The sequence below is a fragment of the Ensifer sp. Root127 genome (assembly GCF_001425225.1).
GTDB classification, from domain to species: Bacteria; Pseudomonadota; Alphaproteobacteria; order Rhizobiales; family Rhizobiaceae; genus Ensifer; species Ensifer canadensis.
In genome coordinates, this window is record NZ_LMDX01000054.1 from 57,672 (window position 1) to 113,793 (window position 56,122).

Below are 56,122 nucleotides of genomic sequence, written 5' to 3' on the forward strand. Positions count from 1 at the left end.
GATCCTGGGATGGATGCGTTCCGTTTGCCGGATCGAGGACCGAACTATGGATCGGTGGTCTACAACGGTGGAACAGCTCTGTTTGCGCGCGCCAGATGAGGACCGAGCGGCCCGCCCTGTTCAGCCGGCCGGAAACAGGATGGCAACCCTAAGCCCGCGCCCACCTGCTCCATCGGTCAGGCTGGTTCGCGCACCGTAGAGGGCAGCAATTTCCTCGACGATCGGCAGACCGAGCCCCGTTCCAGGCGCTTCGCTGGCACCGCGCTGAAACCGCCTGAGCACGCTCTCGCGCAATTCCGGCCTGATCCCGGGTCCACTGTCTTCGACCTCCAGGGATACGACGCCTTCCTTTTCGCTCACCCGCGTCGTGACCTCCGCCCCTCGCCCGGCATAGAGGAGCGCGTTGCCGATCAGGTTCTTCAGCATCTCGCCGACCAGCAAAGGCTCTGCACGAACGAAGGCTTCGCCCTCGCCGTCGAAACCCAGATCGATGCCGGCGTCACCGGCAGCGGGCACATGTTCAGCGGTGATGCCGCGTGCCAGCTCGACCAGGTCAATCCGCTCGAGTTTTCGCGCCTCATCCTTTCCGGCAGCGTCGATCTTCGCCATCAGCAAAAGCTGCGCCAAAATTCGCTCGGCATTCGCCACGGCCTCGTCGGCCGTCTTCACCGCATTCTTGGTATCCTCGATCGAGCCTGCACGCAGTGCCAATGCCAGCTGCGTTCGGATGATTGCGAGCGGGGTGCGCAGCTGATGGCTGGCGTTGCCGGTAAAATTGCGCAGCGCGTCGAGCGCCGACTGAAGACGCCCCATGAACGAATTGACCGTATCGACTAGGCCCTGGACTTCGTTGGGCACACGCTCGCCGATCGGATGCAGATCGTCGGGACTGCGCTCGGCGATCGCATCGCCTAAGCGATAGAGCGGCCGTAGCGAGAAGGTAACGGCAATCCAGACGATGACCGCGGCACCGGCGATCATCATGCCGAGGCGCAAGGCGGAGCGAACGAGAATCGTCTGCGCCAGCTGTCGGCGCGCGATGGTCGTCTCGGCAACCGTCACGACAAAAGGAACCGAGTTGATGCCTGTCGAGGCCGAGCGGCGCAGTGCCGCGATCCGAATGGGCTCGCCGCGGAACGAGGAGTCGGCAAAGGTCGTAGAGCTGCCGGGGACCTCGTCCAGAGACGGCAGGGTCTGGTAACCGGTGATGAATTGCCCGGGCGGTCCATCGACACGGTAGAAGACGCGATCCTGCGCCGCCGAGGTCAACATCTCGAGCGCCACATAGGGGATGTCCACCTCGAGCGAACCATCCTCTGCAACAACCACGCGCTCGGCGATGGCGAGGGCCGAACCGGCGAGAACGCGGTCCGACACGACATTGGCTGTTGTCACCGCTTCGCGGTAGGTGTCGGTCAGCGCCACGACGCCGATGACGGCGGTTGAGATCAACAGCCAGCCAAGCAGCCTGCGGCGAAGGGAATAGACCGCCGCCCTCATTCCGGCCCGGCCGCTTTGTCGAGATAGTAGCCGATACCGCGCGCCGTTCTGACCGTCAGGCCGTGTGGAGCAAGCCGCTTCCTGAGGCGGCTGACATATTGTTCGATCGCATTCGGGCTCAGATCGTCGTCAAAGCCGGTCAGCGATTGCATGATCGCCTCCTTAGCGACAACCTTGCCGGCGCGCATGAACAGGAGTTCGAGGAGCCCGAGCTCCCGGGCCGGGATTTCGATCGGCACTCCACCGGACGAAAAGCTGCGTGCATTGAGGTCGAGCGACACATTGCCGTAGCTGACCGTCGACGCGCGCAATCCCGCCTGGCGGCGAAGCAGCACGCGTACGCGCGCTTCAAACTCGCCGATATCGAACGGCTTGATCATGTAATCGTCGGCGCCGAGATCGAGCCCCTTCACCCGCTCCTCCGGCGTGCCCCGCGCCGTCAGGATCAATACCGCCGCACTGTTCTGCCGGGCACGCATCGCTCTGAGCACATCAAGTCCGTCCATCTCCGGCAGGTTCAGGTCGAGGATCACCAGATCGAACGTCTCGGCCGCGGCAACCGCATGGGCCGACGCACCGTCGCTGACGACGTCAACGGCATAGCCGCTACCACGCAGGATGGCCGACAGACCCTCGGCAAGGACCTGATTGTCTTCAACAAGCAATATGCGCAACTGTCTTCACTCCCCGCTTCACTCTATCCGCCGTTGCCTTGCTTGTGAACGGTGGCGCGCTGAGGCATTGTGGATTTATGCGGTACTTGATTTCTTTTCTCTTTTTGGTTCTTTGTCCCCGGCTGCTTCTGGCTGCACCGGTCATTTTTCCGGCGCTTTCAGGCGCATCTGACGCTAGGACGCTGGTCGTCTATTCTTCACTCGACGAGCCTCTCGCCAAACCGATGATCCTCGGCTTCCAAAAAGCCAATCCGGATGTCGCGGTGCGCTACGAGGATATGCTGACGGGGGAGATCTACGACCGGATCGTCAAGGAAACGGACGCGGGGCTGAAGACCGCGGACTTCGCCTTCTCGTCTGCGATGGACCTGCAAGTCAAGCTGAGCAACGACGGCTATGCCCAGCGCAGCGACCTGCCGATGAGCGGCCGCTGGCCGACCTGGGCCAATTGGCGCAATACCGCCTATGCGCTGACCTTCGAGCCGGCGGTCTTTGTCTATCACAAGCCGAGCTTTACCAAGGAAGCGCCGCCTTCGACCCGAGCCGAATTCGTCGCCTACCTCAAGCGTCAGGGCGCCGATGTCTTCGGCCGGATCGGCACCTATGACATCGAGCGCTCCGGCGTCGGCTTTCTCTTCATGTCGCGCGACCAGGAGCAGTTCGGCGACATCTGGGATGTCATCCAGGCCATGGGCGCTGCCGGCGTCAAACTCTATTCCACCAGCCAGGCCATTTTGGAGCGGGTCGCCGACGGGCGGTTCGTGCTCGGCTACAACATCCTCGGCTCCTACGCCGCCGATTGGGCAGCCCGACACCCGGATGTCGGCATCGTCCTGCCCAAGGACTATACCGTGGTGATGTCGCGGATCGGCCTCGTGCCGCAGGCGTCCGCTTCTCCCGACCTCGGCCGCCGCTATCTGGAATTCTTCATGTCCAAGGAGGGCCAGACGATCATGGCGCGGCAGTTGCAGATCCCCGCCGTCAGCCCGGATGTCGCCGGCGAAAACACCGCCAACACCATGCAGGAGATGCTCGGTGCCCAATTGCGTCCGGTGCCCGTCAGCCCCGGGCTGATGGTCTATCTCGATCAGGTCAAGCGGTCCCGGTTGATCGCCCGCTGGAACGAGGTTCTGCGACTCCACTAGTTCCAGCGTTTCGGACGGTCGTGCGTTGGCACGCAGCCGCTCGAACAGGCGGATCGCAGCCCACCGGGAGAGGTTGGGTGCCTAGCAGCCGACGACGGCACCCTTGGACTTTCGGCGCGGCTTCGGCCGAAATGACCCGTTGCCATCAGCGTCGGAGAGATCGCTTCTGCGTCAATTCACGAAAGCCGCAGGGCTGCAAAAGAAAAGGCATCCCCTATAACTCTGGCAGTGCCTCGAAGGGATCGAGTGCTCGAACGCCTAACGGTCCAAAAAGACGCGGATTGCGTGTCAAAACAGTCAGGCCATGCACTTGGGCTGTGGCAGCTACCGCAATATCCTCGAAACCCGGCTGATGGGCACGAGCATCATCTAGAATCTGCCCGGCTGCATGCGCGCATCGCAGATCGAACGGCAGCAGCTTCTGCGCATACAGATACTCTATGCTTTCCCACCAATCTTTTAGCCGCTGCGCCTTGGTGGTCGCACCTTCTCGTTCCGCCTTGGCAATCCCCGATTTAACCTCAGCCGCCGAAATAACAGATAGGAACAGCTGCGAACTGGCTTTATCGAGCCATTCGACAAGCTGCTCAGAACTTTGACGTTTGGACGGGGCAAGCGCAGATATCACGTTCGTATCGACCAGAAACATCAGAGATCAATCATCCGGCTCGGCTTGTCACCGCGCAGTGGGATATCGTCCTCATCACCTGGATAGGAAGCGAGGAGCCGTCCGAAACTCGGAACGTGTTTCAGCTTTTCATACTCCGAGAACGAAAGCACTACTGCTTCCTTTCTGCCGTGCCGGGTGATGATCGCAGGATTGCCTTGAACCGCCTGATCGACAACAGCAGAAAGCGTTGCCTTGGCATCCTTGAGCTGGATCTCCTTCATGTCGGCCTCCAAATAATGACTACAGTAGTCATATAGCCGCATCAACGCTCCCGAGCAAGAGCCAAAGGACTTAGACGTCCTGTGTTTGAACAGCACCATGCCACCATACAATGCCGATGAGTGCTTTCTCTGCAGATTTGTGGCCAAAGCGCGCAGCTCGGTAGCAATTTCACTTCACAAGTGGGCGGCATGCTCATCCAGTTGCCGTCGCACCCACAGACCTGATCGGAACGGGTCTCGCGACGGTGGCGCTGCGTCTGCCGGAAGGCCTGACGATCATGGCGCGGCAATTGCAGATCCCCGCAGTCAGCCCGGATGTCGCCGGCGAAAACACCGCCAACACCATGCAGGAAATGCTCGGTGCCCAATTGCGGCCGGTTCCCGTCAGCCCCGGGCTGATGGTCTATCTCGATCAGGTCAAGCGGTCCCGGCTGATCGCCCGCTCCGGCTCCACTAGCTCCAACGGTTCAACCCGGTGAAATCTGTTTCGTTGGCCTCGATCAATATGGGATCGCTCAAACGTGTCTGCGACCATGGACGGCCGTGTGTCAGCGCAACCCCGGTTACTCCAGACCCGGAATGTCGCCGATCCGTTCCGCGAGATAATCAACAAGCAACCGCACCCGGGCAATGCCTGCACGCTCCGGCACGATCAGCATGCTCAAGGGCACGGCCGGCAGAAAATAGTCCGGAAGGATGGGCATCAGCCGGCCATCAGCGAGCAGATCGTCGACCAACCAACGGTGCGCGGGGGCGATGCCGCGGCCGGCGACGAGCGCCTCGCGGGCCGCCAATCCATGGTCAACCCGGAGACGCCCGTGAAAGGGCACCATATGCCGCTCACCGGTGTTCCCGTGAAGTTCCAGCATATCGCTGCCCGCCACATTCGACATGCGAATGCCCTCATGGTCCGATAGATCCCGGGGAACGACCGGTGTCCCTCGCTTGGCGAGATAATCCGGCGCGGCGACCAGCAGACGCTGGCTTTGGCCCAGTGCCCGCAGTTTCATCGAACTGTCTGACAGCGGTCCCAAACGGAGCGCAATGTCGATGCCCTCGCGCACAAGATCGATGCGCTCGTCCGTCAGGCTGAGGTCGACACCGATATCCGGGTATTTCTCCTGAAAGGCAAAGATCAGTCGCGTGGCGTGCAAAACGCCGAGCGCCGCGGTGCAGGAGACCCGGATCGTGCCGGCCGAGGCACCACGGGTGCCGCGTGCCTCGTCGCCGGCCTGCTCCACGAGGCGCAGGATTTGGACACTGTTGGCATAGTACCTGTTGCCCTCGTCAGTCATCGTCACGCGCCGGGTCGTGCGGCTGATGAGAGGCACGCCCAGCGCCTCCTCCAGTTCGCGCAGATGCCGCGTGACCGTCGACTGCCCGAGCCCGAGCTCCCGCGCAACGGCTGACAGGCTGCCTCGCTCAGCAACGCGCACGAATGTCCGCATGCGTTCGAGCGTGATGTCGGACTTATCCATTTTTCGGCACAATCAAATGCATTCCCAAGCTATAGTGAAGTACTTGGGTGTCGTCTACATCTGGGGTCGGTTTCTCATCACAGGAATACTGACCATGAAAGTTTTGCTTGTTTTCGCCCATCCAGAACCGCGTTCGCTCAACGGCGCGCTGCGCGACGTCGCCATCGGTGAACTCGAGGCCCAGGGTCACGAGGTCCGTGTCTCCGACCTCTATGCCGACAATTGGAAATCCGAAGTCGATCGGGCCGACTTTCCTTCGCTTGCAGCAGACACGCAGTTCAAGCCGAGCCGCGCATCGAAAGCGGGCTTCTCGACCGGGACCCTGACACAGGATGTGAAGCAGGAACACGAGAAGCTCTTGTGGGCGGATACACTCATCCTGCAGTTTCCGCTCTGGTGGTACACAATGCCAGCCATCCTGAAAGGCTGGGTGGATCGGGTCTATGCCTACGGATTTGCCTATGGTGTCGGCGAACACAACGACACTTATTGGGGCGACCGGTTTGGCGAGGGCACGTTCAAGGGCAAGCGAGCGATGCTGATCGTCACCACCGGCGGCTGGCAGGAACACTACTCGGCCCGCGGGGTCAACGGACCGATCGAAGACCTCTTGTTTCCCATCAACCATGGGATCCTTTACTACCCGGGATATGATGTGCTTCCGCCCTTCGTTGCCTACAGGGTCGATCGTATCGGTGAAGCTGGCTTCGTAGATGTAGCGGAACGTCTGCGTGAGCGGATGCGGACGCTTGCCACAACCCCGCCTATTCCCTACCGGCGACAGAACGGTGGTGACTATCTGATCCCGAGCCTTCAGCTCCGTCCAGACCTCGCCAATCCGGGTGACAGCGGCTTCGCCCTCCACGTCGATCGGCAAGATGCAGCCGAGTAGCGTTTCAGATGAAATTTGCAGAAGCGGCTCCACCAGCTCTTGCGCATCATCGCCATCCGTTTCCGGGTCTGATCGGAAAACGGATGACGGACGGAACTCCGGCCTCAGCCTTGTGGCGCCGAACGACCACACGCCGCGTTGCATTCCGGCGATGGTGCCGGGGTCAGGACGCTCGCTGCTACTCAGGACAAGGTATTGGTGAGCTGTCTACGGCCTGGGATCGTCGCGGCTGGCGATCTCAGGCAACATCGATATCTGTCCTGGAAAAATCATCGCCTTTGAACAGAAGCGGCACATGCTGGGACTTCGCACAAGCATAAGCGAAACAATCGCCGGAATTCAGCCGAGGCGGATGGCCGACAAAGCGACCATAGTTGCGTGCCGCCTCAATCGCTGCGCGGTGCAGGGATCCGCTGATAGGCATTTCTTGCCCATCGATTGCTTCAAGGAATTGCGCAACACTCTCCTGCGCCGGTTCGATGATATCCGGTGGCGTTGGAGCCTGGTTGCCGTTGTGCGAGATGGCAATGATACGTGCCAGGCTGATCACCGCTTCGAACACAGCAAGTGACGAATAGGAGATTGGCGTCTTTGACATCTCGATTTTGGCGAGATGATATCCGGCATCGTCCTCGCCAGCCAACACCGCCACGACACAGATGCGTCCAGAGACATCAGAGTTCCCACATCTCGTCGATGAAGTGCTTCATGTCAAATTTGGACTTGTTCGACCCCATATTCGCTCTGAACTTGTCTTGAATTTTCGCGACGCGCTCGCGTAATTGCACTTCTTCCCGGATCCGATCGAGTTCATGTTGCAAGGCGCGACGAACGGCCTCTGTCTTATTAGGAGCCTTGGACAGCTTCTGGAGTTCGGAAGCGAGATCGTCGACTGTATTGTCACGAATATAGAGCGCCATGGCCTTCTCCTGAATACGCAGTAAGGAATATTCAAGTAACACAAGACAGAACTGTTAGCTTACAATGCGCTATAAAACGAAGAGAATTGGGCGTCTCGCCCCACATCGCCGTCGGGGCTCGTTTCTTAATTGGGAAATGGCCCGCGAACGTTCGCGATTCGCGCACCAACCGGAAACGGCACGAGCGCCTGCCCCACGGCGAGCCCATTCGAGCCGCGAGTGGCAAGCAACAGCCTAAGATTCCGTAAACACTACGCTTCATTTTCGCAAAGAGGACTTGATGTCAGCTTAATGTCAGCTTTCTATGATGGCTTAGCAGTCGCTGGCGCCCCGTGGAGGCGGGCCCGCCGGTTGCGCACTGGGAGGAAGTCACCAATCCGGTCAGCGACAAGGGTCCTTTGGGCACCGTCGCGTCTTCCCGTTCGCACGCAGAAACAACGTGCGCGTGGAAAATCGCGCCTCATGGAGGACTGACCTTGAAACACTTTTTCCTGGCATCCATTCTCGCCGGCGCAATGGCGCTGCCGGCCTACGCCGCTGACTACACTATCATCGCTCCGGCAAATCCGGGCGGCGGCTGGGACCAGACGGCTCGCTCGCTCCAGACCGTAATGCAGCAGGAAGGCATTTCCGGCAACGTTCAGGTTCAGAACGTACCGGGCGCCGGCGGCACCATCGGCCTCGCCCAGTTCGCAAGCCAGCAGAAGGGCAACCCGAACGCCCTGATCGTTGGCGGTTACGTCATGGTCGGCGCAATCCTGACCAACAAGTCGCCGGTCACCCTCAAGGATGTCACCCCGATTGCGCGCCTCACCGGCGAATATGAAGCGATCGTCGTTCCGGCCGCTTCCGAGATCAAGACGATGGCTGACCTCGTCGAAGCCCTCAAGAAGGATCCGGGCGCCGTTTCCTGGGCTGGCGGCTCTGCCGGCGGTACCGACCACATCGCCGTTGGCCTGATTGCCAAGGCAGCCGGTGTCGACCCGACCAAGATCAACTACATCGCCTATTCCGGCGGCGGCGAGGCCCTTGCAGCCATCCTCGGCAGCCAGGTTACGGCCGGCATTTCCGGCTACGGCGAGTTCGAAGCCCAGGTCAAGGCCGGCACGCTGCGCCTGATCGCAGTCTCGAGCGCAGAACGCCTCCCCGGCATCGACGCGCCGACGCTGAAGGAATCCGGCCTCGATGTCGTCGTTGAAAACTGGCGCATGGTTGCAGCAGCACCTGGCTTGACCGACGAGCAGAAGGCAGCCGTTTCGGCCGACGTCGAAAAGCTCGCCAAGTCGGCCGGCTGGCAGGAAGTCCTGAAGACCAAGGGTTGGCAGGATAGCTACCTCGCAGGTGACGCTTTCGCCGCCCAGCTCGACAAGGACGTTTCGGCCACCGAGACCGTCCTCAAGGACATTGGACTGGTGAAATGACCAAGGGGCTCAACCCTTCGACCACAACGCGTCGCCCGGATCGGGCGGCGCTCTTCATCGCGGCCGTGCTGGCCGCCATCGCTGGCCTCATTTTCTGGGACGTGTCGCGCCTGGCAGGCGCTGCCGGTTACTCCCAGGTCGGACCGACGACGGTCCCCTATGCGATCGCCTGCTGTCTTGCGGCCCTCGCCATCTGGACTGTCTTTGCCGCATTCCGCCACGATTTTCCCGAGCGCGAGCACCAGGAAATCTCACCGGTCATCTGGATCGTCGCCGGACTTGCAGCGCAGATGCTGCTCTTGAACGTCGCAGGCTTTTCGATCGCCACCGGCATTCTCTTTGCGCTCACCGCACGCGGCTTTGGCAAGCGCAAGCTCTGGTTCTCACTGCCAGTTGGTATCGCGCTCTGTTTTGCCGTCTGGGTGATTTTCGCCAAGCTCCTGCAGTTGTCGCTGCCCGCAGGGCCGCTTGAACATCTGTTCTTCTAAGAGGGCCGTAGACCATGGCTACTTTTGAATTCCTGTTGCAGGGACTGTGGGTTGCTGCCCAGCCGATGAACCTGCTTTACGCACTGATCGGCGTGACGCTGGGAACCGCCGTCGGCGTTCTTCCCGGCATCGGCCCGGCCCTGACCGTCGCGCTTCTGCTGCCCGTTACCTACCAGCTCGACCCAGCCGGTTCGCTGATCATGTTCGCCGGCATCTATTACGGCGGCATGTATGGCGGCTCGACCACCTCGATCCTGCTCAACACACCGGGCGAAAGCGCTTCGATCGTCACCGCGCTCGAAGGCAACAAGATGGCGCGCGCCGGACGCGGCGGACCCGCGCTTGCGACCGCCGCCATCGGCTCGTTCGTTGCCGGCCTGATCGCGACGCTCGGCCTTGCCTTCATCGCGCCCTATATCGTCAAGCTCGCCCTGGTCTTCGGTCCACGCGAATATTTCGCGCTGATGGTTCTCGCCTTCGTGACCGTTTCATCTGCGTTCGGCGATTCCACGCTTCGCGGCCTGACGGCGCTCTTTGTCGGCCTGGCGCTTTCGGTCGTCGGCATCGACCAGTTGACCGGACAGGCGCGCCTTTCCTTCGGTGTTCCCGAGTTGCTTGACGGTATCGAGGTCACGACGCTTGCAGTGGCGATGTTCGCGATCGGCGAAACGCTGTTCATTGCCGCACAGGGCGAGAAAGGCCCGGATAAGGTCGAGGCCGTCCGTGGTTCGATCTGGATGAGCAAGGCCGACTGGGCGCGCTCGTGGAAGCCCTGGCTTCGCGGTACGGTCATTGGCTTCCCGATCGGCGCAATGCCGGCCGGCGGCGCCGAGATCGGCACCTTCCTGTCCTATGCGGCAGAAAAGCGCCTGGCGAAACATCCCGAAGAGTTCGGTAACGGCGCCATCGAAGGCGTCGCGGGTCCGGAAGCTGCCAACAATGCATCCGCTGCCGGTACGCTCGTGCCGCTCCTGACGCTCGGCCTGCCGACGACGGCGACAGCGGCGATCATGCTTGCCGGCTTCCAGCAGTATGGGCTGCAGCCCGGTCCGCTGTTGTTTGCTACCAATCCGCAGCTCGTCTGGGGTCTGATCGCCAGCTTGCTCATTGCCAACTTCATGCTGCTGGTCCTGAACCTGCCGCTGATCGGTCTTTGGGTTAAGCTGCTGACCATTCCGAAGCCATGGCTTTATGCGGGCATTCTCTTGTTTGCGACGCTCGGCACCATCGGCGCCAACCCGTCGGTCTACGAACTGGGCATGCTGCTTGCCTTCGGTCTGCTCGGCTATGCTATGCGGGTGTTCGGCTATCCGATCGCGCCTGTCGTCGTCGGCCTGATCCTCGGGCCGCTCGCAGAGCAGCAGCTCCGCCGGGCGCTGGCAATCAGCCAGGGCGACGTCAGCGTCCTCTTCACCTCGCCGATCGCCGCCGTGCTCTTGGTCATTGCCGCTGCGGCACTGATCATCCCGCTGGTCCTCAGGGCCCGCGGACGTGGCGAAGTGCTGGCGCAGCTCGCAGCCAACGAAGACTAAAAAGCCTTATCCTCCCAAGGCTCAATCAGCAGGCCCGGACCATCGATAGTCGACCGGGCCTGCTTTCGTTGCATGGCTGAAGTGTCCAATTGTGCATTGCAAAAAGACCCGGCAAACCCCATCTTTTGCTCATCAGAGAGAAAACGAAAGCGAGCAAAGAGATGGCTACCACAACTTACCGCAAGGGTTTCATCGGCCGCGCATTCGCAGTTCTCGGCGCCGCTAGCGCCGCTGCCGCTGCAGTCGAAGGCCACCGCCGCCCGAAGGCGAGCGACCTGCGCACCCTCGGCATCGATCCGGCCAATTTCCCGGACGCACGCCGCGGCTAACAGAGATTTCCAGCGCCCGTCGCGACGGGGCGCCTTATCCTCCCAAGGATGAAACGGCTCGACATCGAGAGATGGCGGGCCGTTATTTTTTGACCGCTCGCTCGCAGCCTATTTCCAGGAGAAGTGCCTAGCTGTTTTCCGCCAGGAAATATCTGCGAAATGAGAAGAGCGTTTCCGTGACTGCGCATAAGGCCGAAGCGTTCTAACGCCCCGTCGCCATGCGCATCAAGTCACGCATGCGCTGCCGCAGGATGCGGCCCCATGGCACCTCCGCATCGATTGCCCGGTATCCCGCCTGCGTCAGCGAAAAGCGGACGCTACCGTCGATCTCACATCTTGTGATGTACTGCATGTTCAAGGCGCGAAAGACCGCGGCATGAAGCTCCTGCGGCCAATCGATATCATCGGCCGGCACCCTATGGGCGCCCGCTCGGTAGACTTCCTCCAGAACCTGCTTCAGATCGCCTGAAATCACCTGCCATCACTCAACGAAGACGTCCTTTTCAACATGGCTTTCCCAACACCCATTGGATCCGGACGACAAGGTTAGCACATTTCTGTCGAACTACCCTTGAGTGGGCGAGCGGGATAAAGCTCACTGTCAAGCTGTCGAACATGTGCTGACGAACCGCGAATGTGTAATCACCCACCATCGAGTTGATAAGCCCGGAGATCGGCTGGCCTGTGATACAGCGATACGCACATAACCGGCCGTGAACGCATGATGGTTTTCAGTGCGCTATGCAAGGCCGCGAACTCGCTGCCTTCAATGTCCATCGTCAGAAGGATTGATCCTGCAATCACCCCAAATATCATCCGCGCGGCGATGACAATATGGTTGTCACCATCGGAATCAATTGTGCTGCCCTCGCCATCATCGGAGTACGCCGGAACGTGGTGACCATCTGGAAATCGAGGGGCCGACGCCGGATCAGGCTTGCTTCAACGCGCTGATGCCGATGATCGCGGGGCATAATCGCGGCGGAAATCCACTTAGTAAAAACGCCCGAAACTCTTCAGACAAAACGAACCACCTCTCCTTCTGGCCCTTTTGGGAAATCAGCTACACACAAGGTTCTCTACCGATAACCATGTGGGACGTGAGCGTGGTCCGCTGATGGGCGGATGCCACCGGATCACGGCTCGCGTGACTGAAGGGATCATCATTCTATGAAAGTTGTCATGCTCGTAGGGGGGCTGGGCCCGCGGCTCGCGGAAGAAACCCCTGCGGGTGAGGCGAAGCTGGTCCGTGTAACCCGCGGTCATGTTTTTGACGTCGCCGTGGATCTGCGTCCGGGTTCACCAACTTACCTTCGGTGGGCCTGGGTCGAACTGCGTGCCGGTAAGCATAACGCCCTTTACATTCCGGAAGGGGGTGCACACGGCTTTCTGACGCTTGAAGATGACTGCGAGATTTTTTACGAAATGTCGGAAGTGCATGTGCCGTCAAGCGCACGCACCGTTCGCTGGAATGATCCGGCCTTCGGCATCGACTGGCCATTTGAACCGATCATCATGAATGAACGGGATGCCGGATGCCCAGATTTTTCCAGAGAGGATAACACGTGAGCGACGTCAAACTCAGTATCTGTATTCCAACCTACAACCGGGCGGATTTTCTCACGAAAGCGCTGACCTATTTCGTTGAAACCTACGAGATCCCCTACAATTACGAAATCGTCATTTCAGACAACGCCTCTCCCGACAATACCGGCGAAGTAGTTGAGAACTTCATCGCCAAGGGGCTGCCAATCCGCTACTTCAGGTGTCAGGAAAACCTCGGATATGAACCTAATCTTGCTAGCGCCTTTCGCCACGCCCGAGGCGAATACAACATCTACGCTTCCGACGACGACATGCTCGTAATGGATGGCCTCATCGAGGCCATAAGTTACATGGACAAAAATCCCGACCTTGTAGTGTGCTACGCACCTTGGTACCTGCACAATGAGCAACTGAATGTCGATCACGGCTCGTTCTATACGGTCGATAACGATGTCAAGTTCAAACACCGTAACTTCATGTCGGTCTTTAACTTCCTGATCGACCAGCATGTGTTTCCAGAAGTAGGCATCTATCGCTCCGCCGCGCTCCGCGCTGCCTGGGTACCGCGTTACTTTGCCTACTGGGCCTTTTCCCATCTCGCGCACTACCTCGACATTGGCGCTGTGGCGTTCCTGAAAAAGCCGTTCTATCGCGCGGTCATAGTCTCCAAGATCGTCCGGGACCGACCTCAGGCGGGCAACGAAGAGGTCATGACAGCGTGGGATCGCTACCGTGGCGGATTGGAATACTTTCTCTATGTCGGCGCCAAACGCGGCGCGATCGAGCAGACCGCTGATATGCGTGCCGTCTACGACGAGGCGATCAAGCAGTTTACGCTGACGCGCATGGGGGTGGCGATGCGTTTCTGGGCAGCAAAGAAGGACTATGTTCGGGCTTATGAACTTTATACCCGCCTACTTCTGGGAGGGCACCGAAATAACCCTGACGTGACCCAAATCAGCGGGTCTATACATTTGATGGCTGCGGTCCAGACGCTGGCATGGCTAGTCAACGCTTCAGCGGAGGTTAACCGACTGGTGCTTTACGGCGTAGCTGATCACGCCTCGCTGGAATCGCTCCTGCGTGAGGCTGGCCTGAGAAATGACGTTGCCGTCATAAGCTATGAACCAGACCAAGCGCCGGATGTGATCGAACGATCTGCAGTGTTTGTCAATGATGCGGCAGATCGGGACGCGTTCGTCACTCGCGGCTTCCCACCCAATCTCATACTTTCCGACGCGGACATTACCCGAGCAATCCTGCCGTGAAGCCTGCAATTCAGTCAATCTGACTACGTCTATTCCACCATGAACTCGAGCAGTTGATTGCCGATATGAGAATATCGATCGGGAAACATGGGATATGTCGAACCCGTTCTGGTGCGTTATTTGCGCAGTAGAATGCCCGGCGCCGAGGTTCATGGCTTCGATAGCGGTTTTTCGCTCATTCGCAAACTGGAGCACCGAGAGCGCCTGAAACGCTGCTGGAAAGGCAGTGTTTTGGCGATATCAGGGAATTTCCTGCATCGTTGGAACGGTTGGTTCGACGATCGCATCGGCTAGCTTGTTGATGACATGCCGGACTTCGGCGAGATCATGAGTCTTTTGCCGGCAGCACGGCAAAAGCCGCGTGAGCCATACGGCGCTCCATCGCAAGCTGTTATCGTTCGCCCGTGATGACGAAATTTGCCGACGTTTGATGACGATCCCCGGCGTCGGCCCTGTTACCTCGAATGCTTTCACCAGTACCATTGGTGTGCCGGCGCGCTTCAGTAACTCGCGCGCCGTGGGCCCGGCGCTGGGATTGACCGCGGTGCTCTACGACGCTGCCAGGTGGCCTACAAACAAGCCACCGGGCAGCGTCGCTTATCATGACAGACTGCGCAGTCCGGTTCGAGTCTTCTTCCTGCCGGAAACCGCAATCGCTCCGCCGTGATCGATACCGGCGCACGCCGGTATTTGTCCACGTCGCAGGTTGGGACAAAAGCCTCGTCTCTCGCGGAGCGCGCCTTTTGTTTGGGTGTCTACCCCTTATGCCTCGACGCGTGCCTGGCCGTGGCTTGTTTCACCACCCAACTCTGCCTCACGCTCCCGCTTGTTGTAGCGGATGGAGGACCAGAGCGAGATACCGATCAGGGCAGCGCCGCCGAGGCCGGTGATCACTTCAGGGATGTGCACCAGCGTCTGGAAGTACATGACCACCGATAGGATCAGGATCGCGTAAAACGCGCCATGTTCCAGGTAGCGGTACTCGTTGAGCGTGCCCCTCTCCACAAGCATGATCGTCATCGAGCGGACATACATTGCGCCGATGCCAAGGCCGATGGCGATGACGAAGAGGTTCTGCGTCAAGGCGAAGGCGCCGATAACGCCGTCGAACGAGAAGCTCGCATCAAGCACTTCGAGGTAAAGGAAGGCACCGAAGCCACCCTTTGCCGCCGCACTCATCGTCTGCTGCGACGCGTCGAGCAGACCGCCGACGACCTCGACGACGAGGAAGGTCAAGAGGCCGTAGATGCCCGAATAGACGAAGGTATGCGCCTCTGCCGGATCGAGCAGGGTCGAGAAACCAAGGATCAGCGCCAGCACGAAGGCAATTTCGATGCCCTTGATCGTGGCGAAACGCGCCATCTTGCTTTCGACCCAGGAGATCCAGTGCACATCCTTCTCATGATCGAAGAAGTAGGTGAGGCCCACCATCATCAGGAAGGTTCCGCCGAAAGCTGCGATCGGTAGATGCGCATCATTCATGATGCGGGCATATTCTTCGGGCTTGCTTGCCGCCAGAACGATCGCATCGATCGGGCCGATGCCCGCCGCGATGACGACGATGAGCAGCGGAAAGACGATACGCATGCCGAAGACGGCGATGATGATACCCCAGGTCAGGAAGCGGTGCTGCCATTCCGGGGTCATGTCCTTCAGCTTGTTGGCATTGACGATCGCGTTGTCGAAGGACAGCGAGATTTCGAGAACGGCCAACACGGTGCAGATGAAGAATACCGCGACCATGCCGCCGATCGTGCCGGTCGACTGCCAGCCGAGCCAGGCGCCAAGCACCAGGCCGATTGCGGTGACGATGAAGGCCCACTTGAAATAGCCAATGGTGCTCGTGTGCGTTTGAGGCTGCGTCATCGACGGACCTCCTTTGCGCGCACGACACCCGGTTCTGAGAAGAAGTGGGGTTTGGAAACGAAAACACGCACGGCCGAAAGGGCACATGCGTTAGGCATGAGATCAGTTTTCATGGTAGCTAATCCGCCGGCTAATTTGCTGGCGGTACCGACATCACGAGAGCGCCGTAAAAACTCTCGCCAGAGGGGCCCGGCACCAGTGTTCATCCCGCGGTCCGATGTCTGGACGGCAGGATCACCCCTTAAGTAGCAGCGCCGCGCGTTACGTCAAGAGGCAACGCCATCTCTCACAGAGTGATCTGGTGTTCCAGGATTGAAATCATCCCAAGCAGATTGACGGGCGGTCCGGCCGGATTCATTCGTAAAACTTATCGTCCCATTCGAACAGCACGATGGATCGGCGTGCCGGAATGTGTCAAAGGCACGCGAACACGTTTGAAAGCCGCTCCCATGACCATAATAGCCGCCTCCGCAACCGCGCCGAACGCCGCTCGGACAGGTGTCATCATCATGCTTCTCGGCATGTTGATGTTCTCGCTCAACGACGTCATGGGCAAATGGCTGGTGGCAACCTATTCCGTCAGCCAGTTGATGGTCATTCGCAGCATTGCAGCTCTGCTCGTGCTTTCGCCGTTCATCCTGAAACGCGGGCTGCGTTCGATGTTGAAGGTCGAGCGGCCGTGGCTCCAGGCGCTGCGCTCGCTGCTTTTTGCCGTCGACGCATCGGCCTTCTATTTCGCCGTCGCCTACATGCCGCTCGCCGACACCATGACCTACTGGCTGGCAGCGCCAATCCATGTTGCCGCCGCCTCGCCGTTCCTGCTCGGCGAGAAGGTCGGCTGGAGGCGATGGACGGCGATCCTCGTCGGTTTTGCCGGCGTCGTGATCGCACTCGAACCGTCGAAGGACACCTTCAGCCTGCCGGCGTTGATCGCCCTTGTCGGCAGCGCCGCCTTCGCCTTTGCGCTGATGCTCGGCCGGACGCTGCGCTCGACCCCGGATACGACACTGGTCTTCTGGCAGGTGATCGGCGCACTGGTCTTTTCCCTGGTCGGTGTTGCCGCCAACTCCGCCGGTTGGGCGCCCGTCGATGGCGAGGCCGTGCTTCAGCTCGGCATGCTGGGCATCGTTGCGATGCTCGCGCACATTCTGGTCAACCGTGCGCTTAAACTCGCGGATGCGGCGACGGTAGTGCCACTGCAATACACGCTGCTCCTTTGGGCCGTCGTCTTCGGCTGGTGGTTCTTCGGCGACACGCCACGTCCAACTGTCATCATCGGCGCCGGGCTGATCGTCGCCTCGGGTCTCTTCATCTTCTTCCGCGAACAGCAGTTGAAGAAGCGGGGCCGAACCATCTAGCCATTGGGCGATCGGAACTTCTGGACGAAGGGTTCCATCCTTCTTCGTCCTCTGCTACCTCGCACGCGTCTCAAAGCTGAAGGAGGCTCACTTGGCCAAAGCAATCCATTCGATGATCCGGGTGCTCGACGAGCAGAAGTCCCTGGATTTCTACAGAGTGGCATTCGGGCTTTCCGTAGCCGAGCGGCTCGATTTCGAAACCTTCACGCTTGTTTATCTCAGCAATGAAGAGTGCGAGTTCGAGCTCGAGCTGACGATCAACAAGAATCGAACCGAGCCCTATGCGCTCGGCGACGGTTACGGTCACCTCGCTTTGTCGGTGAGCGATCTCGACAGCGAGCACAAGCGATTGACCGATGCTGGGCTTGGTCCGAACAAGATCGTCGAGTTCAATCGCGACGGCGCACTTCTGGCGCGGTTCTTCTTCATCATCGATCCGGACGGCTACAAGATCGAGGTCCTGCAGCGCCGCGGCCGGTACAAGTGATCGTCCGATGGCGGCCATGATCAATGTAAACAATACCGATTATCGCGCCTATCTATTTCGCTTATAGGCGGACCGGACTTACTGTTCTCCCGGAAGCATCAAGAATGATGCGCTAACAAGGGGAACACGGATGAAGAAACAGATTGCAGCAATCATGCTGGCTGTCCTGGCGACGGCAACGGCGGCGACAGCCGCTGACAAGATCAAGATCGGCACAGAAGGCGCCTATCCGCCCTTCAACTTCGTCGATTCCGCCGGCAAGATCGGCGGCTTCGATGTCGATATCGGGCTGGCGCTCTGCGAGCGCATGAAGGCCGACTGCGAGGTTGTCGCGCAGGATTGGGACGGCATCATCCCCGGTCTGCTCGCCAAGAAATACGACCTCATCATCGCCTCGATGTTCATCACCGAAGAACGTAAGAAGCAGGTTGCCTTCACCAATCCCTACTATCTTGCGGCCATGACGCATGTGGCGCCGAAGGGCGCCGGCATCACCACGTTTACCAATGAAGCCCTTAAGGGCAAGGTGATCGGCGCCCAGTCGGGCACCACGCAGGCCGATTTTATCGCCGCCACCTATCCGGACGCCGAGATCAAGCTCTATCCGACCCAGGATGAAGCCAATCTCGACATGGTCAACGGCCGTCTCGACCTGCAGGTCGGCGACATGCTGCCGCTCCTGGATTGGGTGACGAAGAACGATGACGGCAAGGCTTGCTGCGAAATCATCGGCGAACCGATCACCGACAAGAAGTTCGTCGGCGAAGGCGTCGGCATTGCCGTGCGTCAGGACGACAACGACCTGCGTGAAAAGCTCAACAAGGCGCTCGACGAAATTCGCGCCGACGGCACCTACAAGAAGATCAACGACAAGTACTTCACTGTCGATGTCTATACAATGAAGTAGTTCGGCCCGCGAGCCTCGGCCATCACGGCGGCCGAGGCTCAACCATCCATTTCTCCTTTAACAGCTCATGGGTTATACGCTGAATTAGCTTCTGCTGTACGTTCGTTATCGAACCGGGACCAGGGGCCCTAGGTCGGCAAATGCGGAGGGCAAAGTTGCTTGGGTATGTCCTACGGCCCGCGCCAACGCCCGCCTGATTGTTTCTTAGGAATGCCGCCATTTTGCATGCCAAGACGCTGCCGGCCACATACGTTGGGCCTGGCAAACGGCCGCGTCAGTCATCTGCTCTTCCCACTGATCGCGCACTCCGTATCCGTGAAAGCTCGCACCACGCCGATCTCGGCACTGACTGGCGACGCGCCTCGTTGCCGTCAAACCTGCAGCTTGGCTGACACGGCAACACGCGCTAAACGTCTATTATCTGGACTTGCGCATTTTTGACCGGCAACGAATAGGCCTCGAGGTACATATGTTTGATCTCAACGGCAAATCAGCCCTCGTCACCGGCGGTGGCCGTGGGCTTGGTCTTGAGATGGCGAAGGCGCTTGCCAAGGCGGGCGCGGCGGTGGCGATCAATGGCCGCAGTCGCTCGGCATTGGAGGCGGCGCGCGGACAAGCCGCGAATGAAGGCATTACGCTTGAGACCGCGGCCGGCGATGTGGCGGCAGATGTAGACGAGATACTGGCCGCGGCGACAGGCAGCACCGGAAGGCTGGATATTCTGATCCACGCCGTCGGTGAGCGCGACCGGCGCGGTACGGACGAGATGGACGCTGCCGGCTTTGCGGCCCTCATTAACACCGATCTCACTGCCGCTTACGGGATGGCGAAGGCAGCGCTGCCCTATCTCCGACAATCGGACGCCGGACGGCTGATCTTCGTTACCTCGATTGCGGCCTTTGCAGCCCGCGCCGGCGACCCCGCCTATACCGCGGCGAAGGGTGGACTTGGCGCATTGACGCGATCGCTCGCGGTCGAACTCGGCTCTGACGGCCTGACCGTTAACGCCATCGCGCCCGGCTGGTTTGCAACGGAAACCAACGCTGCCCTTGCAGCCGATCCCGTGTTGCAGCAATTCGTCGATGTCCGCATCCCATTGAAGCGCTGGGGCCGGCCGGAAGAAATCGCGCCTGCTGCCGTGTTCCTCGCGTCACCAGCCTCAAGCTTCGTCAACGGTATCACCTTGACGGTCGATGGCGGCATGACGGTTCAAATGTAAGCCGCTGCACTCGAAGCAACTGTCAGGGCGCAGAAACCGCTTTTGAAAGTCCGTCGACAAGAAGGCTCGCAAGAGTGGTCGCCGCCTTTTCGGCGCCGGCTTTGAGACGCAGGCTGAACTCGGCATCGGGCAAGGCCGGCAGCGCCAACCTTTCGGGCGCAATCGCCACACCCTCGCCGACGAAGCGTTCGGTTCGCGCCGTCAGCGCGATGCCGCCGCGGACCGCGGCACGAAGCCCGGAGAGGCTCGGGCTTGTCGCAGCTATCCGGTAGGGCCGGCCACTTCCCTCAAGCGCATCGACGGCGGCTGAGCGGAAACCGCAGGGCGGATCGAGCACGGCAAGCGGCAATTCCTCGTCGACAGACAAGACGTCCGGCGACGCTGATAGCCAGACCATCGGTTCGCGCAGCACTGCGACTTCGTCAACCGCCCCGCTTTGCCGCATGACGATCATCACGTCCACGGCGCCCTGATCATACTGAGCCACAAGCTCTTTCGAACGACCTACCCGCAGATCCAATCGCACCCGCGGGTGTGCGCGTGCAAACTGTTGCAACAGCGTCGGCAACGTGCTGTCGGCAAAATCCTGGGTGCAGCCGAGCGACACGCGGCCATCAGTGCGTGCGCCCTTGAGGCTGAGCCACGCGTCACGGTGAGCGTCGAGGATCTTGCGGGCGTGGACGACGACATCTTCACCGGCTGGCGTCAGCACCCGGCCGCGCCCGGATGGTGCCAGCAACGCCTCGCCGATCAGAGCCTCCAGCCGCTGCATCTGGGCAGTGACCGCCGAAGGGGTTCGACCGACGACCGTGGCTGCATGAGCCAGCGAGCCGCTTTCGGCAAAGGCCAGGAATGTGCGCAACAGGTCAGGATCAAGCGTCTGCATAACTTCATAATAATCGAACTATCACTCAAAAACAATTCGATTTAATTACACCAACGGAAATGCGAGATTGGCTCAACACCAACCGACACTTGAAAGAGCCATCATGCCTATCATCAATGTCACCGTCACCGGCAAGGCCGACCCTGCCCTGTCCCAGCGCATCGCCACCGTCGTCAGCGAGTTGACGGCCACGCATTTGCGCAAGGACCCGACGATTACGGCCATCGTCGTCAACTATGCCGATCCGCTTCACTGGTTCGCCGGCGGCCGCTCGCTTGCAGAACAGGGCGCCAACAGCTTCTGGCTTGATATCAAGGTTGTGGACGGCACCAACACCAAGCAGGAGATGGCGAGCTACCTTCAAGCGGTCTTCGCCGGTTTTCAGCAGCTGCTCGGCAACGTGCATCCGGAAAGCTATATCCTTGTGCACTCGGTCTCGGCTGCCGCCTATGGCTTCGAAGGCAAGACGCAGGAGTTTCGCTACATCAGCAACCAGCTCAAAGCGGCGGTTTAGGCGCCACGTCTGGGATGGCCGAAAGTATACGGCGTCGGCTCGCATCGACGCCGTATGCCTGTTTCGCCCGGTCAGCCGGGCTTTGCTTCCTCATTGCCGCGCAGCAGATGAATGAGCGCGGAAAAGTCTTCGCCACCATGGCCGAGTTTCTCGAACATGGAATAAAGCTGCGCTGCCTGGGCGCCCATCGGCGTCGAGGCGCCGCTTGTGCTTGCCGCCTGCTGCGACAGCTTCAGATCCTTCAGCATCAGGCTTGCTGCAAAACCGGGCTTATAGTCGTTGTTGGCAGGTGATGTCGGCACCGGCCCTGGTACCGGGCAATAGGTCGTCAGCGACCAGCATTGACCGGACGAAGTCGACGCAACATCGAACAATGCCTGATGCGACAGACCGAGGCGCTCGGCGAGCACAAAGGCCTCGCAGACGCCGGCCATGGAAATGCCGAGGATCATGTTGTTGCAGATCTTTGCCGCCTGGCCCGCACCGACGTCACCGCAATGAACGATCTTCTTGCCCATGGCGTCGAGCAGCGGCTTGCCTCGGGAAAAGGCATCATCGGTACCGCCGACCATGAAGGTGAGCGTGCCGGCGGCGGCCCCGCCGGTGCCACCCGAAACGGGCGCGTCGAGCGACAGGCATCCGGCCTTGTCGGCAAGCGCATGCGCCTTGCGAGCGCTGTCGACGTCGATGGTCGAACTATCGATCAGCAAAGTGCCGGGATCGACGAAGCCGAGCAGTTCATCCCAGACATAGAGCACATGCGCGCCAGCCGGCAGCATGGTGATGACGCATTCCGCCTCACGCACCGCATGCGTGATCGAACCTGCAACCGAAACACCCGTCTTTGCCGCAGCGTTGCGCGATGCCTCCGACAGATCGAAGCCGGTCACCGCGTGGCCGGCCTTCACCAGATTGGCGGCCATTGGGCCGCCCATGTTGCCAAGCCCGATAAAGGCGATCTTCGTCATCTTCACTCCTCCTGAATTGCAATTCGACCGACGCCAACCGGAGCGACTGACTCCCTCAGGCGACAAACAATGGCAGGTGATCTCGGTTCGTAAATTGCGCGCGCATCTCTTCCGTCACATCGGAAAGGCCCACCGACCATCTCGGGTTGCGGTCCTTGTCGATGACGGCGGCACGCACGCCTTCATAGAAATCGGGATTGGAAAGCATGCCGAGCGTGGCCGAGTATTCCCGCTCGAGGCATTCGTTGAGCGAGGCGCTGTTGCGTCCGGCACGCAGGAGATCGAGCGTCAGCGTCATGCTGAGCGCCGAACGCGAGCGAAGCAGCGCCAGCGTTTCCCAACCGAAGTCACTGTCTTCCGCCTCGAGCGCGGCAAGGATCTCCTCGACCGTATCGAAGGCAAAGCACCGGTCGATTGCCTTGAGATGCGCCGCGAGCGGCGACGGCGGAACCTGCTCGGCCACCCCTTGAATTGCGGCATCGACATCCGCGGCCTTGGCTGAAGGCGGCAGCGCGGCAAGGGTTGAGAATAGCTCGTCGAGCTTGGCGGTCGGCACATAATGGTCGGCAAGGCGCGCATGGATCGCATCAGTGGCGCCGATGTCGCGGCCGGTAAGCCCGAGATAGGTGCCGAATTCGCCGGGCGCGTGCGGCAGCAGCCAGGTGGCGCCGACATCCGGGAAATAGCCGATGCCGGTTTCCGGCATAGCAAGTCGGGTGCGCTCGGTGACGACACGGTGGCTGCCGTGTGCCGAGATGCCGACACCGCCGCCCATGACGATGCCGTCCATGATGGCAACGTAGGGCTTCGGGTAAGCGGAAATCCGGCTGTTGACGACGAATTCCTCGCGCCAGAACTGCGCACCTTCGGCCGGCCGCTCGCGCCCGCTCTCATAGATCATGCGGATGTCACCGCCGGCGCAAAGTCCGCGCTCGCCTTCACCCGTCACCATCACAGCTGCAACAGAAGGGTCGTTTTCGAACTCGGTCAACGCTTCGGCGATCAGCCGGATCATCGGAACGTTGAGGCTGTTCAACGCCCTTGTGCGATTGAGCCGGATGCGGCCGATTGCGCCCTGGCGTTCGACGATGACTTCCGGTGCTGGCGCCTGCATTTCCATGAAAAGCCCTTCCTATTTCCGGCCGATGATCGAGCGCGCCACGATAAGCCGCATGATCTCGTTGGTACCCTCGAGTATCTGGTGCACTCTCAGGTCCCTGACAATCTTCTCGACGCCGTAGTCGGCGAGATAACCATAGCCGCCGTGGAGTTGTAGCGCGTCGTTGGCGACGGCAAAGCAGCGATCGGTGACGAAGCGTTTGGCCATCGCGCAAAGTTTCGTCGCTTCCGGGTCACCGGCGTCGAGCGCCGAGGCCGCGCGCCAGAGGAAGGTGCGGGCGATTTCGAGATCGGTTGCCATATCGGCGAGGCGAAACTGCAGTGCCTGGAACTCGCCGATCGCCTTGCCGAAGGCGCGACGTTCCTGGACATAGGCCAATGCCCGGTCGAAGGCGGCCTGCGCACCGCCGAGCGAGGCTGCGGCAATGTTCAGCCGGCCGCCGTCGAGCCCGCCCATGGCGATCTTGAAGCCGTCGCCCTCGGCACCGAGGCGGTTTTCAGCGGGGATCCGCACGCCGTCGAGCATCACGGCGCGGGTGGGCTGCACATGCCAACCCATCTTCTTCTCGTTCGCGCCGAAGCTGAGGCCGGCCGCATCCTTTTCCACCACGAAGGTGGAGATGCCCTTCGGTCCGTCCTCGCCGGTTCTCGCCATGATCACATAGAGACCGGACACGCCGGCACCGGAGATGAACTGCTTCTGGCCGGTCAGCACGTAGCTGTCGCCGTCCTTGACTGCCTTGGTCTTGAGCGCTGCCGCATCCGAACCGGATCCCGGCTCGGTCAGGCAGTAGCTCGCCAGCGTCTCCATCGTCAGCAGCTTCGGCAGCAGCCGATGGCGCTGCTCGTCGGTGCCATAGCGGTCGATCATGCCGGCGCACATGTTGTGAATGGAAACGAAGGAGGCAACCGCCGGGCAGCCGGTTGCCAGCGCCTCGATGATGATTGCGGCGTCGAGCCGCGTCAGGCCGGTGCCGCCGACATCGTCGCTGACATAGATGCCTGCCATGCCGAGGGCGGCTGCGGCCTGCAGCTTATCGACCGGGAAATGCTTTTCCTGGTCCCACTCAATGGCGTTAGGCGCCAATTCGTCACGAGCGAAGTCGAGCGCCATCTGGCGGATGGCTTCCTGTTCCTCTGACAGGTGAAAATCCATATGCATGTCCTCCCTGACCGCATATTGAACGATTGGGGCTAGTTACACCAAATTCCGTACAGGCACAGGTGCAACTTCTCACAGGTTCTGTTCAAAAACGAACAGATCCCTGCCAAAGTCCATTAGCTTTCACTCAGACGATACGGCAGAGCGCCGCGCAAGTCATGGTCGACGATCAGCCTTCGCTTCAATGGTGGTACGGCGCGGCTGGCGCATTTCGTGCGCTCGCAGATCCGGCAGGATATGCCAATCGGATCGAACGCCGCGCGGTTGCCGAGATCGAGATCGTCGGCATAGACGAAGGCGTCGGCGTAGGAGATCTCGCAACCGAGCGCCAAGGCGTAACGCGGCTGCGCCGCGCGAAAGCCGCCACCGCCCTTGGTGATCTGCGTTGCAAGGCAAAGATAGCGCACACCATCAGGCGTCTCAGCGAGCTGACGAATGATGCGGCCGGGCGTTTCGAAGGCCTGATGCACGTTCCAGAGCGGACATGCCGCACCGAAACGGGCAAACTGCAGCTTGGCCGCACTATGGCGCTTGGTGATGTTGCCGGCCCGATCGATGCGGGCAAAGAAGATCGGCACGCCCTTCTGGCCCGGACGCTGCAGCGTCGACAGCCGATGACAGACCTGCTCGAGCGACGCACCGAAACGCGCCGCCAGCAGCTCGACGTCGTGCCGGAGCTCGCGCGCCGCCTTGTGAAAGGCCTGGTAAGGCAGGATCAGCGCACCGGCGAAATAGTTTTGCAGTCCAATGCGACAGATCTCGTAGGCTTCCTCCGTGCGGAAACCGGCGCCGCCGGCCACCCGGTCAATCTCTTCTCGGGCGTGCAGTTGAGCGATCTGCAGTGCAATCTGGAAATCGCGTGTCGCGGCCGGAGCATAGGGGTTCAGCGTCAACAGACGCGCACGCGGATCGTAGCGCCGGATCGCCTCGTCGCCGGCTGCACCCCGCAAGACACGCACGCCGTGGCGCTGCTCGAGATAGGCTGCCAGCGCCGCGTGGTTATCGCCCTCGCCAAGCCCGAGTTCGCCTGCAAGTCGCTCGGCGAGAACGTCGATATCGTGAATATAGTTGTCGACGAAATGGAAGAAGTCGCGAACTTCTTCATAGGGCGTCGTCTCCACCGAAGACCCGCCGCGGCCGATGGTATCGTCGATGCTGGCCAGTTGCTCGCTGTTGCGGCGATAGGCCTGGTGACAACTGATCAGCGCATGCGCAAGCCCCGGCGCATTCTGGGTGATCAGCTTCAATTCCTGCAGGCTCGGCGAATAGGTCTCAAACAGCGGATCGCTGAGCGCCTCCGACAGGGCAGACAGCAGCCTGTCGCCCTCCCCGGTCGAAAGTTCGGCGATATCGATCTGAAACTTTTCGGCGAGTGCGAGAAGAACGGAAGCCGATACGGGCCGCTGGTTGTTCTCGATCTGGTTCAGGTAGCTGGTGGAGATGCCGATGCGCTCGGCGAATTGCCCCTGCGTCGCCCGGTTTGCATCCCGAAGCTCCCTGACCTTGCGGCCGATATAGAGTTTGCCGATCGCCATGTTCGCAACTTTGCAATTTACATTTCGCAATATTCTCTATTTCACATTTGCACATGAACGGGCGTTTTACCATCCATCCTTCGAGGCTATTGCGAAGCGACAAACGCCTCTGCACAATCACGGAAAAACCGGGAGGGAATTATGCGCGCCATACTTGAACAGGTCGAAGCTCGCCGGGCGGAGGCAAGAGCCGGCGGCGGCCAGCGGCGCATCGACGCCCAGCACGGCAAAGGCAAGCTGACGGCACGCGAGCGCATCGAGGTTCTGCTCGATGAAGATTCCTTTGAAGAGTACGACATGTACGTCACGCATCGCTGCGTCGACTTCGGCATGGACAGCCAGAAGGTCGCCGGCGACGGTGTCGTCACCGGCTGGGGAACGATCAACGGCCGGCAGGTCTATGTGTTCTCCCAGGACTTCACGGTGCTCGGCGGCTCGCTGTCGGAAACCCACGCGCAGAAGATCTGCAAGATCATGGATATGGCAGTCAGGAACGGCGCGCCGGTCATCGGCCTCAACGATTCAGGCGGTGCGCGCATCCAGGAAGGCGTCGCCTCACTTGCAGGTTATGCCGAGGTCTTTCGCCGCAATGCCGAGGCATCGGGCGTTATCCCGCAGATCTCGGTGATCATGGGCCCCTGCGCCGGCGGCGCCGTCTATTCGCCGGCGATGACCGACTTCATCTTCATGGTGCGTGACTCATCCTACATGTTCGTCACCGGCCCCGACGTGGTGAAGACCGTCACCAACGAAATCGTCACTGCCGAAGAGCTTGGCGGCGCCGGCACGCACACGAAAAAGTCCTCCGTCGCCGACGCGGCCTACGAAAACGACATCGAGACACTGGAGCATGTGCGCCTGCTCTTCGACTTCCTGCCGCTCAACAATCGCGAGAAGCCGCCGGTCCGGCCATTCCACGATGACCCGTCGCGGCTGGAACGCAGGCTGGACAGTCTCATCCCCGACAGTGCGGCCAAGCCCTACGACATGAAGGAACTCATCCTCGCGCTTGCCGACGAGGGCGATTTCTTCGAGCTGCAGCAGAGTTTCGCCCGCAACATCATCACCGGCTTCATCCGCATGGAAGGCCAGACCGTCGGCGTCGTCGCAAACCAGCCGATGGTCCTTGCCGGCTGCCTCGATATAGATAGTTCGCGCAAGGCGGCCCGGTTCGTCCGGTTCTGTGACGCCTTCTCGATCCCGATCCTGACCCTCGTCGATGTGCCGGGCTTCCTGCCGGGCACCGCCCAGGAATATGGCGGCGTCATCAAGCATGGCGCCAAACTGCTTTTCGCCTACAGTCAGGCAACCGTACCGATGGTGACGCTGATCACGCGCAAGGCCTATGGCGGCGCCTATGACGTCATGGCCTCCAAGCATATCGGCGCCGACGTCAACTATGCCTGGCCGACCGCCGAGATCGCGGTGATGGGCGCCAAGGGCGCGACCGAAATCCTCTACCGCTCCGAACTCGGCGACGCCGAGAAGATCGCGGCGCGTACGAAGGAATACGAAGAGCGCTTCGCCAATCCGTTCGTCGCCGCAGAACGTGGTTTCATCGATGAAGTGATCATGCCGCACTCTTCGCGCCGCCGCATCGCCCGCGCCTTTGCCTCGCTTCGCAACAAGCAGGTCGATGTCCGCTGGCGCAAGCATGACACGATCCCGTTATGATGGAGGCAATCATGGAGCCGGAACGCGAACGCATCATGACACCGGAAGAGGCCCGCCGCGACCATCGCGAGATGCTGCGCTACCTGGCCGTCAACGCGCTCTATGGCCTTGCGACCGGCGCGACCGTCGCTGGCGTGCTGATCTGGCTCAACATCGGCGCGGTCGGCACCCATATCGCCCGCTCCACCAGCCCCATCCTCGCCACGGCCATGGTTGTCGTGCCGTTTGCGCTGCTCTTCGGCGGCGCCGTTGCGGCATCGTCGATCGCGCTCCTGCCCTATCGGCGCAAATTCAAACGCTGACGCGACACCAAGGATTTGAAAGTGAAACGCATGTTCAAGAAGATCCTCATCGCCAACCGTGGCGAAATCGCCTGCCGCGTCATCAGAACCGCGAAGAAACTCGGCATCGCCACCGTCGCCGTCTATTCCGACGCCGATCGCGATGCCATGCATGTGCGCATGGCGGATGAGGCCGTGCATATCGGCCCCTCGCCCTCGGCGCAGTCCTATATCGTCATCGACAAGATTATCGATGCTATCCGCAAGACCGGCGCCGATGCGGTTCATCCCGGCTACGGCTTCCTGTCGGAAAATGCCGCCTTCGCCGAAGCGCTCGAAAAGGAAGGCGTTGCCTTCATCGGCCCGCCGGTTGGCGCAATCCGGGCGATGGGCGACAAGATCACCTCGAAGAAGCTTGCGGCCGAAGCCGGCGTCTCCACCGTTCCCGGTCACATGGGCTTGATTGCGGATGCCGATGAGGCCGTGAAGATCTCCGGATCGATCGGCTATCCCGTGATGATCAAGGCGTCGGCCGGCGGCGGCGGCAAGGGCATGCGCATCGCCTGGAACGACCAGGAAGCACGCGAAGGCTTCCAGTCCTCGAAGAACGAGGCGAAGAACTCGTTCGGCGACGACCGGATTTTCATCGAAAAATTCGTCACCGAACCGCGCCATATCGAAATCCAGGTGCTCGGTGACAAGCACGGCAACACGCTCTATCTCGGCGAGCGCGAATGCTCGATCCAGCGCCGCAACCAGAAGGTCATCGAGGAAGCCCCCTCGCCGTTCCTGGATGCCGCCACCCGCAAGGCCATGGGCGAACAGGCCGTGGCGCTGTCAAAGGCCGTTGGCTACCATTCGGCCGGCACCGTCGAGTTCATCGTCGATGGCAATCGCAACTTTTATTTCCTCGAGATGAACACCCGCCTGCAGGTGGAACACCCAGTCACCGAACTCGTGACCGGCCTTGATCTTGTCGAGCAGATGATCCGCGTTGCGGCCGGCGAAAAGCTTGCCTTCGGTCAGGCGGACGTGAAGCTCAACGGTTGGGCGGTTGAGAGTCGGCTCTACGCCGAAGACCCCTACCGCAATTTCCTGCCTTCGATCGGCCGGCTGACGCGCTATCGCCCGCCTGTGGAAGGTGCAAACGACGACGGCACAGTGATCCGCAACGACACCGGTGTCTTCGAGGGCGGCGAGATCTCGATGTATTATGACCCGATGATCGCCAAGCTCTGCACCTGGGGACCGGACCGCCTGACGGCTGTCGAGGCCATGGCGGAGGCGCTCGACCAGTTCGAGGTCGAAGGCATCGGTCACAACTTGCCGTTCCTGTCCGCCGTGATGCAGCAGCAGCGCTTTCGCGACGGCCGCCTGACGACCGCCTATATAGCCGAGGAGTTTGCCGACGGTTTCCATCGCGTGACGCCGGATGAAGCGTCGGCGCGCAAGCTGGCGGCGATCGCCGTCTCGATCAACCAGGTTCTGCAGGAACGCGCCAGCCAGATTTCCGGCACCATCGGCAATCATCGTCGCATCGTCGGCTACGCTTGGGTGGTCAATCTTGCCGACATGGACTTTGCGTTGACTTCAGGCGCTTCGGCCGATGGCGCCTATGTCCGCTTCGAAGACGGCACGTCCGCCTCGATCGCCGGCGACTGGACGCCGGGCCGCACGCTCGCCACCTTCAACATCGACAATCAGCCGATGAGCGTAAAGGTGGAACTGACGGGCACGGCGATCAGGCTGCGCTGGCGCGGCATCGACGTGATTGCCCGGGTCAGGAGCCCGCGCGTCGCCGAGCTTGCCAAACTCATGCCGAAGAAGCTGCCGCCGGACACCTCCAGGATGCTGCTCTGCCCGATGCCCGGCGTCATCACCTCGGTCTCGGTCAAGGCCGGCGACACGGTGGAAGCGGGCCAGTCGCTGGCAATTGTCGAGGCGATGAAGATGGAGAACATCCTGCGCGCCGAGAAGCGCGCGACCGTCAAGCGCGTGGCCGTTATCGCCGGCGCAAGCCTCGCGGTCGACGAATTGATCATGGAATTCGAATGATGAGCGCCAAGCAATCAAGCCCTCATTCCTGTGCTTGTCGCAGGAATCCAGCAGCGCCGCGTGCGCGGTGCACGAGATCATTTCTTCACGCGAGAGACATCGCGTGACTGGATCCCTGTGACAGGCACAGGGATGAGGTCCGAAAGGTGCCCTTTGGGCCAAGGAGTTACCGATGAGCGATAAGACCGTGAAAGATTGGGAAAACCTCGCCGAGCGCGAACTCAAGACGGCGCCGGAAAATCTTACCTGGCAGACGCCGGAAGGCATCGCGGTCAAGCCGCTCTATACCGCTGACGATCTCGATGGCATCGGCCATCTCGGCTCATTGCCCGGCTTCGCGCCATTCCTGCGCGGCCCGCGCGCGACGATGTATGCCGGTCGGCCCTGGACGATCCGGCAATATGCCGGGTTCTCGACGGCAGAAGCCTCGAACGCCTTTTACCGCAAGAACCTCGCTGCCGGTCAGAAGGGCCTTTCGGTCGCCTTCGACCTTGCCACCCACCGCGGTTACGACAGCGATCACCCGCGCGTCGAGGGCGATGTCGGCAAGGCGGGCGTGGCGATCGACAGCGTCGAGGACATGAAGATCCTGTTCGACGGCATTCCGCTGGAGGAAATGTCGGTGTCGATGACCATGAACGGTGCTGTCATCCCGATCCTCGCCTCCTTCATCGTCGCCGGCGAGGAACAGGGCGTTTCACGCGACAAGCTGTCGGGGACCATCCAGAACGACATCCTCAAGGAGTTCATGGTCCGCAACACCTATATCTACCCTCCGGAACCCTCGATGCGCATCGTTGCCGATATCATCGAGTATACGGCAAAGGAGATGCCGAAGTTCAACTCGATCTCGATCTCGGGCTATCACATGCAGGAGGCCGGCGCGACGCTGGTGCAGGAGCTCGCCTTCACGCTTGCCGATGGCCGCGAATACGTACGCGCCGCCCTTGCCAAGGGCCTGAACGTCGACGAGTTCGCCGGTCGCCTCTCCTTCTTCTTCGCCATCGGCATGAACTTCTTCATGGAGGCCGCCAAGCTTCGCGCAGCGCGGCTGCTGTGGACGCGGATCATGACGGAGTTCGAGCCGAAGAAGCCGTCGTCACTGATGCTGCGCACCCATTGCCAGACATCGGGCGTCTCGCTGCAGGAGCAGGATCCCTATAACAACATCATCCGCACCGCCTTCGAGGCGATGTCGGCAGCCCTTGGCGGCACCCAGTCGCTGCACACCAATTCCTTCGATGAGGCGATTGCGCTGCCAACCGAGTTTTCGGCGCGCATTGCCCGCAATACCCAGCTGATCCTGCAACATGAGACGGGCGTCACCAAGGTCGTCGATCCGCTGGCGGGCTCCTATTACGTCGAGAGCCTCACCAACGAGCTGGCGGAAAAAGCCTGGGCGCTGATCGAAGAGATCGAGGCGATGGGCGGCATGACCGAGGCGGTCAATGCCGGACTGCCGAAACGGCTGATTGAAGAGGCGGCCACCCGCCGGCAGGCGGCGGTCGACAAGGGCGAAGAAGTGATCGTCGGCGTCAACAAATACCGTCTCGACAACGAAGAGCCGATCGACATCCTGGAGATCGACAATACCGCCGTGCGTGCCGCCCAGATCCGCCGGATCGAGGAAACCAAGCGTCGGCGCAATTCGCAGGACGTGGCAAAGGCACTGGCCACTATTACCGAATTTGCCCGCACCGGCGACGGCAATCTGTTGGCCGCCGCGGTCGAGGCGGCCCGTGCCCGGGCAACCGTCGGCGAGATCTCCGACGCGATGCGCGCGGCCTTCGGCGACCATGCAGCAACACCCAAGGTGGTCAGCAAGATCTATGGCAAGGCCTATGAGGGCGAGCCCGAACTGGCTGTGCTCACCGAACGGCTGGGCGAGGTCTCGGACAAGCTCGGCCGCAAGCCGAAGATCATGGTGGCAAAGCTCGGCCAGGATGGCCACGACCGGGGGGCCAAGGTGATCGCTTCGGCCTTTGGCGATATCGGCTTTGACGTTCTGGCAGGCCCGCTGTTCCAGACCCCCGAAGAGGCGGCCGACATGGCGCTTGCCAGCAAGGTCAACGTCATCGGTGTGTCATCGCTTGCCGCCGGCCACAAGACCCTGATGCCGCAGCTTGCCGATGCGCTGAAAAAGCGCGGCGGCGAGGATATCATCGTCATCTGCGGCGGCGTCATCCCGCGGCAGGATTACGAGTATCTGATGGATAACGGCGTGTCCGCCGTCTTCGGCCCCGGCACGAACGTCCTTGATGCCGCCCGCGCGGTGCTCGACCTGATCGAAGGCAAGCGTCGAAACATTTGAAGCCTGACTGCACCGGGATTCCACCGGTGCCTTCTTCAAAGGACGGGCGCGACTGCGCACAATAGCAGTCCATCCAGTCCGCTCCGGTGTTCGACAAGCAAGAGCCGAAGTCGAAACGGGTGTAACATTGCTGTCTGGAACCCGAGCGGCGCGCACAATTGTCCAAGGACCGTTTTTCCGCCGGGGTTCAATCTGCGGGAGGACGGCAATGCGCAAACTTCAATCGCAAGGGGTCCATCACATCACGCTCGTCGGCGCGAACCGCCAGACGTCGATCGACTTCTGGGAGGGCGTGCTCGGCATGCCCTTCATCTTCGAGCAACCGAACCTCGACAGGGCGGCGGAAAGCCATCTTTATTTCGATCCGGGCGATGGCCGCCTGATCACCGTCTTCACCGACGAGGCCCGCAAGCCCGATCCCGATCGGACATCGACGGATATCGGCTGCGTGCATCACATCGCTTTCGCCGTCTCGCGCGCGACGTTCCAGCAAGCGGTCGACCGTCTCAACGAGCGGGAGATCCGCCATAGCGGCGTCAAGGATCGCGGCTTTATGGATTCGATCTATTTCGAGGACCCACTTGGCCTGTTGATCGAGCTTGCGTCCTATCGGTTCGAACCGCCGGCCGGCCACACTCATGCCGAGGTGCTGATGGAAGCGCACCGGATTCGCGTCGCCCGCAGCGAATACGCCATCGCCGAGGAGCATCTCGCCGATGCCATCGAGGCCCTGGTCGAGCGAACCCGGCCTTCATTGTCAACCGATCGGGTGCCCAGGAATCCGTACTGAGCACCCCCGCGAAAAGGGAGGAACACTCGTGTCTGCAATCAAACTCAATGTCATCAAGCCCAGCGTCAACAACCTGACGGCCCGCGTGTTCGTTCGCGCCGCAGGTCTCGATTTCAGCGAGCATGACGTTTATGGGCTTACGCGCTCGGCCGAGTATATGGCGAGGGCGCCTTCGCACCTGACGCCGATGATCGAAACGGCGGATTTGCCCAAGGGCGTACTGTGGGAAAGCTGCGCGATCATGCAGTATCTCTGCAACAAGCACGGGCTCAACGACTTTTATCCGAAGGATCCCGAGGCGCGCGCAATGATCGACAGCGCCATGTTCTACCTGATCGGCACCTTCTATCCCTATCTCGCGCGCGCCACTTATCCGGTGCTCAAGTTCCCACAATATCCAGGCGAAGTCGGCTATAGTGATGCAGACGCCGACACCAAGGAGCATGCGCGCAAGCAAGCTGCTGAGGCGCTGGCCGAACCGCTCGAAGTCTTCCACACGTTCTATATGGGCGAGAAACCCTTCATCGGTGGCACCAAACCGTCGATTGCCGACATGAGGCTTGCAGCGACGCTCGAATTCCTCGCGATAATCGACTATTCCCTGCCGGCCTGGGCGGCGACCTACATGGCGGCGGTCGAGAAATCGCTCGGCAACGCCTACTCCGAACCCGCCGCAGATGTTCGCGGCTATATCGACTACGTGAGAGCCCAGAGGCAAGAGGAACTGACAGGAAATAGACGTGATCGAATAGAATGAGTGAAGCGGATGTGGGAGAAGAACCGCAATGGCCGCATCGGCCGTTCATTGAACAAGAAGCGCTATGCCGGTCGCGCCGAGCGCCAGCGTCCAGAGGCGATCGAAGTTGATCCACGCCGAGCGCAGGGCGGCGAGGCCAAGCCACTCGAAGACCGCGAGCGCGACCGCCGCGATGACCGCGAGCATGACGCCGCTATGCACCGCAAGGGCGGCAAGCGCGACCGGGAGTGAGCTCGCCATTGGCATTGCGAGGTCGCCGGAGCGATCGGCCAGACAGATGCTGAGCATTGCGGGCACCAGCATCAACCCCGCCCCGTGGCTCGTTGCCATCAGGAAGGACCAGAACGCAAGGCCGGCCATGCCGGTTCGCATTCCCACTCTGACGCGTTGGCGGTGTCCGTAAACGGCGCCGTAGGCGGCAAGGCCAAGTATGAGCGAGGCGGCGGCAAGCCTGAAGCTGTCCAGATCCAGGGCTGCGCCGAATGCGATGACCACCACCAACACGGTCGCGATGGAAATCGCATGGCCAATCGCAATGGGAACAAGGGACAACCAGACGGTCCGCCGGCTCTGGCGGTGAAGCCCCAGCGCCACGGCGAAGAGCCAGCCCATCGCCGGATTGAGACCGTGAAAGGCGCCGAGGCCGGCAAGTGAAAGCCATGGCCAGAAGGTCGTCATTCGCCATGGTAGGGCCGCACGCCCGCACCCTCCTCACGGATAACAATAGGAATCGGACGAGCAGTCCCCGCCTTCCAGGCGAACCTGATGCGGGCGATGGCCTTTCGGCCAATCGACGAAGAAATTCTCGTCAAACGCGATTCCGCCGCCCTCATTGACATCCAGCTTGACCATCCACCCGTCGATACCGTCGGGATAGAATTGCGGGTCGATTGCGCCATAGAGCGAATTGGTGAAATAGACCCGCTTGCCGTCCCGGCTGATCTCCACCATCTGCGGCCCGCCGTTCAACGCTCCGTTTGCAGCCTTCGGATGGGTCGCTCGTGATACGATCCCACCGATGCGCACTCGGCCCGTCTCCTTCGGGGCGAATGGGTCGGAAACATCATATTGGATCATGTCACCGGTGCCCCAACAGGAAACATAGAGGAACCGATCGTCCATCGACAGGTCGATGTCCGTGACGAGCGGTGCGACCGCGCCGAAGCCCTTGAGCACGGGCGGCAGGAGATCCGGATCGGCGGGCTCTGCCGGGATCTCGATCACCTTCTTGACCGCCCATTGGTTTCCGTCGCGATACCAGGTCCAGATCGATGCCGAGAGGTCCTTGATGCTGATGACACAGCCGACGAAACCGTAGGCCCTGGTCGGATCGTGGGCCGGGCGCAGTTCAAAGATGAGTTGGTGCTCCTCGCCGAGGTCGATCTCCTGCAGGTGCTTGCGCTTGTGCAGATCCCAGAAGTGCAGCCTGCGGCCGTATTTCGAACCGAGCAACACTTCCGGAACCAGCCCGTTCTCGAAGGTATCCGGCGTGCCCCATTCGCTGGTAATCAGCGTGTCGTGACCGAGATGCCACCAGAAGTCATAGGCGAGCTTCTGCGGTCCACGATCCATTTCCCATTGGCCGAGCACGTCGAAACTCTCGTGATCCAGCAAGAAGATGCCGCCGGGCGCATTACCGTCGCGGTCGGCGAGCGCGTTGACGTAGATGCCCTCGGGGCCGCAATGGATGGTGTGCAACCGCGAATAGTTCGCCTTTTCGGCAATTTCGGAAGGCTCGATCACGCGGATGATCTTCGGATTGCGCGGGTCCGGCTTGGTGTCGATGATGTGGAGCCGCGAAGATCTCAAACCCGGGACTACGAGATAGCGACGCTCGACATGCGGGTGCGGCGCATTGGGGCAAAGACAGGAGGAGCAGGCGTTCCAGCCGAAATGATGGAGCTCGTCGCCAACGTTCGGCATATCGACCTGTGCAACGATTTGCGAATAGCTCGGTGACGTCGGGTCGACATCGACCACGGCGATTGCATCCGGCCTCGCCCGCTCAGGATCGAAGGCTGCGACATAGGCCAAGGTTTCCCTGGGAGCCTTGGCCGCCATGCGTGGTGAAGGATAAAAAGAAGGATCGGGTCGCCACGTCGCCATTTCCATTCTCCCTGGAGAATTCCCAATGCGTGGATCCTGATGCAGCCTTTGGTGATGCGGCAAAAACGCGTCGGAAATGCGGCGCATTGCCTCATTTCCTCAAAAGGAGCGACGCGGCTACCTGTCGGGCATTGCATCGATCATCGCCTGGGGCTTACCGCCCCCGCTTGTCGCCCTATCTTCTGTCGGATTCTTGGTTTGGGGCGCCATGGTTGTGCTCTGACCAAAGTGCACTTATGTTCTGGTCATGACGTCGATAGCAGATGCGCTCGGTCCCATTGGCCTCATGGGACGTTTGCTTGCCCGCTTTTGGCCGCAACTGCTCCTGATCGGGGCGGTAGGGTATATCGTGCGAGACCTGCTGCTGCGTGCCGCGGTCGAGGTGGGTTTGCGCCACCCGCTCGGCGGCATGGTGGTGCTGTCGCTCGTCGTCCTTGCCAAGCTCATCATCGTGGTCCTGATGTTTCTAGCCCTGCGTCCGGGATTGCCCGCGCTGGAATCGCTCCGGCAGACGAAGAGCGCGCCGGTCTCGCCAGGCAAATCTGGCAGCAACGATCGGCGCTTGCTGGCCGTAACCGCCGCAGCGATCTTGCCTTTCTTCGCCTACTACGCGGCGTGGGGCTTCCTCGGCAACACGGTGCGTGAATATTCCCGGCTGGCGCTCGACAACGTCGCCTTCGGCGAGAAGGCCGAATTCTTTAACATCCTCAGTTCAAGCGGCCTGCTCCTGTCCATCGCTGTTTGCTGGGTGGTGCGCTGGGTCGCCAAGCGCATGAGCAAAAAGAGCGAGGCGCCAGCTTGGCGCTTGATTATCGTTGCCGCCGACGCAAGCTGGATCTTTATCGGTCTTTACGGGCTCTCGATTTGGAAGGATGAATTCATCACCTGGCTCGGCGCCGGCAAACTGCTGAGCACTCTTGATTGGGGCAACAGCTTGCAACTGATCGGCGTTGCCTATGCCGCGGAGAACTTCATACCCGTCGAATTTCGCAAGCCCGACTGGCTGGCGCAGGCGCAGAGCCTGTTCTTCTACGCCCTCTTGCCGATGGTCTGGCTGGTGATGGCCGCAATCATCAACGGCTATGAACTTTCCGCGGCCGGTCCCCGCACCATGCCGGCACGGACCAGCGCACGGAGCTGGCGCAAATGGCTCATCGATTTTCTCGAACACTTCGTCAGCGACTATCGCTCGCGTTATGGGCCGGTCTGGACCTGCCTGAAGCTGACACTCGGCGCAGGGCTTGCAACCTTGCTCACCTTCATCGTCGCCTATCGCCTGATCGGTTGGCTTGGGGCCTGGCTTTGGTTTGCAACAACGCGCCTGCTCGGCGTCGAAGAGTTCGCGACCTGGGAGTTTGTATTCAGCATCCTGGTCGTCTTCATCGGCAGTCCCAGCGATCTCGACGGCGGCATTTTGCTCGATGCCATGCGCATCTCGCTGCTGGCAGCCATGCTCGAACGAGCCATTTCGCGGGCAAGACCTGCGGCGGCCCCTACAGCGCCGCGCGTCTTTTTGGACGCGCAAAGGTCGCTGTAGCACTTTGGATTGCTGCAGGCGTGCAATCCTATCGTCGCACCTGACGTCCGATCTTCGGCTAGCGACCAAAGGGGAAGTTCGACCCAACGCGGGCCTGACGCGTCGACGCGAACCCGTTGGGCGAGTTGCGTGATTAGACGGGAACGTAGGTCAACCTGATCACGTCATCCCGGATACCAGGCGTCAGATTCTATCCACTAACTACGCTTCCACTTGAATACGAGCGCGCCGTCGTCTGCTCCCAAAACCTCGACCACGAGCGAAAGATCGCTTGCTTTGGCCGGCACCATAAAACTTTCCGCCATTCTGACTGTGGCGCCGTTTCCGGCATTTGCAAAAGCGAAGCTCGAACAGCGCGGGCGATCCGCCACCTCGGGATACATCTCGCGCACGATTGGTTCCGTCAGCATCAAGGGCTCGAAGCGCCGCCCCTCCGCATCCACCAGCCGGACGCGGCACACACTCTGGGCCAGCTTTGCCAGTTCTTTCGGTTCGCTTTCGAATTCCGCCAGAACAACGCGCGCGTCATCAGATGGACCGGGCAGCCGTTTCAGGTCCGCAAGCTTCCATTGCCCGCCCGCATAGGGCTGGAGCACACCACTTTCGACGATGATGTCGCGCTTACCGGAAAACAAAGGCATCTCACGCATACTGTCCCAGGCGTGGACGACGATCGCCAACGGCAGCACGGCGACGAGTGCCACGAGGTAGGTCCAGAACAGGCGTCTTTCGCTCATGAACTGCCTCTCTTCATTTTGCAGCCAGCGTCCACGGCATGCTGCCGCTGCCGCGCGCAAGCGTTATCGATGGTTTGATTTCCAGCGGGGCCTTCTGGTCGAACTCGATCCAAAGCTCCTCGCCGAGAGGGGTCAGGCCAGAGCGCGCGATGAGCAGACGACCGCCGCTGATCGCCGTCTCGGGCAACTCGAACGCCACGAGCACCGGCTTGGGCAAGCCCGGCTCCAGTTGCTCGGTCGGCAGATAGCCGCGCATGGCCGAGAAGCGTTGACTAAGGGCATAGCGGATGCCGCTTGGCGACAACCATTTCGCCGACAGCAACGTCAGGCTCTCTTTTTTGGCAACCGCTGCACCTTCGATGATCAACCAGACGCCCGAGCTTGAATAATCGCGCACCCGCCCGAAGCTCTCGGTCTTGATCGCCCGCGCCAGATGCACGTTCGCGGCACCATAGGCAAAGGCATGGCTTTCCACCCGCTCACCCGCTTTGCCGCGGATCGCAATCGGCGACGTGATATCGCCATAGCCCGGCGTGTTGTGCTGCATCGCGTAGAGCACGAGAGCGCCCAGCCCGAGCAACAGGATTGTGCGCAACCCGACGATCATTGCACTGCCTCGTCCGGTTGCCCGCTTACGGCCAGTTCGACGATAGCGGCCTTGCCGTCATCAAACCATCCGGGCGCGCCATAGAGATTGTCGCGCGGCTTGTAGATCTGCTTGGCGACCGAAAGGCGCAGCGCCTTTGGGTTCGGCAAATCCTCCGGCCAATCCCAAACAGCGATGATCTTCTCCGGCATGCCAGGGTTGATATCGCTCGCGATCCATTTGTCACGGGCGAGGTAGTAGACCGGCTCGGGAAGTGTGGTCGGGGTTGGCGTCTCGATCGAGACGAGCTCCATGAACGCATTGCTTGTCGCGGCCGAGCGATTGTCGAGTTCGAGGTCAACCGTCAGGAACCGCTTGGGGTCGACAGGCTTGATTCCCGTAGGGGGGACTTCCGCCATCGAGGCATTGTTTATCGTGATAACCCAACGTCCTGTGTCGATTGGCTCGCCCTTCCTGGCAAGCTCAACGGGAGCGGGATTGGCCGCCTCATAGACTGCGGTTGCGAAGGAGACGGCCGCAGCCGCCATGCCCCCGATGCCCGTCACGAGCATCGCCAGAAGACGCCGCTTCAATTTCGACCGTCGCGCGATCGACATTGCACCTCCGCCCAGATTTGATCGCTCCTGCAACCGCAAGATAGTATGGCTCGGCCGAGAAATCAAAGTGCGGAGCCTTTTCGACCGCCCGCCAACCACTCCGGGGGGCAAAACCGAGATCATTCTTCACTTATCTTGATCTTGCGGACCTTTCCAAAACTCTTGTCTAAGGCGGGCAGCCGCCTCTCGTAGTTGACCTTGACATGGGGGGACGCACCGTGGTCGCTCTCCTTCATCAGGACGACGACCAGCCGACTGTCTGCGAGGGAGAGATGCACCTCAAACGGTTCATCCGCCTGTTTGGCGCCGATGTTAGGCCGCCATCGCCCAGTTCCGCTGGCGTAGGATGTCGGGCGATAACTGTTGGCAGTCACAACTGCCGACCAGCCCGCTTCGCTGACAACGGTAAGGACAGTGCCGTGCCGAACAACGCTGAGGCAGCCTTGGCAGCGTATGAGCGTCGCGCCTACTTCGCGCCAGAGCCCAGAAATTCCGCTATCGTCCGCCCGCACGGATTGCGCCGCTAGCAGCAAAGTACCGATCAAAACCAGTAAGCCTACAGGTCCGCTCACCGAAGCTCGTCTCCACCAATCCGTTCAGACATTTCCTATTGGTTGACTCGGGCACGAAGATCAACTTTTGCAGGCAAAAACGAATTAACGCAACCCGGTAGATTACGTTTCGATCCGCAGTTTCATTCGGTCGGCGGCAAAACAGCTACGGGAATACTCCACGGGCTTGCCGTCGAGGTCCGCATTGACCGACTGCGCCTCCAGCACGATCGCACCAGCCGAGAGTTTCAGCATCGAGAGTTCGTCGCTGTCGGCATGGCGGGCGACGATCTCGGTCGAAACGCGCACGTAGTCGTCAAGGCCGTGGGCGGCAAACGCCTTGGTTACGGAATGCCGTTGCTCGAACTCTTCCGCCATGCGGGGAAACCGGGCGGCGGGATAGTAACTTGACGAAACGGAGAGCGGACGGCCATCGCCGCTGCTGACGGTGCGCAATTCGATCACCGGTTCACCCGGCGCGATACCCAGTGCCGAGGCGATGTCGCCAAATGCCTTCAGTTCGGCATGGCCGAGCAGGCGGGTGCCGATCTCCTTCACCTGCCGGCCGAGACCCTGCGAGAAGCGGGTGCGACGCGAGATTGGATAGCTCACCCTCTCCTTGCGCTCGATCATCGTACCGCGGCCCTGGACGGCACGAACCAACCCTTCCTCGGCAAGGGCTGCCAGTGCACTCCTGACGGTGTGCCTGTTGACGCCAAACTCGCCCGCAAGCACCGTTTCGGGCGGCACCATGCCGACAGCGTCGTAGTCACCATTGCTGATCGCCAGCCGGATCCGGTCTGCGATCTGCCGCCAGAGCGCGACGCCTGTCTGCCGTTCAACCACTTTTCGCATTGCCCACTTTTCGAATTGCCATGTCACAAGCCTGTCATTTGCGGACGCTAAGGAAAAGTATAAGATGTGCACTTGTCTAGATCAATAGACATTTGAGGTGAAAATGATGGATGCGAAGCTGAAACAGGAAAGTCCGCCGGACATGGCGCGCAAGGAAGGCATGCGGCTGCTGGCCCGCGCTTCTTCGGAAGGACTCATGGCCGCCTGGGAGGCACTTGCCGACAAGCCTGATGTGTCGCCCGTGCGCGGACCGGAAACGGGCTTGGTCATGGTTCGCGGCCGCATCGGCGGCGGCGGCGATGCCTTCAATCTGGGCGAGGCGACCGTGTCGCGCGCGACGATCCGACTTTCGACCGGCGAAATCGGCCATGGCCAGTTGCTGGGCACCGACAAGCAGCGCGCCCGCCTTGCTGCAATCTTCGATGCGCTCTTCCAGCGTGAAGCCGACCGCCCGGCCGTCGAGGCGCTCTACCGCGTAATTGCTTCGCGCATCGAGACGGAAGATCGCCGCACCGCAGAGGAAACCGCCGCGACACGCGTCGACTTTTTCACCATGGTTCGCGGAGACGACTGATGGTCAGCCAATCGCAAATCTATGCCGGCGCCTTCGCCGACCCGGTCTTTTCGGCCCAATCCGTATTCAAGAGCCTGATGGACGGCTTTGCCCGCCCGGGGCAGATCATCCGTCTGGAGGCGTCGAGCGTGCCGCCAGCGCCAATGGGCGCGGCTGCCGGAGCCGTGGCCCTGACGCTGTGCGATCACGACACCGCCGTCTGGCTCACGCCCGCCCTTGGCAAATCTGCGGTACCGCAGTGGATCGCGTTCCACACTGGCGCACCGGTGACGGACACCAAAACCGATGCCCGCTTTGCCTTTGTCGAGAGGGGCGCGCCGGTTCCGGGCTTCGACCAGTTTTCGCTCGGCACGCAGGAATATCCGGATCGCTCGACGACGCTCGTCATCGAGATCGAAGCGCTGACCGGCGGCGAACCGCTGACCGGCCGCGGACCGGGTATCAAGGACGATGTCACCATTGCGGTGCGTGGCCTGCCTGAAGTCTTCCTCGACTTCTGGAGCGCCAACCGCGCAATTTTCCCGCGCGGCATCGACCTCGTGCTGACGGCAGGCGACAGCGTTCTCTGCCTGCCACGCACTTCAAGACTTTCGCGACAGGAGGCATAACCCATGTATGTTGCAGTGAAGGGCGGCGAAGCCGCCATTGCCAACGCCCATCGCCTCCTTGCCGATCGCCGCCGTGGCGACCGCACGCTCCCGTCGATCACGATCCAGCAGGTCGTCGAACAGCTTGGCCTTGCCGTCGATCGCGTCATGGCCGAGGCCTCGCTTTACGATCGGGAACTCGCAGCGCTTGCCGTGCGCCAGGCGCGCGGCGACATGATCGAAGCAATTTTCATCCTGCGCGCCTACCGCACGACGCTGCCGCGCTTCGGCTATTCCGAGCCGGTGAACACCGCGACCATGAAGGTCGAACGCCGCGTCTCGGCCACCTACAAGGACCTGCCCGGAGGACAATTGCTGGGCCCAACCTTCGACTACACCCATCGTCTGCTCGACCCCTCGTTGATCGACGACGCGGCCGTCGCGGAACCGGCCGTCAAGGAGCCGGGCGAACATGTGATGCGCGTTTCCGACATTCTCGACGGCGAAGGCCTGATCGAAGGCGATGGCCGCATGCCCGAAGGCCATGTCATGGGCGACCTCACCCGCGAGCCGATGGAATTTCCAATGGCCCGCGACCTGCGCCTGCAGGCCCTGGCACGCGGCGACGAGGGCTTTCTGCTGGCGCTCGCCTACTCGACGCAGCGCGGCTATGGCCGCACGCATCCCTTTGTCGGTGAAGTCCGCATCGGTGAAGTCGAAGTCGAATTGGACCTGCCGGAACTCGGCTTTGCCGTCTCGCTCGGCGTCATCCGCGTCACCGAGTGCCAGATGGTCAACCAGTTCATGGGATCGGCGAAACAGCCGCCGCAGTTCACCCGCGGCTATGGCCTCGTCTTCGGCCAGAGCGAACGCAAGGCCATGTCGATGTCGCTCGTCGACCGAGCGCTGCGCACCGACGAATTCAACGAAGACATCGTTGCGCCTGCGCAGGACCAGGAATTCGTGATTTCGCATGCCGACAACGTCCAGGCGACCGGTTTCGTCGAACACCTGAAGCTGCCGCACTATGTCGATTTCCAGGCTGAACTCGACCTCGTTCGGCGCATGCGCCGCGACTATGACGCTGCCCGCGCCGGCGGCCAGGACGGCATGAAGGAGGCCGCCGAATGACCGACCTTGCCACCTACAACTTTGCCTATCTGGACGAGCAAACCAAGCGGATGATCCGCCGCGCCATTCTGAAGGCGATCGCCATCCCAGGTTACCAGGTTCCCTTCGCCTCGCGCGAAATGCCGATGCCCTACGGCTGGGGCACCGGCGGCGTGCAGGTTACCGCGTCGATCCTCGGACCGAAGGACGTGCTGAAGGTCATCGACCAGGGTGCCGACGACACCACCAACGCCGTGTCGATCCGCGCCTTCTTCCAGAAGGTCGCCGATGTCGCAGTGACGACGAAGACTAAGGAAGCATCCATCATTCAGACGCGCCACCGCATTCCCGAGGAAGGTCTGAGCGAAGGCCAGACGCTGGTCTACCAGGTACCGATCCCGGAGCCCCTGCGCTTCCTCGAGCCGCGTGAGACCGAGACCCGCAAGATGCATGCGCTCGAAGAATACGGGTTGATGCATGTGAAGCTCTATGAGGACATTGCCCGCAACGGCCATATCGCCACCACCTATGCCTATCCGGTGAAGGTCGAGGGTCGCTACGTCATGGATCCCTCGCCGACGCCGAAGTTCGACAATCCGAAGATGCACATGTCGGAAGCGCTCCAGCTTTTCGGCGCCGGCCGTGAAAAGCGCATCTATGCGGTTCCGCCCTATACCGAGGTCGTCAGCCTCGATTTCGACGATCACCCGTTCGAAGTGCAGAAGTTCGACAAGCCCTGCGCCCTCTGCGGCGCCGAGAACGTCTATCTCGACGAGGTCGTGCTCGACGACAAGGGCGGACGCATGTTCGTCTGCTCCGACACCGACCATTGCGAAGACCGCCGCGACTGCGGCCACGCTGGACACATGCTTGCCCGCCAGGAGGCCGCAGAATGAGTGCCGTACCGCTTCTGAAAGTCAACGACGTCTCGAAATTCTACGGCAGCCGCATCGGATGCCGAAATGTCTCCTTCGATCTTTTCCCCGGCGAAGTGCTGGCGATCGTCGGAGAATCCGGCTCGGGCAAGACGACGCTTCTGTCCTGCCTTTCGACCCGGTTGATGCCGACATCCGGCATCGTCGAATACCATATGCGCGACGGCCAGTATCGGGATCTCGCCCGCATGGGCGAGGCCGAGCGACGCTTCCTGATGCGCACCGACTGGGGCTTCGTCCACCAGAACCCGGCCGATGGCCTCAGAATGACGGTCTCGGCCGGTGCCAATGTCGGCGAGCGCCTGATGGCCGTTGGCGACCGGCACTATGGCAACATCCGTGCCGCCGCCAGCGACTGGCTGGAACGCGTCGAGATCGGCATCGACCGCATCGACGACCAGCCCCGCGCCTTTTCGGGCGGCATGCGCCAGCGCCTGCAGATTGCCCGCAATCTCGTCACCTCCCCTCGCCTCGTCTTCATGGACGAGCCGACCGGCGGCCTTGACGTTTCGGTGCAGGCTCGCCTGCTCGATCTCGTGCGCGGGCTTGTGCACGATCTTGGCCTTGCCGCCATCATCGTCACCCACGATCTCGCTGTCGCACGGCTTTTGTCGCACCGCATGATGGTGATGAAGGACGGCGCCGTCATCGAGCAGGGGCTAACCGACCGCGTGCTCGACGATCCGCGCGAGCCCTATACCCAGCTCCTCGTCTCCTCCATCCTACAGGTATGACGCATGATCCCGAAAAGTGAAAATCGGTTTTCGATCAAGATCATGCGCAAAGGAAAGTAAGAATCATGGCTACGCCCCTTGTTGTTTCCGAAGTCGCAAAGAGCTTCACCATGCACCTGCGCGACGGCGTGCGCCTGCCCGTCGTCGCCAATGTCTCCTTCTCGGTCAAATCAGGCGAATGCGTCGTTCTCGGCGGCCCTTCGGGCGTCGGCAAGAGTTCGATCCTGAAAATGCTTTACGGCAATTACGGCGTCGATGAAGGCCAGATCCTGATGGAGCACGACGGCAAGCTGGTGAACCTCGCAACCGCCGAACCGCGCACCGTGCTTGAAGTCCGGCGCGCAACGCTCGGATATGTCAGCCAGTTCCTGCGCGTCGTGCCGCGTGTCTCGGCGCTCGATATCGTCGCCGAGCCGCTGCAGGCGCGTGGCGTCGCCATGGAAGATGCCCGCGCACGCGCCGCCGAGCTTCTGTCGAAGCTCAACCTGCCTGGGGAATTGTGGTCGTTGCCGCCCGCGACCTTCTCTGGCGGCGAGCAGCAGCGCGTCAACATCGCCCGCGGCTTCATCACCGACCACAAGATCCTGCTTCTCGATGAGCCGACGGCTTCGCTCGACGCGAAAAACCGTGCGGTGGTCGTCGAGATGATCGCCGAGAAGAAGGCGAAGGGAACGGCATTGATCGGCATCTTCCACGATGAGGAAGTCCGCGACGCGGTGGCTGACCGCATTCTCGACGTGTCAGCCTTCTCGCCGCGAAAGGCCGCCGCATGAGCCAGAAACTCGGGCTCGAGCCTTTCATCCACCCGACCGCGAGCGTCAACAACTCGACGCTCGGCCGCTATACCGAAGTCCAGGAGCGCTCGCGCCTGGAAGAGGTCGAGTTCGGCGACTACTCCTACATCATGCAGGACGGCTCGATCTGGTGCGCGACGGTCGGCAAATTCGTCAACATCGCCGCCGCCGTGCGCATCAACGCCACCAACCATCCGACCTGGCGCGCAACGCTCCATCACTTTACCTATCGCGCTCCGAACTACTGGGACGATACCGAAGTCGATCACGATCTTTTCGCCTGGCGCCGGTCGAACCGGGTGACCATCGGCCATGACGTCTGGATCGGTCACGGTGCGACGGTGCTGCCGGGCGTCAATGTTGGCAACGGTGCGGTGATTGGAGCCGGCGCTGTCGTCTCCAAGGACGTAGCACCCTTTACGATCGTCGGCGGCGTGCCGGCAAAGCTCATCCGTGATCGGTTCAATGCCGGCATTGGCGAACGGATGGATAGCCTCGCCTGGTGGGATTGGGACCATCAGCGCCTGCGCAAGGCGCTCGACGATTTCCGCGAACTGACGGCCGAGGAGTTTCTCGTTCGCTACGCCTGAGCACGCCGAGGTCAGCGCCGCAGTTAGGGCCGAAGCTGCCCCCTCGGCAGAAACGCCTCGAAAGTCCGGATTGGTGGGGGGGTGCGGACGCTAGGGAGCGTCATGCGAAGTTGGCTGTTCGCCGTCGAGCGCGCTTTCTTCAGTCCTGGATTGCAAACCAACTGATTGCAACTAGTATATATCGCCCAGAATTACAAAGCTTACCGGGGGTAAGGACAATCATTTCCACCGACAAAGAAAGCCGACAGGCATCTGCAAGTTAAACCGCAGTGCGCGATAGGGATATACACTATGCAATCGGGATAAAGCCATGCGAAGTGACGTAAACATCACATCGAATACATATTGCAGATTATGCCGTTCCTGGCGCATAAATGTCATCGGCACCGCCCTGGAAAAAAAAGTGGCGGACGTTGGTCGAATAGAGGAACTGCACTGACCTTGTGACTTTGAATTTTCTTCTCTGCCACTCACCGGAAGGAACACGGAGATGGCTGTATGAAGTTGCTCAGAGAACCTCTACTGCATTTCGCCGTCGCCGGCGCGCTCGTGTTTTGCGGCTACTCATGGCTGCATGACAAGCGGGCGGAGGACGGGGCTGAACCTGTCCGCATCGGCGAGGGCGACATCCGATGGCTGAGGCAGACGTGGTCGAGCCAATGGTTACGTGATCCGACCGCCGGCGAGTTGAAGGGAATGGTCGACGGTCTCCTGAGCGAAAGGCTTCTGGCACGCGAGGCCAAGGAGATGGGCCTCGATCAGGATGACACCATCATCCGCCGCCGCCTGGCGCAAAAACTCAAATTCATGATTGAGGACACCGCCCAACTGGCTGAGCCGACTGAGGCGGAACTGCGGAAATTCTACGCGGCCAACTCGTCGCGCTTCGAGACGCCTGGCAAGTTGTCGTTCAAGCAGGCCTACTTCAGTCCCGAGCGCCGCGTTGACGCTGCGGCAGACGCCAAGGCGGCGCTCGCCAAATTGAACGGCGGCGACGTCGAGCCGGCGGCAGGCGACCGGCTGCTCCTCGGGAACAGCTTCGACGATGCAGACGCAGCGGCTATTTCGGCCATGTTCGGTGCCGATTTCGCGCACGACGTCCTGGCACTTCAACCGGGCGGGTGGAGCGGACCGGTGAAATCCGGCTATGGCTTCCATCTGGTGTTTGTCACACAGCGCGCGGCGGCAACTCCGAAACCTTTCGAAACGGCGCGGGACGCTGTCCTCGCCGAGTGGCGCAGCGCGAAGCAAGCCGAACTTACCCGCAATTATCTCGTCGAGCTTCGCAGGAAGTATGGGGTCGAACTGGATGACGGCGTGAGCGCGACTCTGGGTTCCGAGCCCGCGTCGAAGGCGGCTGCGAAATGAGCGGGCGACCCCGCCCATCCCTGTTCGTGCGAGAGGCTTGCTCCGCAGCGAGGTTGGTTTGGCTGGTTGCACTTACAGTGGCTGCCATGCTGTTCTCGGAGGCCGCCTTCGCACATGAAGTGCGCCCCGCCTACCTCAGCATCCGGGAAGAAGCGCCGAACGAGTTGCGCGTGCTCTTCAAGACGCCCATGCAGGGCGATGCGCGGCTGGCGCTGAAAGCCTTGTTTTCCGGCAGGATCGAGATGATGAACCCGGTCGTCTCGCATCCGACCGGCGATGCGATGGTACAGACCTGGCGCATCCGAACCCTGGAGCCACTCGCCGGCCAGACGGTGCTGATCGACGGGTTGCAGAACACCATGACCGACGCCCTGGTCCACCTGGTGCTTGCCAATGGCAACACCTGGACGGCTCGGCTGACACCCGGCACGCCATCTGCGCTGATACCCGCATCGCAAAGCACCTGGGGCGTCTTTACCACCTATGTTCGTCAGGGCATCGAGCACATCGCGTTTGGCTTCGATCACCTGCTCTTCGTCGCCGCTCTGATACTGATCGTGCGCGACTGGCGCAGGCTGGTGAAGGCGGTTACCGCCTTCACCGTTGCTCACTCGATCACGTTGACCTGCGCGACGCTCGGCTGGGTGACACTACCATCGCGACCAGTCGAGGTGATGATCGCCATCAGCATCGTCATGGTGGCGGCAGAAATCGTGCGCATGGAGCGTGGCCAGACCAGCCTTGCGATCACCAGTCCATGGATGGTGGCCTTCGCCTTCGGGCTGCTGCATGGTTTCGGTTTCGCTGGCGCACTGGTCGAAATCGGTTTGCCGCAAGGCGACATTCCGCTGGCATTGGTGGCGTTTAATTTCGGGGTCGAACTTGGGCAACTGGCGTTCATCGGAGCATTGCTGACGCTGGCGCATGTTGTCCGTCGCTTTGCCGCAATGCCGCGCGGGGCAGCCGTTGCCTCGGCGTACGCGATCGGGATTGTCGCGGCATTTTGGTGCGTCCAACGGCTTGACGCCATCTTCCTGTAGGGCAGCGCAAGCCGTGAAGTTCTTACAGCTCGTTGAGTAGGAAAGATGAGAGCGAGAAGTTAACCGTCGATCGGGAGGATGTCATGCGCGTTTTGATGCCTTTGGCCGGATTGGCCTTGGTTGCGACCACGGCATTTGGTTACCCCACACTGGCACAGGAAACCATAGATAAGGGGACGCTCGATCCCAATATGGTCGACACACTCTTCCCGAAGCCGGGGTATTCGCCTTACGCCGGCAATAGGTTCCCGTCCCGTCCGCTGTTTGGCGATACGCACCTGCACACGTCTCAGTCGTTCGACGCCATCGCCTTCGGCAACTCCCTCGGACCGGAGGAAGCCTATCGCTTCGCACGCGGCGAGGAAGTCATCTCCTCGACCGGTCAGCATGCACGATTGAGCCGCCCGCTTGATTTTCTGGTCGTGTCCGATCACGCCGAGAACATGGGCACGCTGGGCGAAATCAAGACCGGAAACCCGACCTTGATGAATGATCCTGAACTGAAACGCTGGAACCAGATGATGGCAGCCGGCGGCGACCAGGCGATGAACATCTACTACGAAATCATGGCGAGCGTCGGTGGTGGAGGCAAGCATTTGCCGGCTGCGCTTCGTTCGGACGAACTGACGCGGTCGGTGTGGCAAAAGAACGTCCAGGCTGCGGAGAAATACAACGATCCCGGCACGTTTACTGTATTGATCGGCTATGAATGGTCATCCAACACCGGCGGCAACAACTTGCATCGGGTGGTCGTCTTCCGCGACGGCGCGGAAAAGACGGAGCCGATCCTGCCATTCTCGTCCTTGCAGAGCGACAATCCGGAAGACCTATGGAAGGCTCTCCAAAACTACGTGACGAAGACCGGCGGCAGCGTGCTCGCCATCCCACATAACGGCAATCTGTCGAACGGCCTGATGTTCCCGTTGATCAATCCCGTCGGAGGAAAGCCTATCACCGCGGAGTATGCGCGCACCCGCGCAAGCCTCGAGCCGCTGATGGAAGTTACCCAGATGAAAGGCGACGGGGAGACGCATACCACGCTGTCGCCGACTGACGAGTTCGCCAACTTCGAGCGGTGGGATATGGGCAACCTCGACCTGAGTGCGGCGAAAACTCCTGATATGCTGCAGTTCGAGTATGCGCGCTCGGCCCTCAAGAACGGCCTGAAACTCGAGAAAGAGCTTGGCGTGAACCCGTACAAATATGGATTGATCGGATCGACGGATTCCCACACGTCGCTCGCCGCGGTCGAAGAGAACAACTTCTTTGGCAAACTCCCTGCGGCAGAACCGAGCGCCGGCCGCGCGATACACCCAATCGCCAAGTTCGGCGACAAGGAGGTCATCGGCTGGGAAGTCGTTTCGAGCGGCTATGCTGCCGTCTGGGCGATAGAGAACACGCGTGAAGCCATCTTCGACGCAATGAAGCGTAAGGAGGTCTACGCCACCACTGGGCCGCGGATGCTGGTTCGGCTGTTTGGCGGATGGGAGTTCGCCGAGGCGGACGCCAAGACGCGAAGCCCGGCAGCGGTCGGATACGCCAAGGGTGTTCCGATGGGAGGCGACCTGCCGCCCGCGCCCGCAGGGAAAAAGGCTCCTACGTTTCTGGTGGCCGCGCTGAAGGACCCGATCGGCGCGAACCTCGACCGCTATCAGATCGTCAAGGGCTGGATGGATGCGGCGGGGCAATTGCACGAGCAAGTCTATGACGCCGCATGGTCCGGAGAACGTAAGCCTGGCATTGACGGCAAGGTGCCGCCTGTGGGAAACACGGTTGACGTCGCCGACGCCACCTGGACCAATACCATCGGCGCGCCAGAATTGATCTCGGTCTGGACCGACCCCGCCTTCGACCCGGCCCAGCGCGCCTTCTACTACGCTAGAGTGCTGGAAATTCCGACGCCGCGCTGGACGGCCTACGACGCGAAGTACTTCGGCGTCACCATGCCGTCCGAAGTGCCAATGACGTCGCAGGAGCGGGCTTACACCTCACCGATCTGGTACAATCCGGCGGGCTAGGCGAGAAGGTTGAAGAAGACTGGTCTTTGCTACGGACATCAGCGCAAGTCGCGCAAAAGTTTGCAGCGGTTTTGCGATAACGACACGCGCAAGAACAAGACAACAAAAAGGGCGCGGTTGGGAGGATCCACGCCCTTTTTGCGAGGAATGGACCGGACGGCGTTATCAGGCGTCGACGGCTTCCTTCAGAAAGTCGGCGGCGACGCGGGCGGTGAGCGCCAGCGACACGGCGCCTGCATCCGGATGGCCGATGCTCTTTTCCGCAAGCGGCCGAGCACGGCCGAGTTTCGGCGTCAGGCTGGACGTGGCGTCAGCCGCATCGCTGGCAGCCTTGGCCGCCGCCTCCCAAGCCTTGTTCAACGACTTCAGGTTTTCAAATTCCCGCTCCAACGTGTCGACGAACGGCACGAGGGCGTCGACCAAGGTCTTGTCGCCGACGCGGGCGCGCCCGAGACGGGTGACGCCGTCGAGCGCGAGCCGCGCACCTTCGATGATGGCCGCATCCGCAGGCTTGTCGTCGTCGGAAAATGCATTACTCCAGGAGCGAAGAAGCAGGCCCCAGATTGCGCCCGACGTGCCGCCCGCGCGATCGGCCCAGGCATCGCCCGCCGTTGCCAGCACACTGGCAGCGCCTGCCCCAGCAGCTACCGCAGAGTTCGCGGCCTCCTGGGCCGCCGCAGAGCCCCGGCGCATGCCCTGGCCATGGTCGCCGTCGCCGGCAAAGGCGTCGATACGGCCGAGTTCGTCTTCAGCTTGCTTCAGGGCATCGGCAACCTTGCCGATCAACCGGGCAATGCACTTACCGCTTTCCCTGGAGGCCTGCGACGCAGGCGCGAAGGTCGCGGGACCATCCTCATCGGAAATCGTATCGGTCGCCGGCTCTGCGTTGATGATCGCGCCCTTGCGCAGCACCGGTGCATCGCATGGCGCACGCCAGTAGGTTTCAAGCTCTTCGTCGAGCCAGAGCAGCGACAGCGAGCAGCCCTGCATGTCCAGGCTGGTGACGAACTCGCCGCATTCCGGATCGACGATTTCGAGGCCAGCCGCCTTCAATTCCTGTTCGACGGCGACCCAAAGAACGAAAAGCTCTTCGTACTTGGTCGAGCCCAGTCCGTTCAGCACCGGCGCGACCTTTGCCGTCCCGGCCGGACGTTCGGCCAGCAGTTTGCCGACAAGCAATTTCGCAAGCTCGGTTGCCGTTACGACCTTTTCTTCGCTGATGCCCGGCTCGCCGTGAATGCCAAGACCGAGCGCCATTTCGCCCTTCGGAACCGTGAAGAGCGGACGGTTCGCGCCCGGCAGGGTGCAGCCGCCGAAAGCGACCCCGAAGGAGACGGTGCGATCATTGGCAAGGCGGCTGACGCGCTCGACCTCGTCCAGCGACAGACCGGCTTCGGCCGCAGCGCCTGCAATCTTGAAGACCACGAGATCGCCGGCGATGCCGCGGCGCTTAGGCGCCGTTACAGCGGCAGCGCTGGCAACATCGTCAGTCACCGGCACGATGCGCACGTCGATGCCTTCGGCCCGAAGGCGTTCGGCGGCAACGCCGAAATTCAGCACGTCCCCGGCATAGTTTCCGAAACCGAGGAGAACGCCGCCGCCCTGGTCGGCATGACGGCAGACACGCGCGACGGCAGCGGTCGACGGCGAGGCAAAGACGTCACCGGCGACGGCAGCATCAGCCATGCCTGGGCCGACATAACCTGCAAAGGCCGGATAATGGCCGGAGCCACCACCGATAACGACGGCGACCTTGCCCTTCGGCACCTTGGTCGAGCGCACGACGCCGCCCTTCACCAGGCGGACATTGCGGGCATAGATGGAGCTGAAGCCGGCGAGCGCGGTTACGGCGAAATCTTCCGGTGCGTCAAAGATCGTGGTCATCGCTACTTGTTCCTTAGTCGCGAGGCAGAATGCGCCTCAGATAGTCCCGATTGGTTGCGCTGACGGAAAGGCCATCGCCACCGTAATGCTCGCAGAGGAACGGGCTCTGGAACCCGTGCGAAAGCGCCATGCGAATGGCGGAACGGTAGTTGATCACGCCGAACTCCAGCGGGGCTGGATGGGTCACGATCAGCCCCGAAGTTTCGTCCTCGGTGCGGTTGTAGTTCTTGACGTGCCAGTATTTGGCAAAGGGTGCAACCTTCGCCATCATTTCCTGCCAGTGCTCGACTGGACGATGCAGGCGGATCAGGTTGCCGAGGTCGGCGTTGATGCCGACATTCGCAAGACCGACGTCGGTAACGAAGCGCACCGCGCTATCGGCGGAACCTATGTACGTGTCTTCATACATCTCGAGCGCCAGCTCGATGCCGAGTTCTTCGGCATGGCGGCCGAGCTCGCGGATGCGCGAGACACCCTTCTGCCAGATGGCTGCGTCATCAGGGTTCTTGACGCCATCGACTGTCCAGAACCACAGCGCCTTCTTCTGCGCATCGGTCAACGGACCGAAGAACCCGAAGGAGACCGAACCTGCCCCGATCGCCGCAGCCGTATCGATGACCCGATGACCATAGGCGAGATACTCGTCGCCATGAACCGGATCGATGACGCTGCGACGCGCAGTCGAGATCCCCGGCATCGTCAGGCCGAGATCACGCGTCAATGCGACGAAGCTCTCGAGCCGTGCCGGTGACAAATCGGCAAGACGGATCCAGCTGTCGGTCGGGTCGAGCTCAGTGAAGCCGGCATCGACGACGTCATCGAGTGTCAGTGCCCATTCCTCGACCGACTGGTCCTGAACCGAGCGGCCATCCGCCAGGATGTTCGGATACTGGATCATGGCGGCCGCGATAGGCCAGGTGTCACGGTTCCATTTGCGCGGCGCGTTTGCCATGGCGTTTCCCCAATTTTTTGAAGTTTGGTGCGGCGGCTCCGTCAAGCCGCCGCGCTACCGTCGCCCTGCGATGTTGCATCATCGCCCTTGCGCTTGCGAACCAGGCCGATCAGTCCGAAGACGACAGGCGACAGCAGCATTGCCAGGCCAAGCGCCATCAACGACGAAACCAGCGCATTTGACCAGAAGATATTCAGCGATCCGCTCGACAGAAGCATCGACTGGCGGAAGGCATCCTCGGCCTTGTCGCCGAGCACCATGGCGAGAACCAGGGGCGCCAGCGGATAATCGAGCTTCTTGAAGACGTAGCCCAGCACGCCGAAGCCGATGACCATGAAGATATCGGAGACGGAATTGGCCACCTGATAGGCACCGGAGAAGATGACCGCGACGATGATCGGGCCAATGATCGAGAACGGTACGCGCAGGATCGAGGCGTAGAGCGGCACGGTGGCGAGCACCAGGATGACGGCGACGACGTTGCCGAGATACATCGAGGCAATCAGACCCCAAACGAAATCGGGCCGGTCGGTAAACAGCATCGGACCGGGCGTGAGGCCCCAGATCATCAGGCCGCCCATCATGACGGCAGCCGTGGCCGAACCGGGAACGCCGAGCGCCAGCATCGGTAACAGTGCCGAAGTGCCGGCCGAATGGTCGGCGGTCTCCGGTGCTACGATGCCGCGCGGGTCGCCCTTGCCGAACTTCGACCTGTCGCGCGCCGAACGACGGGCGACGCCATAGCTCATGAAGGAGGCTGCGGTCGGCCCGGCGGGCGTGATGCCCATCCAAATGCCGATGATGGTCGAGCGCGCGATCGTCAGCCAGTAGCGCGGGATCTCGACGAGGGTGCGGCCGATTTCGGCGAGCCTGACACGCGCCTTGATGCCTTCGAAGCGCAGGCCCTCTTCCGTCGTCAGCAACAGTTCGCCGATGCCGAAGAGGCCCATGACGGCGATCAGGAAGCTGACGCCCTTGATCAGGGTCGGGATGTCGAAGGTCAGGCGCAGATCGCCGGAGATTGTATCCATGCCGACGGATGCAAGCGCAAAACCAACCATCATCGACACGAGCGTCTTGAACGGCGATTGCGCCCCCATCGAGATGAAGCTTGCAAAGGCGAGGAAGTAGACCGCGAAATATTCGGGCGAGGAAAAGCGCAGCGCGAAATTCGCGACCCAGCCCGACAGCAGCGTGATCATCACCACGCCAGCAAGGGCACCGATGCCGGCCGAGACGAAGGCCAGCGTCAAGGCGCGGCTCGCCTGCCCTGCCTTGGCCATCGGGTAGCCGTCGAACGTTGTCGCGACCGACGAGGGTTCACCTGGAATGTTGAACAGGATGGATGTCGTCGAGCCGCCAAACAGCGCCCCCCAATACATGCAGGAGAGCAGGATGATGGCGGAGATCGGATCCATGGAGAAGGTCAGCGGCAACAGCAGCGATACGCCGTTGGGCGCGCCGAGGCCGGGCAGAACACCGACGAGAATGCCGAGCGTGACGCCGACCATCATCAGCAGGATATGATTCCAGCTGAGGATGTGGCCGAAGCCATCGATCAGAAGACCGATATTTTCCATGTCATTCCTCCCGGGGAAACTTTAGCGGTTGGGATCAATAGATCCCGAACCAGGCCTCGACCGGTCCCTTCAAAAGCGGAACCTTGAAGCCGATCTCGAATACGATGAAGAAGAAGAGCGAAACGGCAACGCCGGCCGGCAGTGCGATCCACCACTTGTAACGCCCCTGGAAGAGCATCGCGCCGGCGATATAAAGTGCGGTCCCGACATAGAGCCCGAGCCAAGCGGAGACGCCGGCAAAGGCGACAAGAGGCAAGAGGAATGAGGCAACGACGCGGGCGCGGGCACCGTCGATGAAGATATCGCCCGTGCCGCGATGCTTCACGAATGCACCGATCGCATTCGCAACGCTTCCCAGAATGATCAGAACGCCGATGTAGAAGGGAAAATAGCCGGCCTCGGGGCCGAAATCGCTCCACCCGGCGCCGACATCGGAGGCGCCATAGCAGACGGCTGCGCCAAAGATACCAGTCAACGCGGCAACGCCAAGCTCCACCGCGAAGCGGGAAAGCCCATTCGCACTGTTCTCACTCATGATCGTGACCTTTCAAACCGGTTGACGGGCGCTCCCCTTAGCGCGTCATGCTTGACGCGCGGCGCTGTCGAGGCGCCCGTCCCGATATATCGCCTGATTTAGTTGGCGAGCCAGCCTTCGCGCTTCAGAACTTCGCCGACTGCGGCGCCGTCCATCTCGATGGCGGCCTTGAAATCGTCGCCAGCGATGTAAGCGGGAGACTGCGAGGTATCGGCAAGATACTTCGCCCACTCCGGCGTTTCGGAAACCTTGCGCATCAGGTCCGCATAGAACTTGACGGCATCGGGTTCCACGCCAGCCGGCAGCCAGACGGTGCGCGGCATGGAGTAGTTGTCGATGGCAATGCCCGTCTCCTTGCAGGTCGGGATGTCGCTCCAGCCCTTGTCGCCAGCAACCTTGGCGTCGTTCGTCAGCTTGACGCTCTTGAAGACGCACAGCGGCTTGACCATGCCGGCCTGCC

At 61.1% G+C, this 56,122-nt stretch carries 56 protein-coding genes and 2 pseudogenes (1 of these 58 running past the window's edge); 32 read left to right on the plus strand and 26 right to left on the minus strand.

Annotated elements, in window-relative coordinates; all coding sequences use genetic code 11:
- Positions 1-120 precede the first annotated feature (120 nt).
- Together ASD03_RS35450 and ASD03_RS35455 are read right to left on the minus strand one after the other, a co-directional pair.
- Positions 121-1,500, minus strand: coding sequence for a sensor histidine kinase (locus tag ASD03_RS35450; protein WP_057218793.1), 1,380 nt, complete (start codon positions 1,498-1,500; stop codon positions 121-123).
- Positions 1,497-2,174, minus strand: a complete 678-nt coding sequence (locus tag ASD03_RS35455; protein ID WP_025429021.1) for a response regulator transcription factor — start codon at positions 2,172-2,174, stop codon at positions 1,497-1,499. Before ASD03_RS35455 ends, ASD03_RS35450 begins: the two co-directional genes overlap by 4 nt.
- A gap of 77 nt (positions 2,175-2,251) precedes the next feature.
- On the opposite strand from ASD03_RS35455, the gene ASD03_RS35460 reads away from it, so the two are divergent.
- Complete coding sequence (locus ASD03_RS35460) at positions 2,252-3,319, plus strand: ABC transporter substrate-binding protein (RefSeq protein WP_057218798.1); 1,068 nt, start codon at positions 2,252-2,254, stop codon at positions 3,317-3,319.
- Between the two features lie 214 nt (positions 3,320-3,533).
- Here the strand turns inward: ASD03_RS35460 and ASD03_RS35465 are convergent, their stop codons facing one another.
- Together ASD03_RS35465 and ASD03_RS35470 are read right to left on the minus strand one after the other, a co-directional pair.
- A complete protein-coding gene (locus ASD03_RS35465) occupies positions 3,534-3,968 on the minus strand; it encodes a type II toxin-antitoxin system VapC family toxin (protein ID WP_057218805.1) in 435 nt (144 codons plus the stop codon).
- Complete coding sequence (locus tag ASD03_RS35470) at positions 3,968-4,210, minus strand: type II toxin-antitoxin system Phd/YefM family antitoxin (RefSeq protein WP_057218808.1); 243 nt, start codon at positions 4,208-4,210, stop codon at positions 3,968-3,970. The genes ASD03_RS35465 and ASD03_RS35470 overlap by 1 nt, the downstream gene beginning before the upstream one ends.
- 263 nt (positions 4,211-4,473) lie before the next feature.
- Here ASD03_RS35470 and ASD03_RS35475 point away from each other — a divergent pair.
- A pseudogene (locus ASD03_RS35475) lies at positions 4,474-4,689 on the plus strand (hypothetical protein); the annotation flags it as partial.
- Positions 4,690-4,773: 84 nt separating this feature from the next.
- Here the strand turns inward: ASD03_RS35475 and ASD03_RS35480 are convergent.
- Entirely contained in the window at positions 4,774-5,688 is a 915-nt protein-coding gene (locus ASD03_RS35480) for a LysR family transcriptional regulator (RefSeq protein WP_057218812.1), read from the minus strand.
- A 94-nt stretch (positions 5,689-5,782) separates the two neighbouring features.
- Between ASD03_RS35480 and ASD03_RS35485 the strand changes: the two genes are divergently transcribed.
- A complete protein-coding gene (locus ASD03_RS35485) occupies positions 5,783-6,580 on the plus strand; it encodes an NAD(P)H-dependent oxidoreductase (protein WP_057218815.1) in 798 nt (265 codons plus the stop codon).
- 238 nt (positions 6,581-6,818) lie between these two features.
- On the opposite strand, the gene ASD03_RS35490 is transcribed toward ASD03_RS35485, so the two are convergent.
- Both ASD03_RS35490 and ASD03_RS35495 read right to left on the minus strand, forming a co-directional pair.
- The gene (locus ASD03_RS35490; protein ID WP_348523290.1) at positions 6,819-7,232 is read right to left on the minus strand and encodes a type II toxin-antitoxin system VapC family toxin; all 414 of its coding nucleotides are present in this window, start codon (positions 7,230-7,232) and stop codon (positions 6,819-6,821) included.
- 22 nt (positions 7,233-7,254) lie between these two features.
- On the minus strand, positions 7,255-7,500 hold the full coding sequence (locus ASD03_RS35495; protein WP_057218820.1) for a type II toxin-antitoxin system VapB family antitoxin: 246 nt from the start codon (positions 7,498-7,500) through the stop codon (positions 7,255-7,257).
- A 476-nt stretch (positions 7,501-7,976) separates the two neighbouring features.
- Between ASD03_RS35495 and ASD03_RS35500 the strand changes: the two genes are divergently transcribed.
- The 4 genes from ASD03_RS35500 to ASD03_RS40110 all read left to right on the plus strand — a co-directional run bounded on the left by ASD03_RS35500 (position 7,977) and on the right by ASD03_RS40110 (position 11,270).
- Positions 7,977-8,921 (plus strand): tripartite tricarboxylate transporter substrate binding protein, encoded by a 945-nt coding sequence (locus ASD03_RS35500; protein ID WP_057218824.1) that lies wholly within the window; start codon positions 7,977-7,979, stop codon positions 8,919-8,921.
- Positions 8,918-9,409 (plus strand): tripartite tricarboxylate transporter TctB family protein, encoded by a 492-nt coding sequence (locus ASD03_RS35505; RefSeq protein ID WP_025429027.1) that lies wholly within the window; start codon positions 8,918-8,920, stop codon positions 9,407-9,409. Before ASD03_RS35500 ends, ASD03_RS35505 begins: the two co-directional genes overlap by 4 nt.
- 14 nt (positions 9,410-9,423) lie before the next feature.
- Positions 9,424-10,941: a tripartite tricarboxylate transporter permease gene (locus tag ASD03_RS35510; RefSeq protein ID WP_057218826.1), complete on the plus strand. Its 1,518-nt coding sequence runs from the start codon at positions 9,424-9,426 to the stop codon at positions 10,939-10,941.
- 161 nt (positions 10,942-11,102) lie between these two features.
- On the plus strand, positions 11,103-11,270 hold the full coding sequence (locus ASD03_RS40110) for a hypothetical protein (RefSeq protein WP_156408139.1): 168 nt from the start codon (positions 11,103-11,105) through the stop codon (positions 11,268-11,270).
- 202 nt (positions 11,271-11,472) lie between these two features.
- Here the strand turns inward: ASD03_RS40110 and ASD03_RS35515 are convergent, their stop codons facing one another.
- Complete coding sequence (locus tag ASD03_RS35515) at positions 11,473-11,745, minus strand: hypothetical protein (RefSeq protein ID WP_057218827.1); 273 nt, start codon at positions 11,743-11,745, stop codon at positions 11,473-11,475.
- Positions 11,746-12,452: 707 nt separating this feature from the next.
- On the opposite strand from ASD03_RS35515, the gene ASD03_RS35520 reads away from it, so the two are divergent.
- The 3 genes and pseudogenes from ASD03_RS35520 to ASD03_RS35535 form a co-directional block, all read left to right on the plus strand.
- Positions 12,453-12,839: a dTDP-4-dehydrorhamnose 3,5-epimerase family protein gene (locus ASD03_RS35520; protein ID WP_272953722.1), complete on the plus strand. Its 387-nt coding sequence runs from the start codon at positions 12,453-12,455 to the stop codon at positions 12,837-12,839.
- A complete protein-coding gene (locus ASD03_RS35525; protein WP_057218828.1) occupies positions 12,836-14,083 on the plus strand; it encodes a glycosyltransferase family 2 protein in 1,248 nt (415 codons plus the stop codon). Before ASD03_RS35520 ends, ASD03_RS35525 begins: the two co-directional genes overlap by 4 nt.
- 412 nt (positions 14,084-14,495) lie before the next feature.
- A pseudogene (locus ASD03_RS35535) lies at positions 14,496-14,750 on the plus strand (transposase); the annotation flags it as partial.
- Between the two features lie 95 nt (positions 14,751-14,845).
- Here ASD03_RS35535 and ASD03_RS35540 read toward each other — a convergent pair.
- Positions 14,846-15,949 (minus strand): DUF475 domain-containing protein, encoded by a 1,104-nt coding sequence (locus tag ASD03_RS35540; RefSeq protein ID WP_057218834.1) that lies wholly within the window; start codon positions 15,947-15,949, stop codon positions 14,846-14,848.
- A 449-nt stretch (positions 15,950-16,398) separates the two neighbouring features.
- Here ASD03_RS35540 and ASD03_RS35545 point away from each other — a divergent pair, with 449 nt between their 5' ends.
- From ASD03_RS35545 to ASD03_RS35560, 4 genes are all read left to right on the plus strand, one after another.
- Positions 16,399-17,307 (plus strand): DMT family transporter, encoded by a 909-nt coding sequence (locus tag ASD03_RS35545; protein ID WP_057218836.1) that lies wholly within the window; start codon positions 16,399-16,401, stop codon positions 17,305-17,307.
- Between the two features lie 91 nt (positions 17,308-17,398).
- Positions 17,399-17,794, plus strand: a complete 396-nt coding sequence (locus ASD03_RS35550) for a VOC family protein (RefSeq protein WP_057218837.1) — start codon at positions 17,399-17,401, stop codon at positions 17,792-17,794.
- A 130-nt stretch (positions 17,795-17,924) separates the two neighbouring features.
- Positions 17,925-18,701 (plus strand): ABC transporter substrate-binding protein, encoded by a 777-nt coding sequence (locus tag ASD03_RS35555; protein ID WP_057218838.1) that lies wholly within the window; start codon positions 17,925-17,927, stop codon positions 18,699-18,701.
- A gap of 469 nt (positions 18,702-19,170) precedes the next feature.
- Complete coding sequence (locus ASD03_RS35560) at positions 19,171-19,920, plus strand: SDR family oxidoreductase (RefSeq protein WP_057218840.1); 750 nt, start codon at positions 19,171-19,173, stop codon at positions 19,918-19,920.
- Positions 19,921-19,942: 22 nt separating this feature from the next.
- Here the strand turns inward: ASD03_RS35560 and ASD03_RS35565 are convergent, their stop codons facing one another.
- Positions 19,943-20,806, minus strand: a complete 864-nt coding sequence (locus ASD03_RS35565) for a LysR substrate-binding domain-containing protein (protein ID WP_057218842.1) — start codon at positions 20,804-20,806, stop codon at positions 19,943-19,945.
- 103 nt (positions 20,807-20,909) lie between these two features.
- Here ASD03_RS35565 and ASD03_RS35570 point away from each other — a divergent pair, with 103 nt between their 5' ends.
- On the plus strand, positions 20,910-21,320 hold the full coding sequence (locus ASD03_RS35570; protein WP_057218844.1) for a 4-oxalocrotonate tautomerase family protein: 411 nt from the start codon (positions 20,910-20,912) through the stop codon (positions 21,318-21,320).
- 71 nt (positions 21,321-21,391) lie between these two features.
- Here ASD03_RS35570 and mmsB read toward each other — a convergent pair whose 3' ends face one another.
- The 4 genes from mmsB to ASD03_RS35590 all read right to left on the minus strand — a co-directional run bounded on the left by mmsB (position 21,392) and on the right by ASD03_RS35590 (position 26,104).
- A complete protein-coding gene (gene mmsB / locus ASD03_RS35575) occupies positions 21,392-22,288 on the minus strand; it encodes a 3-hydroxyisobutyrate dehydrogenase (protein WP_025429052.1) in 897 nt (298 codons plus the stop codon).
- 55 nt (positions 22,289-22,343) lie between these two features.
- Entirely contained in the window at positions 22,344-23,408 is a 1,065-nt protein-coding gene (locus ASD03_RS35580) for an enoyl-CoA hydratase/isomerase family protein (RefSeq protein WP_057218846.1), read from the minus strand.
- A gap of 12 nt (positions 23,409-23,420) precedes the next feature.
- Positions 23,421-24,563 carry an isobutyryl-CoA dehydrogenase gene (locus tag ASD03_RS35585; protein WP_057218847.1) on the minus strand — a complete coding sequence of 381 codons (1,143 nt, stop codon included), beginning with the start codon at positions 24,561-24,563 and terminating at the stop codon, positions 23,421-23,423.
- Between the two features lie 122 nt (positions 24,564-24,685).
- The gene (locus tag ASD03_RS35590) at positions 24,686-26,104 is read right to left on the minus strand and encodes an XRE family transcriptional regulator (RefSeq protein WP_057218849.1); all 1,419 of its coding nucleotides are present in this window, start codon (positions 26,102-26,104) and stop codon (positions 24,686-24,688) included.
- Between the two features lie 141 nt (positions 26,105-26,245).
- Between ASD03_RS35590 and ASD03_RS35595 the strand changes: the two genes are divergently transcribed.
- From ASD03_RS35595 to ASD03_RS35620, 6 genes are all read left to right on the plus strand, one after another.
- Complete coding sequence (locus tag ASD03_RS35595; RefSeq protein WP_025429056.1) at positions 26,246-27,778, plus strand: acyl-CoA carboxylase subunit beta; 1,533 nt, start codon at positions 26,246-26,248, stop codon at positions 27,776-27,778.
- 11 nt (positions 27,779-27,789) lie between these two features.
- On the plus strand, positions 27,790-28,080 hold the full coding sequence (locus ASD03_RS35600; RefSeq protein ID WP_025429057.1) for a hypothetical protein: 291 nt from the start codon (positions 27,790-27,792) through the stop codon (positions 28,078-28,080).
- A 21-nt stretch (positions 28,081-28,101) separates the two neighbouring features.
- Positions 28,102-30,114 (plus strand): acetyl/propionyl/methylcrotonyl-CoA carboxylase subunit alpha, encoded by a 2,013-nt coding sequence (locus ASD03_RS35605; RefSeq protein WP_156408142.1) that lies wholly within the window; start codon positions 28,102-28,104, stop codon positions 30,112-30,114.
- Between the two features lie 172 nt (positions 30,115-30,286).
- The gene (scpA, locus tag ASD03_RS35610; protein ID WP_057218854.1) at positions 30,287-32,425 is read left to right on the plus strand and encodes a methylmalonyl-CoA mutase; all 2,139 of its coding nucleotides are present in this window, start codon (positions 30,287-30,289) and stop codon (positions 32,423-32,425) included.
- A 208-nt stretch (positions 32,426-32,633) separates the two neighbouring features.
- A complete protein-coding gene (locus tag ASD03_RS35615; protein WP_057204634.1) occupies positions 32,634-33,215 on the plus strand; it encodes a VOC family protein in 582 nt (193 codons plus the stop codon).
- 28 nt (positions 33,216-33,243) lie between these two features.
- On the plus strand, positions 33,244-33,972 hold the full coding sequence (locus ASD03_RS35620) for a glutathione S-transferase family protein (RefSeq protein ID WP_057218858.1): 729 nt from the start codon (positions 33,244-33,246) through the stop codon (positions 33,970-33,972).
- 45 nt (positions 33,973-34,017) lie between these two features.
- Here the strand turns inward: ASD03_RS35620 and ASD03_RS35625 are convergent, their stop codons facing one another.
- Both ASD03_RS35625 and ASD03_RS35630 read right to left on the minus strand, forming a co-directional pair.
- Positions 34,018-34,650, minus strand: a complete 633-nt coding sequence (locus ASD03_RS35625) for a hypothetical protein (RefSeq protein ID WP_057218861.1) — start codon at positions 34,648-34,650, stop codon at positions 34,018-34,020.
- Between the two features lie 33 nt (positions 34,651-34,683).
- Entirely contained in the window at positions 34,684-36,078 is a 1,395-nt protein-coding gene (locus ASD03_RS35630) for a selenium-binding family protein (protein WP_057218862.1), read from the minus strand.
- A gap of 247 nt (positions 36,079-36,325) precedes the next feature.
- Here ASD03_RS35630 and ASD03_RS35635 point away from each other — a divergent pair, with 247 nt between their 5' ends.
- Positions 36,326-37,615, plus strand: a complete 1,290-nt coding sequence (locus ASD03_RS35635) for a hypothetical protein (RefSeq protein ID WP_057218864.1) — start codon at positions 36,326-36,328, stop codon at positions 37,613-37,615.
- Between the two features lie 197 nt (positions 37,616-37,812).
- Here ASD03_RS35635 and ASD03_RS35640 read toward each other — a convergent pair whose 3' ends face one another.
- The 5 genes from ASD03_RS35640 to phnF all read right to left on the minus strand — a co-directional run bounded on the left by ASD03_RS35640 (position 37,813) and on the right by phnF (position 40,961).
- Positions 37,813-38,352: a hypothetical protein gene (locus ASD03_RS35640; RefSeq protein ID WP_057218866.1), complete on the minus strand. Its 540-nt coding sequence runs from the start codon at positions 38,350-38,352 to the stop codon at positions 37,813-37,815.
- A 13-nt stretch (positions 38,353-38,365) separates the two neighbouring features.
- Positions 38,366-38,959 carry a hypothetical protein gene (locus ASD03_RS35645; protein WP_057218868.1) on the minus strand — a complete coding sequence of 198 codons (594 nt, stop codon included), beginning with the start codon at positions 38,957-38,959 and terminating at the stop codon, positions 38,366-38,368.
- Positions 38,956-39,555, minus strand: coding sequence for a hypothetical protein (locus ASD03_RS35650; protein WP_057218869.1), 600 nt, complete (start codon positions 39,553-39,555; stop codon positions 38,956-38,958). The genes ASD03_RS35645 and ASD03_RS35650 overlap by 4 nt, the downstream gene beginning before the upstream one ends.
- Positions 39,556-39,674: 119 nt before the next feature.
- A complete protein-coding gene (locus tag ASD03_RS35655; RefSeq protein ID WP_057218871.1) occupies positions 39,675-40,127 on the minus strand; it encodes a hypothetical protein in 453 nt (150 codons plus the stop codon).
- A 102-nt stretch (positions 40,128-40,229) separates the two neighbouring features.
- Entirely contained in the window at positions 40,230-40,961 is a 732-nt protein-coding gene (gene phnF / locus ASD03_RS35660) for a phosphonate metabolism transcriptional regulator PhnF (RefSeq protein ID WP_057218873.1), read from the minus strand.
- A gap of 106 nt (positions 40,962-41,067) precedes the next feature.
- On the opposite strand from phnF, the gene phnG reads away from it, so the two are divergent.
- The 10 genes from phnG to ASD03_RS35710 all read left to right on the plus strand — a co-directional run bounded on the left by phnG (position 41,068) and on the right by ASD03_RS35710 (position 50,711).
- Positions 41,068-41,535: a phosphonate C-P lyase system protein PhnG gene (gene phnG, locus ASD03_RS35665; RefSeq protein ID WP_057218875.1), complete on the plus strand. Its 468-nt coding sequence runs from the start codon at positions 41,068-41,070 to the stop codon at positions 41,533-41,535.
- A complete protein-coding gene (phnH, locus tag ASD03_RS35670) occupies positions 41,535-42,143 on the plus strand; it encodes a phosphonate C-P lyase system protein PhnH (protein ID WP_057218877.1) in 609 nt (202 codons plus the stop codon). Before phnG ends, phnH begins: the two co-directional genes overlap by 1 nt.
- A 3-nt stretch (positions 42,144-42,146) precedes the next feature.
- The gene (locus ASD03_RS35675; protein WP_057218879.1) at positions 42,147-43,253 is read left to right on the plus strand and encodes a carbon-phosphorus lyase complex subunit PhnI; all 1,107 of its coding nucleotides are present in this window, start codon (positions 42,147-42,149) and stop codon (positions 43,251-43,253) included.
- Positions 43,250-44,128, plus strand: coding sequence for an alpha-D-ribose 1-methylphosphonate 5-phosphate C-P-lyase PhnJ (locus ASD03_RS35680; RefSeq protein ID WP_057218881.1), 879 nt, complete (start codon positions 43,250-43,252; stop codon positions 44,126-44,128). Before ASD03_RS35675 ends, ASD03_RS35680 begins: the two co-directional genes overlap by 4 nt.
- Positions 44,125-44,901, plus strand: coding sequence for a phosphonate C-P lyase system protein PhnK (phnK, locus tag ASD03_RS35685; protein ID WP_025429075.1), 777 nt, complete (start codon positions 44,125-44,127; stop codon positions 44,899-44,901). The genes ASD03_RS35680 and phnK overlap by 4 nt, the downstream gene beginning before the upstream one ends.
- A gap of 65 nt (positions 44,902-44,966) precedes the next feature.
- A complete protein-coding gene (gene phnL, locus ASD03_RS35690) occupies positions 44,967-45,674 on the plus strand; it encodes a phosphonate C-P lyase system protein PhnL (RefSeq protein WP_057218883.1) in 708 nt (235 codons plus the stop codon).
- A complete protein-coding gene (locus ASD03_RS35695; protein WP_057218885.1) occupies positions 45,671-46,285 on the plus strand; it encodes a DapH/DapD/GlmU-related protein in 615 nt (204 codons plus the stop codon). Before phnL ends, ASD03_RS35695 begins: the two co-directional genes overlap by 4 nt.
- A gap of 498 nt (positions 46,286-46,783) precedes the next feature.
- Positions 46,784-47,653, plus strand: coding sequence for a peptidylprolyl isomerase (locus ASD03_RS35700; protein WP_057218888.1), 870 nt, complete (start codon positions 46,784-46,786; stop codon positions 47,651-47,653).
- Positions 47,650-48,693, plus strand: a complete 1,044-nt coding sequence (locus ASD03_RS35705) for a HupE/UreJ family protein (protein ID WP_057218890.1) — start codon at positions 47,650-47,652, stop codon at positions 48,691-48,693. The genes ASD03_RS35700 and ASD03_RS35705 overlap by 4 nt, the downstream gene beginning before the upstream one ends.
- Before the next feature lie 83 nt (positions 48,694-48,776).
- Entirely contained in the window at positions 48,777-50,711 is a 1,935-nt protein-coding gene (locus ASD03_RS35710; RefSeq protein ID WP_057218892.1) for a DUF3604 domain-containing protein, read from the plus strand.
- A 165-nt stretch (positions 50,712-50,876) separates the two neighbouring features.
- On the opposite strand, the gene ASD03_RS35715 is transcribed toward ASD03_RS35710, so the two are convergent.
- The 5 genes from ASD03_RS35715 to ASD03_RS35735 all read right to left on the minus strand — a co-directional run.
- Complete coding sequence (locus ASD03_RS35715; RefSeq protein WP_057218894.1) at positions 50,877-52,595, minus strand: dihydroxyacetone kinase family protein; 1,719 nt, start codon at positions 52,593-52,595, stop codon at positions 50,877-50,879.
- 13 nt (positions 52,596-52,608) lie between these two features.
- The gene (locus ASD03_RS35720) at positions 52,609-53,547 is read right to left on the minus strand and encodes a sugar phosphate isomerase/epimerase family protein (RefSeq protein WP_057218896.1); all 939 of its coding nucleotides are present in this window, start codon (positions 53,545-53,547) and stop codon (positions 52,609-52,611) included.
- A 41-nt stretch (positions 53,548-53,588) separates the two neighbouring features.
- Positions 53,589-55,127: a tripartite tricarboxylate transporter permease gene (locus ASD03_RS35725; RefSeq protein ID WP_057218898.1), complete on the minus strand. Its 1,539-nt coding sequence runs from the start codon at positions 55,125-55,127 to the stop codon at positions 53,589-53,591.
- A 34-nt stretch (positions 55,128-55,161) separates the two neighbouring features.
- The gene (locus ASD03_RS35730) at positions 55,162-55,662 is read right to left on the minus strand and encodes a tripartite tricarboxylate transporter TctB family protein (RefSeq protein ID WP_057218900.1); all 501 of its coding nucleotides are present in this window, start codon (positions 55,660-55,662) and stop codon (positions 55,162-55,164) included.
- A gap of 98 nt (positions 55,663-55,760) precedes the next feature.
- Positions 55,761-56,122, minus strand: partial view of a tripartite tricarboxylate transporter substrate binding protein gene (locus ASD03_RS35735; RefSeq protein WP_057218902.1) — the 3' portion only. It continues 625 nt past the right edge of the window; only the last 362 of its 987 coding nucleotides appear in the window; its start codon lies off the right edge, out of view; its stop codon occupies positions 55,761-55,763.

What these genes read in the sequence shown, in the direction of transcription:
- ASD03_RS35450 (WP_057218793.1), bottom strand. Translation starts at nt 1,500, where the DNA reads ATGAGGGCGGCGGTCTATTCCCTTCGCCGCAGGCTGCTTGGCTGGCTG.
- ASD03_RS35460 (WP_057218798.1), top strand. Translation starts at nt 2,252, where the DNA reads ATGCGGTACTTGATTTCTTTTCTCTTTTTGGTTCTTTGTCCCCGGCTG.
- ASD03_RS35465 (WP_057218805.1), bottom strand. Translation starts at nt 3,968, where the DNA reads ATGTTTCTGGTCGATACGAACGTGATATCTGCGCTTGCCCCGTCCAAA.
- ASD03_RS35470 (WP_057218808.1), bottom strand. Translation starts at nt 4,210, where the DNA reads ATGAAGGAGATCCAGCTCAAGGATGCCAAGGCAACGCTTTCTGCTGTT.
- ASD03_RS35480 (WP_057218812.1), bottom strand. Translation starts at nt 5,688, where the DNA reads ATGGATAAGTCCGACATCACGCTCGAACGCATGCGGACATTCGTGCGC.
- ASD03_RS35485 (WP_057218815.1), top strand. Translation starts at nt 5,783, where the DNA reads ATGAAAGTTTTGCTTGTTTTCGCCCATCCAGAACCGCGTTCGCTCAAC.
- ASD03_RS35495 (WP_057218820.1), bottom strand. Translation starts at nt 7,500, where the DNA reads ATGGCGCTCTATATTCGTGACAATACAGTCGACGATCTCGCTTCCGAA.
- ASD03_RS35505 (WP_025429027.1), top strand. Translation starts at nt 8,918, where the DNA reads ATGACCAAGGGGCTCAACCCTTCGACCACAACGCGTCGCCCGGATCGG.
- ASD03_RS35510 (WP_057218826.1), top strand. Translation starts at nt 9,424, where the DNA reads ATGGCTACTTTTGAATTCCTGTTGCAGGGACTGTGGGTTGCTGCCCAG.
- ASD03_RS40110 (WP_156408139.1), top strand. Translation starts at nt 11,103, where the DNA reads ATGGCTACCACAACTTACCGCAAGGGTTTCATCGGCCGCGCATTCGCA.
- ASD03_RS35520 (WP_272953722.1), top strand. Translation starts at nt 12,453, where the DNA reads ATGCTCGTAGGGGGGCTGGGCCCGCGGCTCGCGGAAGAAACCCCTGCG.
- ASD03_RS35540 (WP_057218834.1), bottom strand. Translation starts at nt 15,949, where the DNA reads ATGACGCAGCCTCAAACGCACACGAGCACCATTGGCTATTTCAAGTGG.
- ASD03_RS35545 (WP_057218836.1), top strand. Translation starts at nt 16,399, where the DNA reads ATGACCATAATAGCCGCCTCCGCAACCGCGCCGAACGCCGCTCGGACA.
- ASD03_RS35555 (WP_057218838.1), top strand. Translation starts at nt 17,925, where the DNA reads ATGAAGAAACAGATTGCAGCAATCATGCTGGCTGTCCTGGCGACGGCA.
- ASD03_RS35560 (WP_057218840.1), top strand. Translation starts at nt 19,171, where the DNA reads ATGTTTGATCTCAACGGCAAATCAGCCCTCGTCACCGGCGGTGGCCGT.
- ASD03_RS35565 (WP_057218842.1), bottom strand. Translation starts at nt 20,806, where the DNA reads ATGCAGACGCTTGATCCTGACCTGTTGCGCACATTCCTGGCCTTTGCC.
- ASD03_RS35570 (WP_057218844.1), top strand. Translation starts at nt 20,910, where the DNA reads ATGCCTATCATCAATGTCACCGTCACCGGCAAGGCCGACCCTGCCCTG.
- mmsB (WP_025429052.1), bottom strand. Translation starts at nt 22,288, where the DNA reads ATGACGAAGATCGCCTTTATCGGGCTTGGCAACATGGGCGGCCCAATG.
- ASD03_RS35580 (WP_057218846.1), bottom strand. Translation starts at nt 23,408, where the DNA reads ATGGAAATGCAGGCGCCAGCACCGGAAGTCATCGTCGAACGCCAGGGC.
- ASD03_RS35585 (WP_057218847.1), bottom strand. Translation starts at nt 24,563, where the DNA reads ATGGATTTTCACCTGTCAGAGGAACAGGAAGCCATCCGCCAGATGGCG.
- ASD03_RS35590 (WP_057218849.1), bottom strand. Translation starts at nt 26,104, where the DNA reads ATGGCGATCGGCAAACTCTATATCGGCCGCAAGGTCAGGGAGCTTCGG.
- ASD03_RS35595 (WP_025429056.1), top strand. Translation starts at nt 26,246, where the DNA reads ATGCGCGCCATACTTGAACAGGTCGAAGCTCGCCGGGCGGAGGCAAGA.
- ASD03_RS35600 (WP_025429057.1), top strand. Translation starts at nt 27,790, where the DNA reads ATGGAGCCGGAACGCGAACGCATCATGACACCGGAAGAGGCCCGCCGC.
- scpA (WP_057218854.1), top strand. Translation starts at nt 30,287, where the DNA reads ATGAGCGATAAGACCGTGAAAGATTGGGAAAACCTCGCCGAGCGCGAA.
- ASD03_RS35615 (WP_057204634.1), top strand. Translation starts at nt 32,634, where the DNA reads ATGCGCAAACTTCAATCGCAAGGGGTCCATCACATCACGCTCGTCGGC.
- ASD03_RS35625 (WP_057218861.1), bottom strand. Translation starts at nt 34,650, where the DNA reads ATGACGACCTTCTGGCCATGGCTTTCACTTGCCGGCCTCGGCGCCTTT.
- ASD03_RS35630 (WP_057218862.1), bottom strand. Translation starts at nt 36,078, where the DNA reads ATGGCGACGTGGCGACCCGATCCTTCTTTTTATCCTTCACCACGCATG.
- ASD03_RS35635 (WP_057218864.1), top strand. Translation starts at nt 36,326, where the DNA reads ATGACGTCGATAGCAGATGCGCTCGGTCCCATTGGCCTCATGGGACGT.
- ASD03_RS35640 (WP_057218866.1), bottom strand. Translation starts at nt 38,352, where the DNA reads ATGAGCGAAAGACGCCTGTTCTGGACCTACCTCGTGGCACTCGTCGCC.
- ASD03_RS35645 (WP_057218868.1), bottom strand. Translation starts at nt 38,959, where the DNA reads ATGATCGTCGGGTTGCGCACAATCCTGTTGCTCGGGCTGGGCGCTCTC.
- ASD03_RS35650 (WP_057218869.1), bottom strand. Translation starts at nt 39,555, where the DNA reads ATGTCGATCGCGCGACGGTCGAAATTGAAGCGGCGTCTTCTGGCGATG.
- phnF (WP_057218873.1), bottom strand. Translation starts at nt 40,961, where the DNA reads ATGCGAAAAGTGGTTGAACGGCAGACAGGCGTCGCGCTCTGGCGGCAG.
- phnG (WP_057218875.1), top strand. Translation starts at nt 41,068, where the DNA reads ATGGATGCGAAGCTGAAACAGGAAAGTCCGCCGGACATGGCGCGCAAG.
- phnH (WP_057218877.1), top strand. Translation starts at nt 41,535, where the DNA reads ATGGTCAGCCAATCGCAAATCTATGCCGGCGCCTTCGCCGACCCGGTC.
- ASD03_RS35675 (WP_057218879.1), top strand. Translation starts at nt 42,147, where the DNA reads ATGTATGTTGCAGTGAAGGGCGGCGAAGCCGCCATTGCCAACGCCCAT.
- ASD03_RS35680 (WP_057218881.1), top strand. Translation starts at nt 43,250, where the DNA reads ATGACCGACCTTGCCACCTACAACTTTGCCTATCTGGACGAGCAAACC.
- phnK (WP_025429075.1), top strand. Translation starts at nt 44,125, where the DNA reads ATGAGTGCCGTACCGCTTCTGAAAGTCAACGACGTCTCGAAATTCTAC.
- phnL (WP_057218883.1), top strand. Translation starts at nt 44,967, where the DNA reads ATGGCTACGCCCCTTGTTGTTTCCGAAGTCGCAAAGAGCTTCACCATG.
- ASD03_RS35695 (WP_057218885.1), top strand. Translation starts at nt 45,671, where the DNA reads ATGAGCCAGAAACTCGGGCTCGAGCCTTTCATCCACCCGACCGCGAGC.
- ASD03_RS35700 (WP_057218888.1), top strand. Translation starts at nt 46,784, where the DNA reads ATGAAGTTGCTCAGAGAACCTCTACTGCATTTCGCCGTCGCCGGCGCG.
- ASD03_RS35705 (WP_057218890.1), top strand. Translation starts at nt 47,650, where the DNA reads ATGAGCGGGCGACCCCGCCCATCCCTGTTCGTGCGAGAGGCTTGCTCC.
- ASD03_RS35710 (WP_057218892.1), top strand. Translation starts at nt 48,777, where the DNA reads ATGCGCGTTTTGATGCCTTTGGCCGGATTGGCCTTGGTTGCGACCACG.
- ASD03_RS35715 (WP_057218894.1), bottom strand. Translation starts at nt 52,595, where the DNA reads ATGACCACGATCTTTGACGCACCGGAAGATTTCGCCGTAACCGCGCTC.
- ASD03_RS35720 (WP_057218896.1), bottom strand. Translation starts at nt 53,547, where the DNA reads ATGGCAAACGCGCCGCGCAAATGGAACCGTGACACCTGGCCTATCGCG.
- ASD03_RS35725 (WP_057218898.1), bottom strand. Translation starts at nt 55,127, where the DNA reads ATGGAAAATATCGGTCTTCTGATCGATGGCTTCGGCCACATCCTCAGC.
- ASD03_RS35730 (WP_057218900.1), bottom strand. Translation starts at nt 55,662, where the DNA reads ATGAGTGAGAACAGTGCGAATGGGCTTTCCCGCTTCGCGGTGGAGCTT.